Annotated in this window: 47 protein-coding genes, 1 other RNA gene and 2 other annotated features (2 of these 50 running past the window's edge); of the genes, 3 read left to right on the top strand and 45 right to left on the bottom strand. The window is 41.0% G+C overall.

Features of this window, described 5'->3' with window-relative positions; all coding sequences use genetic code 11:
- From acsD to WKT11_RS03455, 7 genes are all read right to left on the bottom strand, one after another.
- Positions 1-688, bottom strand: the 5' portion of a protein-coding gene (gene acsD / locus WKT11_RS03485; protein ID WP_117674558.1) for an acetyl-CoA decarbonylase/synthase complex subunit delta. The gene continues 257 nt to the left of window position 1, outside the view; the window shows 688 of its 945 coding nt (coding positions 1-688); its start codon is at positions 686-688; the stop codon falls past the left edge of the window.
- A 429-nt stretch (positions 689-1,117) separates the two neighbouring features.
- Entirely contained in the window at positions 1,118-3,244 is a 2,127-nt protein-coding gene (gene acsB, locus WKT11_RS03480) for an acetyl-CoA decarbonylase/synthase complex subunit alpha/beta (RefSeq protein WP_117674559.1), read from the bottom strand.
- Positions 3,245-3,270: 26 nt separating this feature from the next.
- The gene (locus tag WKT11_RS03475; protein ID WP_019161837.1) at positions 3,271-4,035 is read right to left on the bottom strand and encodes an ATP-binding protein; all 765 of its coding nucleotides are present in this window, start codon (positions 4,033-4,035) and stop codon (positions 3,271-3,273) included.
- Positions 4,036-4,078: 43 nt separating this feature from the next.
- Positions 4,079-5,971: an anaerobic carbon-monoxide dehydrogenase catalytic subunit gene (cooS, locus tag WKT11_RS03470; RefSeq protein ID WP_019161838.1), complete on the bottom strand. Its 1,893-nt coding sequence runs from the start codon at positions 5,969-5,971 to the stop codon at positions 4,079-4,081.
- 260 nt (positions 5,972-6,231) lie between these two features.
- Positions 6,232-7,002, bottom strand: a complete 771-nt coding sequence (locus tag WKT11_RS03465) for an ATP-binding protein (RefSeq protein ID WP_008703890.1) — start codon at positions 7,000-7,002, stop codon at positions 6,232-6,234.
- A 79-nt stretch (positions 7,003-7,081) separates the two neighbouring features.
- The gene (locus tag WKT11_RS03460) at positions 7,082-7,264 is read right to left on the bottom strand and encodes a CooT family nickel-binding protein (protein ID WP_008703891.1); all 183 of its coding nucleotides are present in this window, start codon (positions 7,262-7,264) and stop codon (positions 7,082-7,084) included.
- 13 nt (positions 7,265-7,277) lie between these two features.
- Positions 7,278-7,673 (bottom strand): hypothetical protein, encoded by a 396-nt coding sequence (locus WKT11_RS03455; protein ID WP_008703892.1) that lies wholly within the window; start codon positions 7,671-7,673, stop codon positions 7,278-7,280.
- Between the two features lie 345 nt (positions 7,674-8,018).
- On the opposite strand from WKT11_RS03455, the gene WKT11_RS03450 reads away from it, so the two are divergent.
- Positions 8,019-8,846, top strand: coding sequence for an aldo/keto reductase (locus WKT11_RS03450; protein ID WP_117674560.1), 828 nt, complete (start codon positions 8,019-8,021; stop codon positions 8,844-8,846).
- Between the two features lie 203 nt (positions 8,847-9,049).
- Here WKT11_RS03450 and WKT11_RS03445 read toward each other — a convergent pair whose 3' ends face one another.
- The 4 genes from WKT11_RS03445 to WKT11_RS03430 are packed head-to-tail and all read right to left on the bottom strand — an operon-like array spanning position 9,050 to position 13,401.
- Entirely contained in the window at positions 9,050-10,069 is a 1,020-nt protein-coding gene (locus tag WKT11_RS03445) for an NAD(P)H-dependent glycerol-3-phosphate dehydrogenase (RefSeq protein WP_117674561.1), read from the bottom strand.
- A 14-nt stretch (positions 10,070-10,083) separates the two neighbouring features.
- Positions 10,084-10,728, bottom strand: coding sequence for a glycerol-3-phosphate 1-O-acyltransferase PlsY (gene plsY, locus WKT11_RS03440; RefSeq protein ID WP_181977647.1), 645 nt, complete (start codon positions 10,726-10,728; stop codon positions 10,084-10,086).
- Between the two features lie 2 nt (positions 10,729-10,730).
- A complete protein-coding gene (gene der / locus WKT11_RS03435; RefSeq protein WP_117674563.1) occupies positions 10,731-12,056 on the bottom strand; it encodes a ribosome biogenesis GTPase Der in 1,326 nt (441 codons plus the stop codon).
- Positions 12,019-13,401: a DUF512 domain-containing protein gene (locus WKT11_RS03430; protein WP_117674564.1), complete on the bottom strand. Its 1,383-nt coding sequence runs from the start codon at positions 13,399-13,401 to the stop codon at positions 12,019-12,021. The genes der and WKT11_RS03430 overlap by 38 nt, the downstream gene beginning before the upstream one ends.
- 286 nt (positions 13,402-13,687) lie before the next feature.
- On the opposite strand from WKT11_RS03430, the gene WKT11_RS03425 reads away from it, so the two are divergent.
- Entirely contained in the window at positions 13,688-14,857 is a 1,170-nt protein-coding gene (locus tag WKT11_RS03425; RefSeq protein ID WP_117674565.1) for a ribose-phosphate pyrophosphokinase, read from the top strand.
- A gap of 62 nt (positions 14,858-14,919) precedes the next feature.
- Here the strand turns inward: WKT11_RS03425 and pgeF are convergent, their stop codons facing one another.
- From pgeF to WKT11_RS03295, 26 genes are all read right to left on the bottom strand, one after another.
- Positions 14,920-15,771, bottom strand: a complete 852-nt coding sequence (gene pgeF / locus WKT11_RS03420; RefSeq protein WP_117674566.1) for a peptidoglycan editing factor PgeF — start codon at positions 15,769-15,771, stop codon at positions 14,920-14,922.
- A 14-nt stretch (positions 15,772-15,785) separates the two neighbouring features.
- On the bottom strand, positions 15,786-16,145 hold the full coding sequence (locus WKT11_RS03415; RefSeq protein ID WP_117674567.1) for a YraN family protein: 360 nt from the start codon (positions 16,143-16,145) through the stop codon (positions 15,786-15,788).
- Between the two features lie 114 nt (positions 16,146-16,259).
- Complete coding sequence (locus WKT11_RS03410) at positions 16,260-17,015, bottom strand: ribonuclease HII (RefSeq protein WP_117674568.1); 756 nt, start codon at positions 17,013-17,015, stop codon at positions 16,260-16,262.
- Positions 17,012-17,857, bottom strand: coding sequence for a ribosome biogenesis GTPase YlqF (gene ylqF / locus WKT11_RS03405; protein ID WP_117674569.1), 846 nt, complete (start codon positions 17,855-17,857; stop codon positions 17,012-17,014). Before ylqF ends, WKT11_RS03410 begins: the two co-directional genes overlap by 4 nt.
- A 6-nt stretch (positions 17,858-17,863) precedes the next feature.
- On the bottom strand, positions 17,864-18,469 hold the full coding sequence (lepB, locus tag WKT11_RS03400; protein WP_117674570.1) for a signal peptidase I: 606 nt from the start codon (positions 18,467-18,469) through the stop codon (positions 17,864-17,866).
- Positions 18,470-18,541: 72 nt separating this feature from the next.
- Positions 18,542-18,889, bottom strand: coding sequence for a 50S ribosomal protein L19 (gene rplS, locus WKT11_RS03395; RefSeq protein WP_117674571.1), 348 nt, complete (start codon positions 18,887-18,889; stop codon positions 18,542-18,544).
- Between the two features lie 160 nt (positions 18,890-19,049).
- Positions 19,050-19,925, bottom strand: coding sequence for a methionyl aminopeptidase (locus tag WKT11_RS03390; protein WP_117674572.1), 876 nt, complete (start codon positions 19,923-19,925; stop codon positions 19,050-19,052).
- Between the two features lie 319 nt (positions 19,926-20,244).
- Positions 20,245-21,204, bottom strand: coding sequence for an OmpA family protein (locus WKT11_RS03385; RefSeq protein ID WP_117674573.1), 960 nt, complete (start codon positions 21,202-21,204; stop codon positions 20,245-20,247).
- A 15-nt stretch (positions 21,205-21,219) separates the two neighbouring features.
- Complete coding sequence (locus tag WKT11_RS03380; RefSeq protein ID WP_118135942.1) at positions 21,220-22,860, bottom strand: MotA/TolQ/ExbB proton channel family protein; 1,641 nt, start codon at positions 22,858-22,860, stop codon at positions 21,220-21,222.
- A gap of 181 nt (positions 22,861-23,041) precedes the next feature.
- Entirely contained in the window at positions 23,042-23,662 is a 621-nt protein-coding gene (locus WKT11_RS03375; RefSeq protein WP_117674575.1) for a histidine phosphatase family protein, read from the bottom strand.
- Positions 23,662-26,079: a phenylalanine--tRNA ligase subunit beta gene (pheT, locus tag WKT11_RS03370; protein WP_117674576.1), complete on the bottom strand. Its 2,418-nt coding sequence runs from the start codon at positions 26,077-26,079 to the stop codon at positions 23,662-23,664. The genes WKT11_RS03375 and pheT overlap by 1 nt, the downstream gene beginning before the upstream one ends.
- A gap of 198 nt (positions 26,080-26,277) precedes the next feature.
- Positions 26,278-27,297 (bottom strand): phenylalanine--tRNA ligase subunit alpha, encoded by a 1,020-nt coding sequence (pheS, locus tag WKT11_RS03365; protein WP_117674668.1) that lies wholly within the window; start codon positions 27,295-27,297, stop codon positions 26,278-26,280.
- A gap of 225 nt (positions 27,298-27,522) precedes the next feature.
- Positions 27,523-27,744 (bottom strand) — a binding site (T-box leader).
- A 43-nt stretch (positions 27,745-27,787) separates the two neighbouring features.
- Entirely contained in the window at positions 27,788-28,741 is a 954-nt protein-coding gene (locus WKT11_RS03360; RefSeq protein ID WP_117674577.1) for a YihY/virulence factor BrkB family protein, read from the bottom strand.
- Positions 28,742-28,917: 176 nt separating this feature from the next.
- Positions 28,918-29,979 (bottom strand): aldose epimerase family protein, encoded by a 1,062-nt coding sequence (locus tag WKT11_RS03355; protein ID WP_117674578.1) that lies wholly within the window; start codon positions 29,977-29,979, stop codon positions 28,918-28,920.
- A 65-nt stretch (positions 29,980-30,044) separates the two neighbouring features.
- A non-coding RNA gene (gene ssrS, locus WKT11_RS03350) (6S RNA) lies at positions 30,045-30,226 on the bottom strand.
- A gap of 65 nt (positions 30,227-30,291) precedes the next feature.
- Positions 30,292-31,794, bottom strand: coding sequence for a threonine synthase (gene thrC / locus WKT11_RS03345; RefSeq protein WP_117674579.1), 1,503 nt, complete (start codon positions 31,792-31,794; stop codon positions 30,292-30,294).
- The gene (locus WKT11_RS03340; RefSeq protein WP_117674580.1) at positions 31,749-31,982 is read right to left on the bottom strand and encodes a hypothetical protein; all 234 of its coding nucleotides are present in this window, start codon (positions 31,980-31,982) and stop codon (positions 31,749-31,751) included. Before WKT11_RS03340 ends, thrC begins: the two co-directional genes overlap by 46 nt.
- Positions 31,983-32,004: 22 nt before the next feature.
- On the bottom strand, positions 32,005-32,865 hold the full coding sequence (locus tag WKT11_RS03335) for a cell wall hydrolase (protein WP_181977648.1): 861 nt from the start codon (positions 32,863-32,865) through the stop codon (positions 32,005-32,007).
- Between the two features lie 321 nt (positions 32,866-33,186).
- Positions 33,187-35,673 carry a methyltransferase domain-containing protein gene (locus WKT11_RS03330; protein ID WP_117674582.1) on the bottom strand — a complete coding sequence of 829 codons (2,487 nt, stop codon included), beginning with the start codon at positions 35,671-35,673 and terminating at the stop codon, positions 33,187-33,189.
- A 311-nt stretch (positions 35,674-35,984) separates the two neighbouring features.
- On the bottom strand, positions 35,985-36,725 hold the full coding sequence (pflA, locus tag WKT11_RS03325; protein WP_242986689.1) for a pyruvate formate-lyase-activating protein: 741 nt from the start codon (positions 36,723-36,725) through the stop codon (positions 35,985-35,987).
- Positions 36,726-36,730: 5 nt separating this feature from the next.
- On the bottom strand, positions 36,731-38,986 hold the full coding sequence (pflB, locus tag WKT11_RS03320) for a formate C-acetyltransferase (protein WP_117674583.1): 2,256 nt from the start codon (positions 38,984-38,986) through the stop codon (positions 36,731-36,733).
- Positions 38,987-39,418: 432 nt separating this feature from the next.
- On the bottom strand, positions 39,419-41,074 hold the full coding sequence (locus WKT11_RS03315) for a 2-isopropylmalate synthase (RefSeq protein WP_181977649.1): 1,656 nt from the start codon (positions 41,072-41,074) through the stop codon (positions 39,419-39,421).
- Between the two features lie 177 nt (positions 41,075-41,251).
- Positions 41,252-41,509, bottom strand: a binding site (T-box leader).
- Positions 41,510-41,914: 405 nt separating this feature from the next.
- Positions 41,915-43,285: an NlpC/P60 family protein gene (locus tag WKT11_RS03310; RefSeq protein WP_243009555.1), complete on the bottom strand. Its 1,371-nt coding sequence runs from the start codon at positions 43,283-43,285 to the stop codon at positions 41,915-41,917.
- 40 nt (positions 43,286-43,325) lie between these two features.
- A complete protein-coding gene (locus WKT11_RS03305; RefSeq protein ID WP_117674584.1) occupies positions 43,326-43,619 on the bottom strand; it encodes a phage holin family protein in 294 nt (97 codons plus the stop codon).
- Between the two features lie 2 nt (positions 43,620-43,621).
- Complete coding sequence (locus tag WKT11_RS03300) at positions 43,622-43,873, bottom strand: hypothetical protein (protein ID WP_117674585.1); 252 nt, start codon at positions 43,871-43,873, stop codon at positions 43,622-43,624.
- Between the two features lie 91 nt (positions 43,874-43,964).
- Positions 43,965-46,424 carry a tail fiber domain-containing protein gene (locus WKT11_RS03295; RefSeq protein WP_117674586.1) on the bottom strand — a complete coding sequence of 820 codons (2,460 nt, stop codon included), beginning with the start codon at positions 46,422-46,424 and terminating at the stop codon, positions 43,965-43,967.
- 357 nt (positions 46,425-46,781) lie between these two features.
- Here WKT11_RS03295 and WKT11_RS03290 point away from each other — a divergent pair, with 357 nt between their 5' ends.
- On the top strand, positions 46,782-47,072 hold the full coding sequence (locus WKT11_RS03290) for a hypothetical protein (protein ID WP_340282531.1): 291 nt from the start codon (positions 46,782-46,784) through the stop codon (positions 47,070-47,072).
- Between the two features lie 1,082 nt (positions 47,073-48,154).
- Here WKT11_RS03290 and WKT11_RS03285 read toward each other — a convergent pair.
- The 8 genes from WKT11_RS03285 to WKT11_RS03250 all read right to left on the bottom strand — a co-directional run.
- On the bottom strand, positions 48,155-49,153 hold the full coding sequence (locus tag WKT11_RS03285) for a tyrosine-type recombinase/integrase (RefSeq protein ID WP_181977650.1): 999 nt from the start codon (positions 49,151-49,153) through the stop codon (positions 48,155-48,157).
- A gap of 87 nt (positions 49,154-49,240) precedes the next feature.
- Positions 49,241-49,771 carry a hypothetical protein gene (locus WKT11_RS03280; RefSeq protein ID WP_340282527.1) on the bottom strand — a complete coding sequence of 177 codons (531 nt, stop codon included), beginning with the start codon at positions 49,769-49,771 and terminating at the stop codon, positions 49,241-49,243.
- Between the two features lie 32 nt (positions 49,772-49,803).
- Positions 49,804-52,875, bottom strand: coding sequence for a hypothetical protein (locus WKT11_RS03275; protein WP_119242415.1), 3,072 nt, complete (start codon positions 52,873-52,875; stop codon positions 49,804-49,806).
- A 13-nt stretch (positions 52,876-52,888) separates the two neighbouring features.
- Entirely contained in the window at positions 52,889-53,275 is a 387-nt protein-coding gene (locus WKT11_RS03270) for a hypothetical protein (protein WP_118516472.1), read from the bottom strand.
- Positions 53,259-53,543: a hypothetical protein gene (locus WKT11_RS03265; RefSeq protein ID WP_118516471.1), complete on the bottom strand. Its 285-nt coding sequence runs from the start codon at positions 53,541-53,543 to the stop codon at positions 53,259-53,261. The genes WKT11_RS03270 and WKT11_RS03265 overlap by 17 nt, the downstream gene beginning before the upstream one ends.
- 13 nt (positions 53,544-53,556) lie before the next feature.
- Positions 53,557-53,943 carry a hypothetical protein gene (locus WKT11_RS03260; RefSeq protein WP_118516470.1) on the bottom strand — a complete coding sequence of 129 codons (387 nt, stop codon included), beginning with the start codon at positions 53,941-53,943 and terminating at the stop codon, positions 53,557-53,559.
- 11 nt (positions 53,944-53,954) lie between these two features.
- Complete coding sequence (locus WKT11_RS03255; protein WP_340282522.1) at positions 53,955-57,479, bottom strand: hypothetical protein; 3,525 nt, start codon at positions 57,477-57,479, stop codon at positions 53,955-53,957.
- Between the two features lie 54 nt (positions 57,480-57,533).
- A protein-coding gene (locus WKT11_RS03250; protein WP_119242417.1) for a hypothetical protein crosses the window boundary here: on the bottom strand, positions 57,534-57,671 show its final stretch. The gene runs 225 nt beyond the window's last position; the window shows 138 of its 363 coding nt (coding positions 226-363); the start codon falls outside the window, past its right edge; its stop codon occupies positions 57,534-57,536.

The raw sequence follows: 57,671 nt of genomic DNA, 5'->3' as shown, positions 1-57,671 counted from the left end.
TGATACGGTCCATTGTAGATACAACGTACTCATATCCATATCCGGCAGCAGCACTACCGATATTCATAACGATCTTCTGTGCGTTAACGCCTAACTGAGTAGTTACAACGTTAAGCTGTTTAGCAAGGTTGATATCTACGGCAGATTCTGCACCTACGATCTGATCGTAAGCAAGTCCTGCTGCAGCACCGATTGCTTTGTAGTTTTCTTCTTTTTCAGAAAGGATCAATACATTTCTTCCCTGAAGAGCTTCTGCTACCTTCGGAAGAAGTTCGGCGTCTTTCTCTACGTTCTTGCATCCTTCTACTACTAATGGTGCATCAATTGCATCAGCAACTTCTTTTACAACTGCGATAAGTTCATCAACAGATTTGTTTACACCGTTTGGATCTCCACCTTCAAGGATAAGAGCTACAAAGTCAGCACCTTCCATAGCTGCTGCTTTTTTAGCCATTTCTCCGATTGTGGAAGCTCCGTCATAGTATGCTTTGATACCTTCGGATACAATATTCTCAAGACCCATATCAGAGATTTCCACACCAATCTTAGGTGTGTTTTCTGATGGTGCATCAAAAGAATAGAATGGATAAGTAGAGTCTCCGCCGATTGTTACAGTCTTATCTCCGCTGCCAATGGTGACTGTATTAATCTTTGCATTGAATTTCTGAAGTTTCTGATTAAACGGCATTTTTTTGGCCTCCTTAAAAAAATTACTGTGTGTATGTATCTTTTCGCAGACTTACACACTATGTCATGTGTAGTATACAACATTATCCTGCCCGTTGACAAGTACACTCTGCCATATTTTGTTAAAAAAACAACAATTTCACCGCTTTCATTTATTTTCCATAACAAAGTGAAAAATCCGGCAAATTGCCATATCTGAACTTTACTGATTCTTCATACACTCCGCATATATTTTATCAGCAAATCATTACGCATCCACATTTCGTCCTTACGAAACAGAATAATTGTACTTTCACACGATCACGTTTTGTATGTCCTTGAAATATAATATACTATGGTTTTTATCTATACGCTTTTGGGCGTTTAAACCCGGAGGCTTATTGAAAGCCTCCGCATGACTCCATAATACCTCCGGGGAAACCACCATGCTTTACATCATCGGCTCAAGAGCTAATGCCGGATGGCCTTTTTCTGTAAGGAAGCCAACCAGTGTTTCCGGATCAGTAGCAATTGTTTCATCACCGATCATATCTGTAAAGTTGTCAATTCCGTAGAGTTCTTTTGCTGTGTTGTTCAGACGTTCAGCAACAAACTCTTTTAATTCTTTTGGCATCCATACGATACGTTCGATACCGCCTTCTGCCTTCATGAATTTCTTGGAGCTGATGAAATGTTTACCATGTCCCATGAAACCAGGTGTCTGAACACCACCACCTGTCATGGATGCCATTTCTGAGAATGTCATTCCAAGAGGTGTCATGCCTGCATACTCACGGTTAGCAATAACAACACCATTGGAGAATGGCTCGATACCACAGATACACTCGAAGCATCCGCATGATGTCATAGGATCCTGCATGATAGAGTACAGTGTAACGTGCTCTAATGCACCCTGGGAGAATTTCTTAACAGCTTCATCTACGTCTTCATAAGAACCAAGGTTCTCATCAATAGGTCTTTCTTTTGTAATTACCTGGCAAGGTCCGTTTGGATCCAGCTCGTTGGTAGCTTTTGCATCCAGCCATGAAACGGCACCGCAAAGTCCAAGTCTCTCAGGTGTAACAACACATACGTGAGACGGGGAGAATGCCTGGCAGAGGATACAGCTGTAATATACATCTACAGATTCGTCTGTCAGAGTATTCAGACGGTCATCACGTTTCTCGAAGATCGGGATAGCAACTTCATGACGGATTCTTGTACACTCAGCAGGATCTGTATAAATAGTAACTTCACATTTATCAACAACTGCGTCAAATTCATTTTTAACCTGTGTATAGAGAACTTCACCGATATGTTTGATCTTGAAGCCTGCAGCAAATGCATCTTTGCTGATACGGATTCTCTGCATATCTCTTTGTCCTGTATGGTATACACCTTCGATACAGTTGATGTAGTTATGGAACTTACGCTCGATAACCGGTTCAAAGTCAGGCTGCATGTTTTTACCTGCAACTTTAACAACATATGCAATGCTGTTCTTGCTGCCAAGTTCCATGTCGTCTACTTCCGGACCAACAACTGTGATCTTGTGGTCTTCTACTTCACTTGGTTCACATGTATGTACAAGCTCTGCACAGTCTACACGGGAACCATCAAATTCAACTTGCATATCTTTACGACGGATAATCTCACCTTCGAATGCAGATGCGAAAGCAACAGGGATATCAATGTTTGTAATTTTGATCTTGATGTCACGGGCTTCCAGAGAAGTTGCATTCCATTTGGAGATGTCTTTCTGGCAGATAAGGCTCTTCGGTACTCTTGCAACATCTTCCTGGTTTGTGATAACCGGGAATCCAAGAGCGATAGCGCCTGCACCACAAGCTACGATCACATCATTTAACGGTGCAAATGCATTAACAAATGCAGGTACACGTTTCATTGTGTAATCCATCAGAGTTGCAGCATCACCTGGTTTCACGTTACCGAAGATAAGAGCTGCACGAAGTGCTACAGATACTACATGGATAACTGCTGTAACGTCTTTTCCAAGCGGGATAACACGTACGTTAGCACCTGTCTTGTATCCAACTTCCTCTAACTGGTCAATAACGTCACCAACCAGAGTAATCAGGATACCCTGAGACTGATAGGATTTAACAAGGTCTGCTGCTTCCTGAGCGGAAGGAGCTTTTCCAAGGATAACTGCTACACCTGGGATATCGCCTGTTACAAGCGGTACACCAAGTTCACGGATCACTGCATCTGCAAGATGTCCGTAGCAAGGAGCTTCATAAGGAACTGCTCCGTCGATATATTTCAGAACTTCGATAAATTCTGCGCAGAGAGCTGTAGCAACACCTGACATAAATACATCATGTGTTCTCTTCTCTCTTGTCATAAGAGTTTTTACTACTGCAAGAGCATCTTTTAACTCTGCAAGAGTTCCAACCTTTGTTCCTGTTACTGCATAGTAGCATGGTAAGGAATATGCTGTATCAGGGAAGCTGACTGCTTTGTCAGCGCCGTATTTCTCAATTGCCTGGTTAATGGCACCCTCTGTCAGTCCATAAACCGCGTCGTTTCCCGCAAAAACACTTTCAAATAAAGTCACTTTTGTTTACCTCCTAATATATGAGATTATTGACGATCTATTTTTTCTTTTATCTTAATGATCTCATCGGTAACTGTTTTGCTGAAATCATAGGGGGACTTGCCCTGTCTGTCCGCATCAATTACCTCTGTATTGTAATGAATCATTCCTAAAAGATCTTCCTGTGGAATCCGTTCTCTGATAAAGTTCTCATCATCCTCGTTGCGCACTTTATTTGCAACAACCTTTACCTGGGATACCCCTAAATCTTTTGCCAGACGCTTTACATTTTTATATGTCTGCACACTTCTTGCACCTGGTTCAATCACTACGATAAATGCGTCTACTCCTTCTGTGGTTCCTCTGCCGAGATGCTCCAGGCCGGCTTCCATATCAAGAATTACTACATCTTCTCTTCTCAGTACCAGATTGTTAATAATACGTTTCAGCATTACATGCTCCGGACATACACATCCGCCGCCGCCTGTCTCGACAGTTCCCAGGACAAGGAGCCGTACGCCATTACAGACCTTACCATATTTCTCCGGAATATCGTCTACTTTCGGATTCAGATGATAGAACTGATTTCCTGCTGTAGCACCTGTACGTTCTTCCACCAGCTTACGCATCTTTGAAATCGGTACAATAGAATCCAGAGTTTCTTCATCAAAGCCTAATGCAAGACCAAGATTCGCATCCGGATCCACATCTGCTGCAAGTACCGGTCTGCCCTCTGCTGCATACAACCTGGCCAGCGTTGCTGCAAAAGTGGTTTTGCCTACGCCGCCTTTTCCTGTAACTGCTATTTTCATTTTACGTCATCCACCTTTTATTTCGTTTTCAGATCACAGCAGATCAGATTCCTAATGCTGTTCTCTTTTCTTCAATTCTCTCGATCATAAGATCAACTAATTTATCAATGTCTTTTTCTACTGTATAAGCAGCACCTGTCCATTTTCTGGTTCCTTCTGTAAGAAGTTCGCACATTTCTGAAGAACCGGAAACATATGGATCAACACCAAGGAATGTATCAATACCGGTACCTACTACATAGTTACCGATGGATACAGCTTTTTCAGACATCCATTCCGGTGCACATCCAACTACAGGAAGCTGATTGATCTGAAGACCTGAATCTTTTGCAAGTTCAGCAGCAAGGATCATCATACGGGAAATATCTACGCATGATCCCATATGGAGTACCGGTGGGATATCAGCCAGTTCACAGACACGTTTCAGACCTGCGCCGCAGAGATCTTTGGCAGATTTGTCCATAAGACCTGCTTTTGCAGCTGCCTGTGCTGAACATCCTGATGCAATGATAACGATATCGTTGGCGATACATTTCTTCATCAATTCAATATGTGCATAGTCAGGACGGATCCTAGGATTGTTACATCCGACCATAGCAACAGCACCACGGATAACACCGGAAGTGATGCACTCAAGTAATGGTTTGGTTGTTCCTGTCTCATCAACCTGAGAGTTTGTAACACTGTCAAGAACCTTAACGATTGCTTCTACGGAATATCCAACTGTAGCTTTCTGTTTCAGCTGTGGGATATGTACAAGTTCAGGCTTTCTGTTCTTGAAGTTATCAATAGCCATCTTAACGATCGCTTTCGCATTCTCTCCTGCTGTCTCAGCATTGAATCTGATAAATTCAGCATCCGGCATCTGAGCAATCGGAGAAGTTGTGATAAATTTAGTATGGAAGCATTTGCTTAAAGGTCCTAATGCAGGGAAGATACACTGAACGTCTACTACGATTGCTTCGCAGGCACCTGTCAGTACTACATTCTCCTGCTGCAGGAAGTTACCGGCCATCGGAACACCGCGACGCATAGCTACTTCGTTTGAAGTACAGCATACACCGGAAACAGTGATTCCTTTTGCTCCTACAGATTTTGCATAATCGATCATTTCCTTACTGTCTGCATATTCACAGATCATCTCAGAAAGGCTCGGATCATGTCCGTGTACAACGATATTTACGTTCTCTTCAACCATTACACCAAGGTTAGCTTCAGTGTCAATTGGTTTCGGAGTTCCGAATAATACGTCAGAAAACTCTGTTCCCATCATGGAACCGCCCCATCCATCAGCAAGACCGCAGCGGATAGACTGTTTTACAAGAGCTTCCGGAAGAGAAGAACATCCCATATGAGCCATATGTAAAGAAGTAGAAACCTCACGGTCGATCGCACGTGGTGCAATTTCATTTTCAATCAGTTTCTCTTTCTGTCCTGCTGGCATTCTGTCAAGGAATCTCTGATATCCAAATGGTTTACCATATTCCATCAATCCTGTCTCAGCCATTTCATGAGCCAGATCATAGATATCTTTCCCTTCTGTCTCTACGCCCCATTCTTTCGCAATACGGATCAGTTTCTCAGGATCTTTTACCTGATAGTTTCCACCGTCTTTTGCACAATATAATGTGTGGCAGATTTCACGACCGTGATCAGAGTGAGTAGCTGCACCGCCTGCTGTAAATTTCAGGAAGTTTCTTCCTACGATACCATGGGCGTCACATCCACAGACACCTCTTGGTGCTTTAGGGGTAATACGACATGGTCCCATAGAACAGATACGACAGCAGACACCCTGCTCACCGAATTTACAATGTGGAGTCTGGTTCTTTACACGGAACTGCCATGCATCAGCTCCTACTTTTGCACCTGTCTCCAAAAGTCTGGCAGTAGCCTCTTCAAACTCTTCCACTGTAGTTAATTTGAATTCACTCATTATAGACCTCCTTTAATTCTGGTTTGTGTATTCCTTAAGATACACATTTTTATTTTATTAATAATCCCATAGGCAGGAAATCCCGGTTATCTATATCTGAAGAATTGGCTCCGCTAAAGATAACTGTGATAACCCATCCCCTCCCATGGGTTATTTAACTAAAAAAATAAAGATATAAAATTGTATTTATTTCTGCATATATAGATTTCCTATGCGCACAAACATCCCTCGTCGGATTCCCATCCGACAAGGGGTGTATTTTATAATTTTAAATTATCAACGATTGCACGAAGTGCAGTCTTGACAGGATTGTCTTCCGGAAGTGTGCTTGTAGGACGTCCTTCACAGTCATATTCATAGACTGTCTCATCCTGAGGAACAACGCCAAGAAGTGTCAGTCCCTGATTTGCAATCTCTTCCTGAATTCCTTTATTCAGTTCTCCTTTCGGAGCTCGGTTGATAATCAGCCCGACTGTGTCAGGATGCATATCACATTCCTTAATAAGTTCTGCGATTCTGCCTACTGCCTGTACTCCTCTTCTGGAACAGTCACTGACCAGAATAGCAGTCTGCATACTCGGAAGAACGCCTCTGCTGATATGTTCCATTCCGGCTTCATTATCTACAACAATATATGGATAATTATTCTGATATTTTGCAAGCTGAGTCTGAAGAAGACCATTCACATAACAGTAACAGCCCTTTCCCTGTGTCCTTCCCATAACAAGAAGATCAAAGTCATCATCCTCAACCAGTGCATCTTCAAAGCGCATCTCTGCGTAATCCGCCTTGGACATTCCGGTAGGAATCGGATTCTCTTTTGCAAGTTCAGCACGTGCAATTTCCTCACGCACATCACCAAGAGTTGTCTCTACTTTTACGCCAAGAACTTCATTAAGATTTGAATTTGCATCAGCATCTACCGCAAGAATCGGCCCTTTACCCTTTTCACACAGGTACTGGATCAGCATTCCGCATAATGTTGTTTTTCCTACGCCGCCTTTTCCCGCGACAGCAATTACGTGTGCCATAAAACCAGGTGCCTCCTAAATCTGTCTTAATTCAATATAGTATGTCAGGTTTAAAAAGTATTTTACTCCCGACCTGATATCAGTCACATTTCAGTTTCACAATACTGTTAGCAAGGTCAACCATCAAAATAGTCCCCTCTACCACTCTCTCATCTCCCATAATATCTCTGAGGATCAGTTTGTTTCCATCTACATCAATGCGGGAAACATTTTTAAAAATAACAGAATCGTCACTTTCTTTATATACAGTTGCCAGACACATGTGATATCGCCTCCTATTTCATCTCTTCTTTAACAAGTGTTAAGGCAAGTCCAAGTCTCATATTACCTTTCTGGAAATCTGCAACAGCTTCCTTAATGGTCTTACATGCTGCATCCATTCCCATCTTGGCAAGATTGTCAGCCATCTGATCCAGTTCCTGAGCATGATGCTCATTGTGCTGGAGCATATACGTCAGAAGAGCCAGTGTCTCATTCTTGCAGTCACCTTCACTGCATGATCCGCAATGAGCAGTATCACAGGCATGATCTGTATGAGAATGTCCATGATCATGACCTTCGCCATGAGTATGCTCATGAGTATGAGTCATACCATCTTCATGGGTATGTTCATGGGTGTGTCCATGTCCATGCTGGACAAGATTCCCATTTTCATCTTTGATTAAATGCATGGTTAAATGCTCCCTTCTATTGAAAAATACACTGAATTTATAAAATTCAGTCTTTTTTTATGACAATAAATTATCAATTTACTGATATTATACATCTTTTTTTTCGTTTTCGCAAGCCATTTAGCATAAATAATCACTAAAAAAATTTTGAAATATATGCTTTGAAATAGCTTTTTTCACAAGAAGTGTTAATATTTTGACCGTTATGTTATATTGTTAACAATGTATTCTTGCAAAAACTTAATAATTTTTATGTACTTCTGACACATTTTTATGTTATACTTGGACAAGATTATCGGGCAAAGCGGCTTGCCCAAAGTGTATATAGGAATTGGAGGAATTGTTTTGGATAATACTGTTTTTCTGAACACAAACAGAGAGATGCCTTTACTCGGACTGGGAGTGTACAAAGCCACCGGGGAAAACGAGGCTGAAAGTGCTATTATTTCTGCTGTTGAATCAGGATACCGTCTGATTGATACAGCCTCCGTATATAAGAACGAAGAAAATGTAGGACGGGGAATCGCCAGCTGCGGAATACCGCGAAATGAACTTTTTATTACTACAAAAGTATGGAATACCGCACAGCGTCTGGGAGACATTCAGGGTGCTTTTGAAAGAAGCCTGGACCGGCTCAAACTGGATTATGTTGATCTGTATCTGATCCACTGGCCGGTTCCGGGATGTTATCTCAGCACCTGGAAAGTACTGGAGGAAATCCAGAAATCCGGACGGGCTCTTTCTATCGGTGTCAGCAACTTTGAAATCCGTCATCTGGAAGAGCTGGAAGCCAATTCTGGAATTATACCTGCAGTAAATCAGATTGAATGCCATCCGCTCTGCTATCCGAAAGAGCTGATTGATTATTGCCAGAATAAAGGAATTCAGGTACAGGCATATGCCCCGCTTGCCAGAGGCGCATATCTTGATAACGATGTAATGTGTGTACTTGGAACCAAATACGCCCATACTCCCGCTCAGATCGGTCTGCGCTGGGCTACTCAGAAAGGAATTTCCGTAATTCCCAAATCCGTACATCCTGACCGCATCAGAAGCAATGGCAATATTTTTGATTTCACAATCGAACAGGAAGACATGGATCTGATCGATACTCTGAATGAGAATTTTCACAGTTCACATATTCCCGAGGATTTAAGGGACATTGCATTCTGATAAAGAGTAGTTAAAAAATATTTTATCATGCAAATGCAAAAAGCAGATGTATTTATATAACATCTGCTTTTTGCATATTTATCATCTCTGTCTATAGAATTTCCCGTAAATGATACATTTGAAAGTTTTTCGTAACTATTCAGCAGTCAGCTATCCCGCGAGGTACTGAACAGTTACAGTTTTTCTATAACATCTCAGTTAGTTCACTGTCCGTCTTCCCATGGAAGCATCGGTGTCTCCACTTTCTTATCTCTTACCATAAGGTCGATCACCGCTTCCGCTGCACTTTTTCCTTCAAACAGAACTTTGTTTATTTCTGTAATGATCGGCATTTCCACATCATATTTCTCAGCCAGTTCTTTTGCTGCTTTTGCGGAATAAACACCCTCTACGATCATTTTCACTTCAGCCATTGCCTGCTCCATGGTATATCCTTTTCCCATCAGATATCCGGCTTTCCGGTTACGGCTGTGGACACTGGCACAGGTAACGATCAGATCTCCGATTCCGGACAGACCATAGAAGGTTTCCATACGCGCTCCCATTTTAACACCCAGACGTGAGATTTCCGCAATTCCTCTTGTGATCAGAGCTGCTTTGGTATTATCGCCGTATCCCAGACCATCTGCGGTTCCGGCCGCCAGTGCAATCACATTCTTTAACGCTGCGCCAAGCTCCACTCCCAGCATATCCGGTGTAGTATAAACTCTGAAAACAGGGCTCATAAAGATTCCCTGCAGATATTCTGCTGTCTCTCTCTGGTGAGAACTTACCACACAGGTAGTCGGAAGTCCCTTTCCAACCTCTTCTGCATGGCTTGGGCCGGAAAGCACAGACACATTTGCCTGTGGAAGTTCCTGTTCAATGATCTCGCTTAAAGTAAGAAGAGTTTTTTCCTCCACGCCTTTGGCAACATTTACAATTTTCTGTCCATTTTTTACAAAAGGCGCCATACGCTTGCAGGTACTTCTGGTATAAGGCGAAGGAACTGCCAGAATTGCCACATCTGCATCCCGCAGGCTTCTCTCAATATCTGTTGTGATATCAATCGGTTCAGGAATCTTTACACCCGGAAGTTTGCTCACATGTTCACGCTTTTCCCTTAATGTTGTGATTTCCTCTCCAAGTGCTGACCAGAGAATCACCTCGTGTCCATTATTGTAAAGAAGGATAGACAGGGCAGTTCCCCAGCTTCCCGCACCAAGTACACTTATCTTTGCCATATAAATACCTCTTTTTATTTATTTTTTTTGCTTAAATAAATTTTACTTTCCGTCCCGTCAAGAAGCCGTTTTATATTCTTTTTATGTCTGTAAAACGCCAGTACTGTCAAGAGTCCCATAACAATATAAAGCTCGATCATATGAGAAGAATCCATATGATAAGAACCCCTCTGTCCAAATACGATCATACTGATAAATGCAGCCAGATATGCACTTACCGAACACAGTGAAACATAGTGTGTCAGGAAAAACAATCCAAAGAATACAATTGCGCAGATTATAAAAATCCGCCAGTCAAAGGCAATCACAAGTCCTACAGATGCAGCTACACCCTTCCCGCCTTTAAAATTAAGATAAAATGGAAAATTATGCCCCAGAATACACCCCGCTGCTGCATAAAGGCTCAGCAACGGCAGGATATCTCCATAAGAATTTCCAAATATTGCTCTTACGATCAGGATGGCTGCAATACACTTCAGACAGTCACATAACAGATTCAATGCTCCGGCCTTTTTGCCAAGTGTACGCAGTACATTTGTAGAGCCCAGATTTCCACTTCCCTGTTTGCGGATATCAATATGATAAATTTTTCCTAAAATGTATGCGGTCTGAAAAAGTCCGCATGCATATCCAATTGCAATACAAATCAGTCGTTCCATGATTATTCTTTTTCACCTCGTTCACGAATAATGAATTTCAGTGATGTTCCCGCAAATCCAAAGGCATCCCTGATCTTATTCTCCAGATATCTGGTATAAGAGAAATGCATCAGCTCTTTGTCATTTACAAAGATAACAAATGTAGGCGGTTTGACAGCCACCTGTGTCATATAGTAAATCTTCAGACGTTTTCCCTTGTCAGACGGAGGCTGCTGCATTGCTACTGCCTCAGAAAGGATTTCATTCAGGACACCTGTCTGGATACGCAGTGTCTGGTTTTCGATAACCGCATCAATCGTCTCAAACATTCTTGAGATTCTAAGGCCTGTCTTTGCAGAGATAAATACCAGTTCTGCATACGGCATATATGCCAGAACCTCACGGATTCTGTTTGTATGTTTGTAGATTGTCTTATCATTCTTCTCAATCGCATCCCATTTGTTGACGGCAATGATAACGCCCTTTCCTCTTTCATGGGCAATACCTGCGATCTTGGCATCCTGTTCTGTAACTCCCTCTGACGCATCGATCATAACAATAACGACATCTGCACGCTCCACAGCAGTCACTGTACGGATCACACTGTATCTCTCGATTTCTTCTTTTACTTTACCCTTGCGGCGAAGTCCGGCTGTATCAATAAAGATATAATCCTTACCCTGCCATTTTACTCTGGTATCTACCGCATCTCTTGTAGTTCCGGCAATATCAGAAACGATCACACGGTCTTCTCCAAGAAGCTTATTTACCAGAGAAGATTTACCTACGTTTGGTTTACCTACAATAGCGATTCTCGGAATCTCATCCTCTTCATCGGTATCAGCATCCTCAGGAAAATGTTTCGCTACTTCATCAAGCATATCTCCCAGTCCCATACGGTTTGCCGCAGAGATTGGAATCGGTTCTCCGATACCAAGATTATAAAATTCATAGACATCCATCATAAATTTCTGAATGCTGTCTACTTTATTAACAACAAGGACAACCGGCTTACCGCTACGTCGAAGCATATCTGCTACTTTTGCATCGGAATCAACCAGCCCCTGATGAACATCTGTGATAAAGATAATAACATCTGCTGTATCAATCGCGATCTGAGCCTGTTCTCTCATCTGAGAAAGGATAACATCACTGCTGTCCGGTTCAATACCACCTGTATCAATCATGGTAAATGTCTTATCAAGCCATGTCACATCTGCATAAATTCTATCTCTTGTAACGCCAGGTGTATCTTTTACAATAGAAATCTTCTCACCTGCCAGCGCATTAAACAATGTGGATTTGCCTACATTAGGTCTGCCCACTATCGCTACTACCGGTTTGCTCATATATCTGTCTCCTTCTTATCTTTTTATGGTCTGGTGCTTCGATCAGACAGTTTACAAGGTCCGCTCCCGGTTCGTCAACCACAACGATTTCTGTGTTAAGAGCCTGTCTGATATCCTCCACCGTAAGGTCATCCAGAAAAACATCCTCTCCACTTCTAAGCATATTGCAGGGAATCAGAAGCTTCTCGCCCAATTCTCTCCTGGCGAGCTGATCTTTAAGATCAGTACCTGTGATCAGGCCCGAAACGGTAATCTTCTCTCCGAAGAAATTATTCTTCACCGCATATACTTCTGCATGTACGTTAGGAAATTTCTCCTGTACCAGCTTTATCATTTTACCTATATAGGGCGCTGCAAGCCGCCCTGTCGCAACAGTAGCGTTTACCGTTCTGTCATCGCCTTCAAGCTGTTCAAGTCTCTCTTTTACCTCTGTTTCAAGCAGGCGCATCATACCAACGCCATTTTCAAGCTGCAGATATCCGTCATATCTTCCTTCTTCAGGAAGTTCATAACCTGCAAGAATGTACCATTCATCTGAGGCATGTACAAAATGTATGCCATGCTTTTCTACCATAATTCTCTGCCAGCGTTCCACCTGACTGATCAGATATCTCGCATCCTCTTTGTCAAAAGATTCCAGCGGATACAAGCCGTCACGATATTTCGAAAGTCCTACCGGAACAATCGAAACACTCTGTAACACAGGTGCATATTCTGCCAGCTTTTCCAGGCTGTATTCCAATTCGCCTCTGTCGTTTATCCCCTTGCACAGAACAATCTGCCCATTCATAGTTACATCGCCTTTATAAAGCTTATCAACCTTTGCAAGAGCATCCCCGGCAAAACGATTATGAAGCATTTTACAGCGAAGCTCGGGATTCATGGTCTGAAATGATACATTAATAGGTGAAAGATGAAACTTGATAATACGATCCAGATCATAATCGCTCATATTCGTGAGGGTAACATAGTTTCCCTGAAGAAACGAAAGTCTGGAATCGTCATCTTTAAAATACAAAGTTTCTCTCATCCCGGGAGGCATCTGATCGATAAAGCAGAAAATACAATGATTAGAGCAGGAACGATATTCGTCCATAAGACTGTTCTCAAATTCAACTCCAAGATCATCCTCGTATTCTTTTTCCACTTCCAGTTCCCATTCCTCGCCATTCTTCTTCCGGATAAGGAGCGTGACAAATTCGTCATTCATCAGATAACGATAGTCAAACACATCCTCTACCGGCTGGCCATTAATGGAAAGCAGTGCATCCCCCGGTTCCAGTTCCAGTTCTTCTCCGATACCGTCAGGAAGAACTCTGGATATAATGTGTAAATTTTTTTTCATGAATTACTAACTCCATTGGGATATATCCGAAAACTGTGGGATCATTTTTCCGGTATATCTTTTCATTAAAACACGCTTATGCGCATCTGTTTCGATAATTTTATAACTATTCAGCATTTTCCACGTTATCTGCCAATTGCTGCACAGCTATATAAACTCATTATCTTCTATATCATAACAATTGTGCAAGAAAAAATCAATAAATTCCTTGACGTATTTTAGGGCAAATGTTATAAATTATATTGAAATCTATTTTTTGAGTATAAAATCACTTAGGAGGAGTATTATGCCAAACATAGAATTGTTGGAAAAATCCATGCCGGTTGCACCTATCCGTATTGCAGCTCTTGGATGCAGAGAACTTGCAGAAGAAGTTGATAAGAAACTGGTAAAATTCCGTAAGGAACTGGTTGCCCGTAAACAGCTTAGTGTTATACCGCAGGGTTACAGTGAAGAGTCATTTCTTGTAGAATGTGACTGCCCGCGTTTTGGAACAGGAGAAGGTAAAGGTTATATTAAGGAATCTGTCCGTGGTACTGACCTTTACATCATGGTCGATGTGACAAATTACAGCGAAACTTATACAGTATGTGGACATGAGAATCATATGTCACCTGACAATCATTTTCAGGACCTTAAGAGAATCATTTCTGCTGCTACAGGTAAGGCACATCGTATCAATGTTATTATGCCATTTCTTTATGAAGGCCGTCAGCACAGACGTACAAAGAGAGAATCTCTTGACTGTGCACTGGCTCTGAAAGAGTTAAGTGATATGGGCGTTTCCAACATCATTACATTTGACGCTCACGATCCACGTGTTCAGAACTCTATTCCGCTGAACGGTTTTGATAACTTTTTCCCAACCTATCAGTTCTTAAAAGCTCTGATCAAGAGCGTGCCGGATCTTCGTGTTGACAACGATCATCTGATGATCATCAGCCCTGACGAGGGCGCTATGTCCAGAGCCGTTTATTTTTCAAATATCCTTGGTGTAGATATGGGAATGTTCTACAAACGTCGCGACTATTCTACGATCGTTAACGGAAAGAACCCTATCGTTGCTCATGAATTCCTTGGCGATTCTGTAGAGGGAAAAGATGTTGTAGTTATTGATGACATGATTTCCTCCGGTGGAAGTATGCTTGATGTTGCAAAACAGTTAAAAGAACGCCATGCAAAGCGAGTATTTGTGTGCACTACTTATGGCCTGTTTACAGATGGTCTGGACAAGTTTGACGAATATTATGAAAAGGGATGGCTCGACAGAGTGATCACAACCAACTTAAACTACCGCATCCCGGAACTTCTTACAAGACCATATTACATCGAGGCAAACATGAGCAAATATCTTGCAAGTATTATTGACATCATCAATCATGATGTCTCTGTTGAAAAAGTTCGTTCCAGCAATGAAAAAATTATGAGCCTTATGGAGAAAGTTAACTCAAGATAGTTTTTTCTTCATAAATGAAAAAAGAAGAAGTATCCCTCATCTAAGAGAGATCTTCTTCTTTTTTATTCTCTGATGCCAAGAAAAGCTCCAAGATTCCCACGTTTCCCATGAGAGGCTCTATGGGAGAAAAGAAATTCCGGATTACAGCAGGTGCAGATATTCGGCATAGAAATATTTTCCGGACATATTCCTGCTTCTGTGAAAATAATCCGATTTGCCTCCCAGAGATTAAGCTGGTATTTTTCATTGTCTTTTGCATAAAAAAGTTTGTCCCAGTGTTTCTGGTCAAAAGCATTCTTAAATTCTTCAATTACATCCAGGCTTACTTCATAACAATCCTGACAGATAGATGGACCAATGGCAACTTTCATATCCTTTGGATTACTGCCGTACTCTTCTGCCATCTTTTTTATCGTAACTTCTCCGATTTTCTGAACAGTGCCTCTCCATCCGGAATGAGACAGTCCAATCGCATGGTGTAGCGGATCTACAAAATATAACGGTACGCAGTCCGCATAAAAAGTTGCCAGAACCAGACCGGGAACATTGGTAATCATCCCATCGATATCTGTATAATCCCGCGGAGTTACAATTCCTTTTCCACGATCTTTTTCTGTCACTTTTCTCACATTACAGGTGTGCGTCTGATCAGAGGTAACTATATTCTCTGCCCGGAATCCCATAGCAGCTGCAATCCGGTTATAATTTTCCCTTACGCAGGATTCTTCATCACCTCTTGTGAAGCTAAGATTCATCGAACTGTATATTCCCTGACTCACGCCACCCAGACGAGTACTAAACCCATGAACAAGCCATTCCACATCTTCAAATGCAGGATATGTAAGAAAAGTAACTCCCTCATTCTTTTTTATATTCAAATTCGGAATCTGTTCGCTGTTCCATTTTATTTTCATATCTTTTCCTTTTGTCAATTCATATATTCAAACGCATTCTTTACCCAGTATACTTTCTTATCGTCAATCCCAACTACATCAAAACGACATGGGATGTCTACATTGTGATATTCCACCGCAAGAAAATATCTGGCTACTTTACATATGGTTTTCTGTTTTGCAAAATTTACCGCTTCCAAAGCACGTCCGGACCAGCTGCCTTTTCGATATTTAACCTCAATAAAAACAAGATATTCATTATCTCTGGCGATCAGATCGATTTCTCCGTGCCGGCAGCGATAATTATATTTCAGGATAAATAACCCCTGTCCTTTTAAATATTCGGCCGATTTTCTTTCGTACCAGGTTCCTGTTGCTCTGGTATTATTATACAGTTTTTTTCACTCATTTCTATTTACGTGTAGGCTTCTTTTGTATTTTTTACAAGCAAGTTCCCACCCACTGCTTATTGCTCTTCGCAACCCCCGCAGGGGACTTACTTGATTTGGTTAAATAAAATGTGTGATAAATGTTTTCCTGTGAATTGGTGTCGGGCCATACTTTTTCAATGCCTCAATATGTACCGCAGCGCCATATCCTTTATTTGAAGCGAATCCGTATTCCGGAAATACCTTATCATACTCTTCCATCAGTCTATCCCTTGTTACTTTCGCAACAATGCTTGCCGCCGCAATGGAAACACTCTTGGCATCACCTTTGATAATAGGAACCTGTGGGATTGTAATCTGTGGAATCGTAACTGCATCATTAAGCAGAACCTGTGGCATAACGTCTAATTTACTTACCGCCTCACGCATTGCTTCATATGTAGCCTGTAAAATATTGATTTCGTCAATCCGTTCCGGACTGCGCATTCCAATCCCCACAGAAACTGCCTCTCTCATGATCACATCATACAGCTCTTCTCTCTTAGAAGCGCTGAGTTTCTTGGAATCATTTAAATAAAGAATCTGGTTGTCCTTTGGCAAAATCACCGCGCATGCAACAACCGGACCTGCCAGCGGACCTCTTCCAACTTCATCAATACCACATAAATATCCAAGATGTTCATATTTATGCTCGTATTCTTTCATTTTCTCAGTGCGCTGTTTTTCTGCTTCAAGCGCTGCCTCTTTCCTGTGACACTGCTCAATCAGCTTTTTGACTCCGCTTCTGGTATCTTCTTTGTACATTTCATATAAAGCCGGGTAGCTGTGCATATCTGCAACAGCAAACTCGGCTTTGATCTCAGCTATTGTTTTCATAACGGTGCCCACTCCAATGTGATACGTCCCATTTTTCCGGAACGGAAATCGTCAAACAGTATCAGGGAAGCCTTTGCATAATCCAATTCTTCCTGCTTCTTCAAACAGCCTCTTGCCCTCGCAATCTGTTCGAGAACTTCCACAGCACTTCCCTCTTCTGTGATCTGATACCTATCTGCCAGAATATCCTTATAATTCTCACGCAGATAATCAATCAGCCAGAGCGCAAGTTCTTCCATATTCAGAATATCATCTTTGATAGAACCAACGCAGGCCAGACGGATTCCTACCTGCTGGTCTTCAAACTTAGGCCATAAAATACCAGGGGTATCCAGAAGTTCTACGCCCTTATTCAGGCGGATCCACTGTTTTCCTTTTGTAACTCCAGGTTTATTTCCTGTTTTTGCACATGCACGTCCCGCAAAGGTATTGATAAATGTGGACTTTCCTACATTCGGAATTCCCACTACCATTGCACGGATCGGCCGGTTCTTGATTCCGCGGCGTCTGTCTCGTTCTATTTTTTCCTTACATGCTTCCTGAATAACGTTGTTTATTGCCTTCATTCCGGAACCGTTTCTGGAATCAACTTTTACAACATAAAAGCCCTTTGCCTGGAAAAATGTTTTCCACGCTTCATTCTGGCGTTCATCAGCCAGATCCGACTTATTAAGAAGAATCAGTCTGGATTTGTTTTTTCCCAGTTCATCTATATCCGGGTTTCTGCTTGAAAGAGGTACACGGGCATCTACAAGCTCGATGATCAGATCAATCAGCTTGATATCCTCCTGCATCTGTCTCTTTGCCTTGGTCATATGACCAGGGTACCACTGTACGTTCATATCCACCTAACCTTTCAAAAATCCAAATTTATCTTTCGGGGAAATAATAAACCATACTTTTCCCACAATATATTTCTTGTTAATATTTCCGATGTCACCGTAACGGCTGTCTTCACTGTTATTTCTGTTATCACCAAGTATAAAATATTTTCCACTCTCCAGAGAGACTCCGTCTGAAGCCAGTCCTGCATTATTGATCTCAGGAAATCCCTTATTCTCATTATATACATCCCCATTGATCAATATAGAACCGTTAGATATCTGTACTGTCTCACCAGGCAATCCGATCACACGGCCAATATGTAAAGCCGCATCATCACTTCCACTGGTCTTATATACAATAATATCACCCCTTTTTGGCGATGACACTTTATAAATAGCTCTATTTACAAAAAAACGTTCTCCTACCTGCAAAGTAGGTTCCATTGCACTTTCCTGCATGGTCACTGACTGGAACATTGCGATTCCCACCAGCACTCCAAAAATCAGCACAACAGCAATCTGAAAAACCCAGTTGAGAATTCCCCGGACTTTACGGTCTTCCAGTTTTGTTTCCAGTTTATCTTTTGTTTCCTGCAGTGCTGAATTCTCTTTCCACTTTCTGATATCCATTCAATTCTCCTGCCAGATGGAAAAAGAGGGACAATACACTAGTTATTGTCCCTTCTTCTACAACTCATGAAATTATTTAACAAGCTCTTTAACCTTAGCAGCTTTACCTACGCGGTCTCTTAAGTAGTTCAGTTTTGCACGACGTACTTTACCACGACGGATAACTTCTACTTTAACTACATGTGGGGAATGAAGCGGCCATGTTTTCTCAACGCCTACTCCGTTAGAATTCTTTCTTACAGTAAATGTAGCTCTGTTGCTTCCGCCCTGTTTCTTGAGAACTGTTCCTTCGAAAACCTGAACACGTTCACGGTTTCCTTCTTTGATCAGTGCGTGTACTCTTACAGTATCACCTGTGTTGAATGCCGGTACTTCAGCTTTTAACTGAGCTGCTTCGATGTTTTTGATAATTTCGTTCATTTTATTCTCTCCTATTCTTATATGGATGTTCTTAATACATATTCCGTAACAGAGGACCATCTTTTTTCACAACAGTTGTGATTATACTATATCAATTGTCATATTGCAATACTTTTTTGCAGATTTATACAATTTACCATTTTGTAAAATGTAAGTATAGTTACCAGCAGATCACTTCACAACCGGTCTCTGTAACCAGAACCGTTACCTCCCACTGTGCAGACGGCAGTCCGTCCTCTGTTCGTACTGTCCACTCGTCAATTTCATCTGTATAAATCTCATCACTTCCCATATTTACCATCGGTTCTATCGTAAACATCATTCCAGGAACCATCAGAGCACCTGTATTTTCTTCTGAAACAAAGCTTACCCACGGATCTTCATGGAACTCGAGTCCCACGCCATGTCCGCCGATTTCTCTTACTACAGAAAATCCATTTTCTACCGCATGTTTGTGAACAGCACTTCCCATATTTCCAATCGGTGTCCAAGGTTTTACCTGTGAAATTCCAAGTTCAACGCATTCCTTGGTAACTCTGACAAGTTTTTCTTTTTCAGGACTTACCTTTCCAATGCAAAACATTCTGGATGAATCAGAATAGTATCCATTATAAATCGTAGATACGTCTACATTGATGATATCCCCCTCTTTCAGAATCTGCTCTTCATCCGGAATTCCATGACACACAACCTCATTTACAGAAGTGCAAACGCTTTTCGGAAAGCCTTCGTAATCAAGAGGTGCCGGAATTCCTCCGTGTCTTACGGTTTCTTCATGCACCCATCTGTCAATTTCTTCTGTTGAGACACCAGGTCCGATATGCTCTGCAACATAATCAAGAACTGCAATATTGATCTTACAGCTCTCTTTGATTTTTTCAATCTGCTCAGGTGTCTTGATCAGGTTATGATCAATAACTGCATATCCTTTCTGCTTCATCATTTCCATTTTCTCATCAAATGCTTCATGGCATTTTTTATATTTTTTACCGCTTCCACACCAGCATGGATCATTTCTTCCAATTTTTAAAGACATGCTTATCTTCCTCTTCCTTTTTTCTTATGTTGGGTACAGCGTATCATTAATTCATTCGACAATTTCACTGCAAGTGAATTTCTTTAGTTGCTTCTGCTACTTGCTTTGATTCAATCGGATAAAATCATCCATTTCCGCTACTTAGCTCAACACCGAATAACTACTGCATTTATTGCTCTTTGCAACCTCCGCAGGGGACTTACTTAATTCGGTTAAAATCAAATCATAATGACCGCGTACCTTCTTATCATATCATATTTTTTCTCAAAAATGTGATATATTATTGGTAAAATTATTCGATACCAAAAAATCCAGCAGCTTAATTGCCGCTGGATTTTGTAGAATCAGAATCAGATGCAGAATCTGCATTCATGATCTGATCCAGTTCACTGATCATTTCATCATCTTTCAGACGGAATTTTACCTCTACACGTCTTGATGCATTCTTATCTTCATTTCCCTTAGAGTCAAGAACCGGATTTGCAGAACCATGTCCATTTACTGTTAGATAATTCTGCAAATCTGAAATTTCATCAGGACTTAAGAAATTCCCCTGAATTTCCGTCAGATATTGCGCGACAGCCAGAGAACGTTTCTGGGAAAGCTCCAGGTTATAATCATAATCACCATCTGTGTCTGTATATCCATCGATAATAATCTCAGCCAGATACTTCTTATAATCATCCTGCAACAGTACCTTGCAGTAAATCGGCAGGATATTTGCAAGTTCTGCCTTACCCTCATCCGTAAGTTCTGACTGGTCATAGTCAAACATTACATTTGCATTCAATGTAAGAGCTCCTGTCTGCGCATCTATATCAACACTGACATTATTCTTGGAAAATTCTTTCTGCAATGCTTCAATAACATCGGCTTTTACACCGATAATATTGTCAATCTTTTTCTGCTGTGTGGCAAGAAGAGATGTTTTTTCATCAAGATCTGACTGCTGCTTATCCAGTGTAGCCTGCTGTTCTTTCAGCTGCGCAGCCAGCTCAGCCAGAAGTTTTTTCTGTTTGTCAAGCTGTTCATCCTGAGAACTTAACTGACTGTCTTTTTCATCCAGCTCATTCTGCTGCGCCAGGATTTCTGCAGTATACTGTTCCTGAAGAGCAATTTTATCATCTCTTTCTTTAATACTTTCATTATAACTTTTCTGTGCCTGAAAAAGTGTCACACACATGATCAGGATGAAAAGGAGCAGCACGCCGGCCATCATATCAGAATAAGATCGCCAGACATTAAATCCGCTGTCATCTGATTTCTTTCTTTTGCGCATAATTCTCTCCTTTTCTTATCTGAATAAACTGAATTTACCTTTCTGATTTTTGGAAATGCTCTTCATATTCTTGTTCATTTCTTCAAGAAGCGCTTCCTGGCGTTCACCTTGTTCCTCAAGCAGTTTTCGTACTTCTTCCATGGATTCTTTCTGCACTGCTCCCTGACCTGTTCTTCCTTCAGAAAGATATATATTACTGTTTTCTTTCTGAACAGAAATATCAGCAAAGAGTCTGCGCACTTCTTCCATAGTCTGATATGTCATCTTCTGATAAGAAATAAACTCCTGCAATTTTGCATCCAGTTCCTCAACCAGTTTCTGATTTGCCTTAAGCACATCCTCTCCTGCCTGATTTGCTGCAGAAATCTTTTCCATTCCCTGCGTTGCAGTCTCTACATATTTCTGCATAGTCTGATTGCAGGCAACCCAGAACTTGGCAGAAGATTTCTCTGCTTCCTTCAAGTAATCTGAAATATGCTGGTAATCCTGTTGCTGCTGTTTCTGGATTTCCTGATTATCCTGTGTGATTCTTGTCGCAGTTGACATATAACGTCCCTGAATCCTGCCAAGTTCATCCACGATTTCTTTCATAGATTCATTCTGTCTTGCATAAGATTCATTTAACTGTTCACTCATTGCCTGGTAGAGATTTGTAGTGTAATCTGTATTCTCTTTTTGCGCCTTTTTCAGCTGTACAAGTGACTCATTAAAGTCCTTGAACTGCAGTTTAAAAGAACTGTTCATCTCTCGCAGGAAAGAGCGGAGAATCTCCTGTACGACATCCTGCTGGCATTTCGTTACAGACTCTGTCAGAATCTCCAGAGATTCATTCATTTTCTCAAATGTAGGATTAATTGCCTTTTCAAAACTCTCCGCCATCTGTGAAGTAAGCTGTTCTGCCATCTGCTTCATAGCCTTTGTCTGAACCTTTTGACTTGCAAGCATAAGATTTCTTGACTCACTCTCAGCAGCGGGAAGAACATACATATGAAACTTTTCCAGAAATCCCTGCAGTTTCTCATCCATTCCCGCATAAACACTCTTCATTCCGGAACTATAAATCAGAGCAAATGCAATTCCATATATAGAAGTAAGGAACGCAACTTTGATACCATCTACAAGTGTAGAAACAGACATAGTCATTGTCTCATAACTGGACGGTTCAAAGCTCTTCAGGCCCCATACAAGACCGATAAAGGTACCAAGAATACCGAGACTGGTAAAGATATCTGGTGCCATTTCCAGAATTTTTTTATGTACATGAAGGTCTATTTCATCTTCGTTTATATATTCTTCAATTCCTCCGACACCTTCCTGATTCTTATCCATAGAATCGATAAAATTATCCATTCTCTCATCCAGATATCTGTGATCAAAAATTCCTTTCAGGCATGACAAATCTTCACTCTTTGCTTTTCCAGGCACTTTAAAAACACTGGTAAGTTCTTGCGTCCCTCTTAAAAATGCCTGTGTAATACCATCCACTCGGAACACCCCGCCGAATAATCCCGCCAGATAAATCACTGCCATAATGGCAAGAAATGCGAAGTTGTAAGCCATCGTGCTTACTGAGCCCCTGCCCGTCAGCAGAGTCATCGCAATACACCCACCAAGTACCGCCAGAAAAAGCACGGTATTCATAATTTTTTTGCCCATAATACACCTCCTGTGGTTATTTGCAAATTTTGCGTAAAATTACAGACAATCTTCTTTTTCGTTTATCATATCACAATGTCATATCTGTCACAAGTGAAAAAGCTATGTTCTTTTGTCATAAATAATAGCAGCGGGAAACCTGTGCCATAAACAGATTTCCCGCCGGAATGTTTCGCCATATTTACTTGTTTATCCCAGAATAAACCTTATCTTCTTCCAGAAGACGTACTTTGCCATCCTTCACTTCAACAAGATTAATGCTGCAGTTTGGCGGTACACATCCATGCCAGAAATTTTCATGATCCTGATAAATATTCTGAAGCAGTGCACGTACTGCACATCCATGAGAAGAAACAAGGACAGTCTTATCTGTCAGTGCAGGATCTGTTATCTTCTCCTGCCAGAACTCTCTCGTTCGTTTCAGAATATCGAAAATATTTTCTCCGTTCTCCGGGCGCTTAAATTTCAGCGGATCCGTAAAAAAGATTTCCATTTCATGACTGATGATCTTTCCCTGTGCATCCTTGAACCGTGTTCCTTCAAGAACTCCAAAATCAATTTCCTGGATTCTCTTATCCTCGATAATCGGAACCTTTTTATCTCCCAGCACATACTGCGCTGTCTGTTTCGCTCTTGTCAACGGACTGGTAAAACAGATATCAAAATGAATATCTTTCAACGCCTCACCAGTCTTTTTGGCAAGTTCGATTCCCTCCGGTGCTAGGGGAATATCTACTGCCCCCTGCACCTTCTTCAGTTTATTCCACTGGGTTATCCCATGTCTTAACACATAAAGTAGCATTAGCTTCTCAACTCGATTCCAAGATCTGTCAGACCATTTAAGATTTTCTTCATTGCCGCTGTGATCTCGCTCTCCTCCAGAGTCTTGTCATGATGACGGAATACCAGAGAATAAGCCATAGACTTGAATCCCTCTTTAATCTGATTTCCTTCATAAATATCGAATAACTGATAGCTTTCCAGAATTTTTCCGCCTCTCTGTGTAAGAACATGCTCAATCTGTCCTGCAAGCACAGTTTTCGGAACAACCATACTTAAGTCACGTGTTACTGCCGGATATTTGGCAATTCCTGTGTATTTATGATTGAAGCTTGCAAACTCAAGAACTGTAAGGATATCGATAACTGCCACATAAGCTTTCTCACCGATTCCGTAAGTGTCAGCTACCAGAGGATGGACTTCTCCAAGATATCCGACAACTTTTCCGTCATAGATCATGTTTGCCTGTCTTCCCGGATGGAGGTAAGTCTTACCACTGTTTGGATCATAATCTATTTTATCTCTCATTCCGACTTTCTCAAAGAACTCTTCACAAACGCCCTTCATATCAAAGAAATCACCATTTCCATACATACCAAGAGTAAAATGCATACGTTCATCCGGAAGTTCTGTAAGTGGAAGAGACTTCGGACGATATACATTACCAAGCTCATAGAGACGGACATCTTTATTTCTTCTGTTATAATTTGTAGCAAGAGAACTGAGCATACCGTTCAAAGTAGTTGTTCTCATAACACTGTAATCTTCTCCCAGAGGGTTGCTGATAACAATTCCCTGACGAAGCTCGCTGTCAGCCGGAAGTCTTAATTTGTCAAATACCTTCGGGCTTTCGAAAGAATAACTCATTCCTTCAGAGAATCCACAATATTCAGCAATATCACGTGCTACCGATTCAATACGAAGCTTAAATGGAAGTTTACCTGTTGTAGCTTCACCTGTAGGAAGTGTAGTCGGAATCTTATCATATCCGAAGAATCTTGCAACCTCTTCTGCCACGTCAGCTACATAATGAATATCCTGGCGGAAAGTAGGTGCAACGATTTCATTTGTTTTCTCGTCATAAGTAAGTTCTACTTTTGCAAGATATCCAAGCATTTCTTCCGATGTCAGATTTGTTCCAAGAAGTGCGTTAATCTTCTCTGGTTTAAATGGAACTCTGGATGGTTCTCTTACTTCATTGCAGACATCTACCATTCCGCCTACAACTTCTCCTGCACCAAGTTCTTCCATCAGCTGGCATGCTCTGTCAATAGCAGCCTGTGCATTATTTGGATCAAGACCTTTCTCAAATTTACCGGAAGCATCTGTTCTCAGTCCGATTCTCTTAGATGAAAGTCGGATATTTGTTCCATCAAAGCACGCTGCTTCAAAAAGAACTGTTTTTACATTGTCTGTGATCATAGAATTTTCGCCACCCATGATACCGGCAATGCCGACAGCCTTCTCACCGTCACAGATCATCAGCACCTGGTCGTCCATAGTACGTTCCTGACCGTCAAGAGTTACGAATTTCTCATCACTCTTTGCGCGGCGCACAACGATTTCTTTTCCTGCAATAGTATCCAGATCATATGCATGCATTGGCTGTCCAAACTCTTCCATTACATAGTTTGTGATATCAACCAGATTGTTGATTGGACGGATTCCGTTAGAGGCAAGACATCTCTGCATCCATTTTGGTGAAGGTCCGATCTTAACATTCTTTACAACTCTTGCGCAGTAACGTGGGCAAAGCTGAGGATCTTCTACTGTAACTTTTACATAATCAGAAGCTTTCTCATCATTTCCTTTACACTCTACTACAGGAGGACAGAACTTCTTGTCAAAAGTAGCTGCTGCTTCTCTTGCAATTCCAAGCACACCGTAGCAGTCTACACGGTTAGATGTAATTTCGTATTCAAATACAACGTCATTCAGTCCCAGAGCTTTAATGGCGCTTTCACCTACAACAGCATCTTCAGGGAAAATATAGATTCCGTATTCCGGTGCTTCCGGATACATTTCTCTTGTGCTTCCAAGTTCTTCGATAGAGCACATCATACCACAGGATTCGATTCCGCGGAGTTTGCCTTTCTTAATCTCGATTCCACCCGGAGTTTTCTTTCCATCATGTCCGCCAGCTACACGTCCACCGTCAAGAACAACCGGAACTTTATCTCCTTCTTTTACATTCGGAGCACCGGTAACGATCTGTACAGACTCTGTTCCAATATTTACCTGGCAGATGATCAGTTTATCTGCATCCGGATGCTTCTCGATCTTGTCGATCTGTCCGATCACGATCTTGTCCAGATCTGCATCCAGTTTCTCGAAGCCTTCCACTTTTGTTCCTGTCAGTGTCATGGCATCTGTATATTCCTGTGCTGTCACATCAAGATCCGGCACATACATTTTAATCCAAGATAATGAAGTATTCATTTTGTTAATCCTCTTCTTATATTTATTGAATAATAGTAACTATTCAGCAGTCTACTATCCCGCGAGGTGTTTTGGCATGAACATGCCAAAATCCCGAGACATACAAGTCAAAATCCCATAGCCGAAGGCGATTTTTAATGGATTTTGACTCGTAACTGTGAAGGTACTGAACAGTTACGAATAATAAACTATTATAAATTAGAACTGTTTCAGGAAACGAATGTCGTTTTCGTAGAGCAGTCTCATGTCATCAATCTCGTATTTCAGAAGTGCGATACGCTCCAGACCTACACCGAATGCAAATCCGGTATACTCTTCCGGATCAATTCCACACATACTTAATACATTTGGATGAACCATACCACAGCCAAGGATTTCAATCCAGCCGGAACCTTTACAGAAACGGCATCCCGTACCACCGCACTTGAAGCAGGAAACGTCAACCTCTGCGCTTGGCTCTGTAAATGGGAAATGATGTGGCCTGAATTTTGTTTTTGTTTCAGGTCCGAATAATTCCTGCGCAAATTCCTGCAGAGTTCCCTTAAGATCTGCAAAAGTAATATTTTTATCAATAACAAGACCTTCAATCTGATGGAAAGACGGAGAATGTGTTGCATCTACCTCATCAGAACGGAATACACGTCCCGGAGCGATCATACGAATCGGTAGTTTGCCTTTTTCCATTGTACGCGCCTGAACCGGTGATGTCTGAGAACGAAGAAGGATAGAATCATTGATAAAGAAAGTATCCTGCTCGTCACGTGCCGGATGATTTTCCGGAATATTCAGCTTCGTAAAGTTATAATCTGCATACTCTACTTCCGGTCCTTCTACAACTTCATAACCCATACCGATAAAGATACGCTCTACTTCTTCCAAAGCGATAGTGTTCGGATGACGATGCCCGATTTTAGCTTTCTTTGCAGGTAAAGTAACGTCGATGACTTCCTGTTTCATCTTCTCTTCACGAACTGCTTCTTCCAGTTTCTGCTTGGATTCATCAAGTAATGCCTCGATTTTACTTCTTGTTTCATTTACAAGCTGTCCAACCTTCGGACGTTCTTCCGGAGCAACATCCTTCATGCTTTTTAAGATTGCTGTCAGCTCACCTTTTTTACCAAGGTATGCTACACGTACTTCATTCAGTTTATCCAGGCCTTCAGATTCATCGATCCGTTTTCTGGCTGCTTCAGCCAGTTCCTGAAGTCTTTCTTTCATATCCATGTCTTTTCTTTCTCCTTTATCTTATAATAAGCAAGGTCTATCCGAAGAATTTACGTTCATCCAGCATATCTCTTCACAAATATTATGCTGCTCAGAACACAAGAAAAAATCCTGCTTGCAGGCTTCTCCGCCGCAGTGCAATCCTGCCCGGACGGCTTTTTATTATCGAAGGAATATTACGTAGCAATTTCCTACGATATAAAAAAACTCCGTCCCTCGTAAAGGGACGGAGTAAAATATCCGCGGTACCACCCTGCTTCCTGTATCTTCTACAGGCTCTCGGTCTGCTTAACGCGCAGTAACGTCATTTCCTACTGTTACTTCAGAAATGCAGCTCCGGTGGGAAATTCAGGAAATATCTGAACCTGAGGCAGCTTCCAGCCGATGACTTCCTCTCTCTGATGGAAAATAATTCCCTATAAACACCTTCTATGCTTTTCATGATTATCAACATTTATAATCATGCCACAGACTCAAAAATATGTCAAGTATCATTTTCTTTTTTCTTCTCCGGCTCAGGCAATGGCTCCAGAGGTGCCTGCGCAGACAATCCTGGCTGTCTGCGTTCTTTTTCATGAATGATCAGTCCTCTCACCGATCTGTGCGCAAGCCTGAACTCTTTTTCAAAATATGCATTGATCTCTGCGCCATACAAAAGTAGATTCATGCAGACATACAACCATACCATAACCATGATAATCGTCGCAAGATTCCCATACATGTTGCTGAATCCTGGAAAAATTTCAAAATAAAAAGAAAAACCATATGAAAAAACTGACCACGCAATCGCTATAAGAAACGCCCCCGGTATCTGACTCTTAAATGTTGCCTTTCTATTTGGAAGAACTTTATACAGCATAAGAAATACCACAAACAACACGCCAAATACCAGCATTGCTCTCGCGCCTAATATCCGTGCGATGATCCTTCCAAGAAAAGGTACATATTTTGAAACTGCTGCCTGAATTTCATTTCCAAGTACCAACATAAGCAAAGATATAATCAATGCAATCACCAGTGATAATGTATAAAATACTGCATAGATTCTGGTAAGAAGCCAGTTACGGGTTTCTTTTACATGATAGATCGTATTCAGGCCATTTATGATTGACTGTAATCCCTTTCCTGCAGACCATAGTGCAACGAATGCCGAAAGAGGGACAATTGCCGTACTTCTTCTATATACATCCACCACGATTCCAAGCACAAAACTCTGCAGATTCTCCGGAATAAATGCAATGATCGCATCCCTGACCACATTATATGTCAACGGTGTATATCGTACAAGTGTAGTCAAAAACAGAATACACGGGATAAAAGACATTATCAGGAAATATGCTGCCTGAGTCGCATATGCCCCGACATGATCTCCGGATACGCGATCCATAAATCCAAGCAGCAGACCTATAACTGACTGCTTTTCCTTTTTCCTCTCCATAATTTTCTCCATTCTGTTATTCTAATAATGGAATATCCTTGTCCAATATCATATCATGAAACTACTGTTATGACAAATACAAAAACTCGCTAAAGAAATCTCCACCAAATTTCCCATAAAAAAATCTGGTCTCACCCACACATAAATATATGAGAGAAACCAGATCAATATGTAACTTATTTTTTGATATAAAAACGATAACTTGTCATAGAGTCGTACTGCTCTCCTGCATTAAGCACAGGGGAATGGAAATCTTCCACATTAACTGCATTCGGTTCTACCTGTGTTTCCAGGCAGAAAGCATCTCGTTTATTGTATACATGACCATTCTTGCCATTCTCATTCTTCACAAAATTAGCAGCATAGAACTGTACACATGGACAATCAGAAGTAACATCCATAGCAATTCCGCTCTTATCACTGTATGCTGTGGCAATCAGTCTTCTGTTTCCCTTTGCATAATTGTCTGTTACATAGTTATGATCATATCCACCGGTAAATTTAAGCTGTTCAAAATCAGCTTCAATATCCTGTCCAATCTTCTTGGCAGTTCTGAAATCCATAGGAGTTCCGGCAACTTCCTCGTAAACACCTGTTGGTATAGAATGACTATCTGCTACAGGTGTATAATATTTCGCATGAATCGTAAGATACTGTTCCATGGCAGTTCCGCTTCCTTCACCATTTAAGTTGAAGTAAGAGTGATTTGTCATATTTGCAATAGTCGGTTCATCACAAACTCCCTGGTAATGAATCTTCAGTTCGTTTTCTTCTGTAAACTCATATTTTACAGATACATCAAATTCTCCCGGATATCCATTCTCCCCATCCGGGCTGATGCGATTGAATACAATGCTGTTCTTATCCTGGGAAATCTCTGCCACATTCCATATTTTCTTCTCAAATCCATTCGGACCACTGTGAAGATTATTGTCATTCTCATTCTGGGCAAGAACTATCTCTTTACCGTTAATAGAGAATTTCGCTCCTCCGATACGGTTTCCACTTCTTCCGATCGTTGCACCAAAAAAGCATCCGTTCACTTCATAAGATGCCAGATCATCATATCCAAGTACAACATCTGTCATGGCACCATTTTTATCCGGCACGGACACTTTAACCAGAAGTGCTCCAAAGTTGCTTACCTCTGCATATGCCCCGGAATTATTCTCCAGATGAAAAATCTTCGCTGTTTCCCCAGTCTGTAATACACCAAATTTTCTTTCAGAAACACTCATCGTTTCTAACCTCCCATGTGCAAAATTACAATAATAAAAAAGAGCCTGTCCATGGCTCATTTTTTACAGTTCCCGAAATGCCGTTCCCTTCCCATTGACGCCTAGCCGTAGCTAGGTGGGTATCCTCAACAGGCTTTCTGTCTTCCGCTGCGTAATGACGGCCTGACATCCGGTATGCGATGTTGGATTCCCGTTAAAGTCGATGTAGGTTCAAAAAAAGAAGGGGTCTCGCACATTTCAGGATATTCACTGTTCTTAACTGTTTTTTATTATACTCTAGTATATACTCTTTTTCAACATAAAATGCGCAATTTAATTAATTTTTTGTTTGATTCCAAGAATCTCTTTTACTGCCTGTGGCATATCCGGAGCATCTACAACTCTGTCATGAAGTACCGGTGCTGTACGGATAGTCTCAACTGCCTGCGGAAGTTTTACTCCGGAAAGGCTGCTCAGCTCATCAGCTAATGCAAAATCATCTTTGCCATCTACGTTTACTCCAAGAGCTTCCATTACGCTTCTTGTAAATTTATATGGGCTTGCAGTGGATGCAATGACTGTCGGTGTGGTATCTTTTGTATCTGCTGTATATTTATCATATACGCCTGCTGCAACTGCAGTATGAGTATCAATTACATAATGGCTTTCTTTAAAAATTTTTGCAATTGTCTGTGCCGTCTCTTCTTCTGTACAGTAGTTGCCATAGAAATCTGTTAACTGTGCTTTCATATCCTCTGTGATTGTATACTCACCGCCCGCAGTAAGAGACTGCATTAATTCAGCACATTTCTTTGCATCGCCACCTGCAATACGATAAATCAGACGTTCCAAGTTACTGGAAATCAGAATATCCATAGAAGGGGAAGTTGTGAGAATAAAATCACGTTTTCTGTCATATGTTCCGGTGCAGAAGAAATCATACAGAACTTTATTATCATTGGATGCACAGATTAATTTGTGAACCGGAAGTCCCATCTGTTTTGCATAATAAGCAGCCAGAATATTTCCAAAGTTTCCTGTAGGTACTACTACATTGATTTCCTGTCCGTCTTTAATCTTTCCCTGACGCACAAGTGACGCATATGCATATACATAATAAACAATCTGAGGTACAAGACGTCCGATATTAATGGAGTTTGCAGATGAGAACTGATATCCTGCAGCATCAAGTTCTGCCTCAAGTTCCTTATCATTGAACATCTTCTTTACAGCTGTCTGCGCATCGTCGAAGTTTCCGGTGATTCCTACAACATAAGTATTGTTGCCTTTCTGAGTCACCATCTGTTTCTCCTGAATCGGGCTTACACCATGTTTCGGATAGAATACAATGATCTTAGTTCCCGGAACATCAGCAAAACCTGCCATAGCCGCTTTACCTGTATCTCCTGAAGTAGCTGTAAGAATGACAATCTCGTTATTTACCTGATTCTTCTTTGCAGCTGTAGTCATAAGATGCGGAAGGATCGATAACGCCATATCCTTGAATGCGATCGTTGCACCATGATACAGTTCAAGGAAATAAGCTCCGTCTGCTTCATGAAGAGGTGCGATCTCTTTTGTATCAAATTTGTCATCATAGGCATTGTTGATGCAGTTCTTTAATTCTTCTTCTGTAAAATCGGTGAGAAAACGTTTCATCACCTCATATGCTGTCTCCTGATAACTCATCTTTGCCAGTTTATCCATCGGAACATCCAGCTTCGGAATCTCTGTTGGCACAAATAAGCCGCCATCCTCAGACAGCCCTTTTAAAATAGCCATAGAAGCTGTTACGGTTTCTTCTTTTCCTCTTGTGCTTTTGTATAATACCTGCATGATATTTCCTGCCTTTCCAAAGTATTCATTTTGCCAATTGAACACATTATAGCATATGCTTTAACAAAATACCATCCTAAATTATTTTTCTTTTGCTTCTTCTTTTTGTCATTGATTACTAGGTTGAAAAAGAGGTACAGATTTTCCATTGCATGGTTATCTGCACCTCTTTTACTTACTACATACACTCATATCTCCAGAATACATCATCTAAGATTCCTTTGAATTCTCATCTGTGTCTGGATATGTATAGAATTCATGTACACCATATTTAAATAATCGTTTCAAATCTTTTTCAAACCATGAAACATTATGTTTCTCAGCCTCAGATTTCTGGATAAAAAACAGAGCTCCCTCTGAATAATCAACTCCCTCAAGAGCTTGTCTGACAGCCTCCTTTGTTTCATCGGTAACTGTCACTTCATATATACGACCGTCATACGTTGGTGAAAACTGTGGAACTCCATTGGTACGCTGCCAGACCACTTCGGTAACTGTATCCGGAAATTCATCATTTTTTGTACGATTCATGATTACATTAGCCACCAGAACACGTCCCTTGATATCTTCCGTTCCAGCCTCTGCTTCTACAATATGCAGTAAAGTATCATAATCTTCATCAGACATCATTTGGGCTTTCTCAGAAAGTGTCATTGTCTTCGCATCAAGATCATTTATCTTATTTTCCATTGATGAACTGACATCAAATTCTGCAACATTATCTTCTATCACTTTGATTCTCTGACCAACCATGACCTGCTCACAGGAGGTTCCAATACGAGTTACTGATTTCTTATGAAAAGTTGTACCCTTCATTCCCGACACTACACCGGCAATTCCTGTAGGTACTATATCATTTCCAGCGGAATGTGAAGAAAAAGTTTCCTGTTCATTCTCCGAAGCAGCATATACTTTATTTTTCCCATTATAGTCTGCCACTCTGCCGCCTGCCGCAAATGCAACCGCCACACATGTACAAACTGCAACCAATGCCAGACTACGCACTGATTCACCTGATTGTTTCTTTTTTTCTTCTTTACCGGGGTGGCTTAAACTTTTTTGAACTTTCATACTTTTCATTCCTTGCGCTTTTTAATTATAAGTTTTATTTTCGTAACATTTCTGTAATTTATAAGAAAATTATATTTAATATAATTAATTTTGTCAAGCTTTTTTTACATTTTTGTAACATTTGTACTGCGCATGGTTACTGTTAATGTATCCTGACCTTATCAAAAGCTACAACCATATTAGAATTTCCATATCTATCTTAAGTATAAAAGTCACTTTATTCCCCGTCAATAAAATCTATACGTAATAATTCGTTATTATTCACTCCGGTTACTGTTCACTCCGTTCTCAGTAATGCAACCAAAATTCATTCCAAATTGCCTACTTTTCCACACAAAGTAAAAACATAGGTGTCGGGTTATAAAACTCATCTTTCTTCGTGTAAATTCTTTCACTGATACCTGTATCAATCGAAAATTTCTTTACCCCAAGTTTTCCTAATATTTCTACATCCCAGGCAGGTCGGATATAAGAACTGATTGGGAGCTGCCGTTTGATTTCCTCACATTCATTCATCATTGCATCCCCAACTGTGAAATGCGCATGATTAGAAGGAAGATTCGTTGTATCAGCAAAGTTATCAGCTCCATAATTGGCATCCGCATTAATCAATACACCGCCTGTTTTCAGCACACGAATCCACTCTTTGTAAGCCCGTGCGGCATCTGGCAGCGTCCAGGTAAGATTTCTGGTTACGATCACATCAAAGCTTTCGTCTGTGAAATCTGGATTTTCTGCATCCATCACCTTAAATGTACAGGAAGCACCTTCCTCTTTGGCCAGTTCCCTGGAATGAGTGATCATGTCCGGAGTCAGATCAATTCCTGTAACTTCATGTCCAAGTTTCGATAAAAGAATACTAAAAAATCCTGCCCCACATCCCACATCAAGAATTTTCAACTTCCCTTTCGGAAGAAAAGTACTGATTTCTTTCATCCACTTATCCGCCATATCACTGTGAAGTTCGGCCCTTCTCTGTTCCATAAAGCTGTCACTTCTTTTCGTCCAGTAATTCGTAATCTTTTCTTTTCTCTCATCTTTCCTGGAACTGAATTTACCATAAGCGATCATTGGTCCGTCTTTTAATACCTGAAGACTGGCAACCTGATAAAGAATCACGCCATTTAAATCTGAATAACTTTTTTCCAGAATATTCCCTTCATAGTCACGTGTACATCCAAGAAATTCTCCTGCCTTAATAAGGTCTCCTGGTTTCTTTTCCGGATACCACAGACCAAATACGCTTGCAGACTGATAGCGCATCTCATCAATCTCCATCGGATAATACGTACTATAGCTTCTGAGTTCATCATAAATTCCAAGACAGCAAAGAATATTATGAACATCCTTTCTTGTAGAATAAACCTCTTCCTGTGTCCATCCTCCCATCTGTCCTCTCTCAATCAGTACACTCGGAATTCCGCAGGACGCCGCATAATTATAAGAACCTCCCGAAGCTACATCAGATTTCACCATATACGGTACATCTGCCTGTTCAGCCATCTTCTTTGACATAGCAACAACATCCGCATCTCCCTTTCCGGCATAATAAATATACGGTGTCAGTTCTTCAAAATCATCACCACTGTGAATATCTATATAAAAATCCGCTTTGCTCTGCAATGTCTGCACAACCGCATAAGCCAGACGTTCCATCCTGGTTCCATCCGGATTCCCCGGAAAAACACGATTCAGATTCTTTTTATCTTCCTTGCAAATACTGCCGCCACGTTCCTCAAATTCTCTTCGACAGACAGTTTTTACAATAATCACGCTGCCATTGATTTTTTCAGGCTCCAGACTCTCTGCAAGTTCTATGGCAGCCTGAATTCCCACATGCTCCCCTGCATGAACTGCTGCCGTAATCAAAACCGTTTTCCCCGGATTACTTCCACAGATCACAGTATAAGGAAGAGCAAACTCCCCTCCTCCAAGCTTCAGAAAACCATTTTTCTTAGTTCCTGGTGCAGTCATAAGAGAACTCTCCACATAATTCTGCGCATCATCCTCTCCCGGCTTTAACTCTTTACTATTCCAGTTATTTCCCACTTCTTTCACAGCACTAACCATAAACATCGGCGTAGAATGATAATTCAGCTTCTCCTCCTGACTCCACACTCTGTCCCAGATTCCTGTATCAACTGCCACACTCGAAAACCCATTCTCCTTCAGAAACTTCCTGTCCCAGGATGGTCTGTTAATCGCAGAAAGCGGCATCTGTAATGCAATCTTCTCCATACGGTCAATATCCGTACAAAGATAATGATCATCCAGATTCTCACTCTCTACACTCCGCCTATCCTCCTCATAAGACTGACGCTTCTCCTCATCATAAAGATAGCCATACCAATTCGCATCAAAATTAAGCAACTTTCCCCCCGGCTTCAGAACACGACACCACTCCCTATAAGCCCTCTCTGGCTCCTTCAGATTCCAGGTCAGATTCCTGCTGATTACCACATCAAACACATCATCCTCAAACTCCAGATTCTGCGCATCCATCTTATAAAAAGTAATATTCCTGCAAAGTTCCCCTGCATTCTTCTTCGCAGTATCCAGCATCTCCTGCGTATAATCCACCGCAGTAACCCTATACCCCGCTCCAGCCAGAATAACAGGAAAAAAGCCCGGTCCGGTACCAATATCCAGAATCTTCAGCTCCTCCTTCGCTTTCTTCGGAAACTGACTCTCAAGAACCTCAAGCCACGCCCCCTTTTGCATCCCATTCAATTCCTTATGATTCACCTCAGAATACCCCTCCGCGCGGGTAGTCCAATAGCTCTCAATCTCCGACAATAAATCCTTCAATTATATCTTCCTCCGCTTTCTATAACAATCTCAATTCTATACAGTAATAGTATTTTACAAGTTACCAACAGCTTTCCTGCCCTCACCTGCACCATACATTATGATTACAAATTCATCATGACCTGAATTATAACAAACCGTCCCTTCCCCAACAAGCCCATAGGGGGGATACAAATTCATTCAATTTTGCCAATCACCAGCTTGCCAGAAATAAATATTTTTTCTGGCAAGCGTCCCCTTCGCAATTAAAAAAGCTGCTATACAGGCCTCTCACCCATATAACAGCTTATCATCTTTTTCAAGTTATTCGGTTAAATTGCCCCAAGAATCTCCCTGGCATTATCAACCCTCTCCTGCGGTGGCGGATTAACCCCCTCCAACGGATAAGGAATCCCAAGATTCTCCCATTTAAACTTCCCAAGTGTGTGATACGGCAACACCTCCACACGCTCCACATTAGAAAGCGTATGAATAAAATCAGCCAGCTGATGAAGATATTCATCCTTGTCACTGCCGCCCGGCACAAGCACATGTCTGATCCAGACAGGCTTCTTCATATCTGAAAGCTCACGCGCCATCTCAAGAATATTCTTATTTGAATGCCCCGTAAGTTTAATATGCTCCGCCTCATCAATCTGCTTGATATCCAGAAGCACAAGATCTGTATATTTCATAAGCTCAAGCCACTTGGAATGCCACGGTTCTTTATCTGTAAAAGGATTCGCACTGGTATCAAGAGTTGTATTTATCCCCATTGCCTTCGCCTTTTTAAACAATTCTGTCAAAAAATCAATCTGCAGCAATGGTTCTCCACCACTTACAGTGATACCACCCTTATTTCCCCAGTAACCCTTATATCTCAATGCCTTGTTTAGAAGTTCATCTGCCGTATACTCCTGTCCCTGATTCAGCTTCCAGGTATCCGGATTATGGCAGAACTGGCATCTCATAGCACAGCCACTTAAGAAAATCACATATCTTACTCCGGGTCCGTCTACGGACCCGAAGCTTTCCAGAGAATGAACATAACCTTTCATCTGCTTATCATCCATTCTGATCACATTCTGTCGTGGCAAGTTCTTGCGATAACATCCAGCTGCTGCTCTCTTGTAAGGTCAATGAACTTAACAGCATATCCGGATACACGGATTGTAAAGTTTGCATATTCTTCTTTTTCCGGATGTTCCATAGCATCGATCAGTTTCTCTTTGCCAAATACGTTTACATTGAGGTGATGAGCACCCTGATCAAAGTATCCGTCCAGTACATGAACAAGGTTCTCTGTACGTTCTTCATTACTATGTCCCAGTGCATCCGGATTGATTGTCTGTGTATTGGAGATTCCGTCAAGCGCATCTTCATAGTCAAGTTTTGCAACAGAGTTTAAGGAAGCAAGAAGTCCGTTCTGCTCTGCACCGTAAGATGGGTTTGCACCAGGTGCAAGAGGTTCTCCCATCTTTCTTCCATCCGGAAGAGAACCTGTAGCTTTACCATATACTACGTTAGAAGTAATAGTAAGAATAGATGTGGTTGGTTTGGAATCACGATAAGTATGAATATGTTTCAGTTTTTCAAGGAATGTGGAAAGCAGTGTTGTTGCGATCTCATCTGCTCTGTCATCATCGTTACCATAACGTGGGAAATCACCTTCAACTTCAAAGTCTGTAGTAATTCCATCCTCATCACGGATAGCTTTTACTTTCGCATATTTGATAGCAGAAAGAGAGTCAACTACATGAGAGAAACCTGCGATACCAGTTGCAAAAGAACGATCAACTTTTGTATCGATCAGAGCCATCTCTGCTGCTTCATAGTAATATTTGTCGTGCATATAATGGATCATGTTCAGAGTACCTACATAGAGGTGAGCCAGCCAGTCCATCATCTTGTCATATTTTGCAACTACTTCGTCATAGTCAAGATATTCAGAAGTGATTGGTGTGTATTCCGGTCCTACCTGCTGTTTTGTTTTCTCATCAACGCCACCGTTGATAGCGTAAAGAAGGCATTTTGCAAGGTTTGCACGAGCACCAAAGAACTGAATCTCTTTACCTGTCTCTGTAGCAGATACACAGCAGCAGATGCTGTAGTCATCGCCCCATACCGGACGCATAACATCATCGTTTTCATACTGGATAGAACTTGTTGTAACAGAAATATTTGCAGCATATTTCTTAAAGTTCTCAGGCAGTCTTGAAGAATAAAGTACTGTAAGGTTTGGTTCCGGAGCCGGTCCCATATCTTCCAGTGTATGAAGGAAACGATAGTCACTCTTTGTTACCATATGACGTCCGTCGATTCCCATACCTGCTACTTCCAGAGTTGCCCATACCGGATCACCGGAGAATAACTGGTTATATGAAGGAATACGTGCAAATTTTACCATACGGAATTTCATTACCATGTGGTCAACGAGTTCCTGAGCTTCAGACTCTGTAAGAGTACCATTCTGAAGATCTCTTTCAATATAGATATCAAGGAATGTGGAAATACGTCCAACACTCATTGCAGCACCGTTCTGTGTCTTAATAGCTGCCAGATATCCAAAATACAACCACTGGAATGCTTCTCTTGCATCTTTAGCCGGCTGGGAAATATCATAACCGTATGCCTGAGCCATTGCTTTCATGCCTTTCAGTGCACGAATCTGATCTGCGATTTCCTCACGAAGCTGGAAGTCGTAACGTCTCATACCCTGGCGGTCACTTGCTGCGAAGTCTTTCTGTTTTCCTTCGATCAGAGCATCGATACCATACAGAGCTACACGTCTGTAGTCACCTACGATACGTCCACGGCCATATGTGTCCGGAAGACCTGTAAGGATCTTGTTATGACGGGCCATTTTCATCTCTGGTGTGTAGATATCAAATACACCCTGGTTATGAGTCTTAAATTCATAGTTGTTGAAAATATTTTTAATTTTATCACTTACTTCGTATCCATAGGTTTCGCATGCCTGCTCTGCCATTTTGATACCACCGTATGGCATAAATGCACGTTTGAGAGGTTTGTCGGTCTGAAGTCCTACAACCTTTTCCAGATTCTTGAGGTCTTCATCAATATATCCAGGACCATAAGCAGTCAGAGAGGTTACAACTTCTGTCTCCATGTCCAGAACTCCGCCGTTTGCACGCTCTGCTTTCTGCAGTTCCTGAAGTTTACCCCAAAGTTTGTTTGTTGCCTCAGTAGGTCCTTCCAGGAAGGAATCGTCCCCATCATATGGTGTGTAGTTCAGCTTAATAAAGTTACGAACGTCGATTTTCTCTTTCCAACGGTTCCCTTTAAAGCCATTCCACTGTTCAAAATCTTTCATTCTTTTACCTCTTTCTCTAAAATATTTCCGCGCATTTCTCACTAGCCTGATGTGAGATAATAAAATGTAATTTATACTTTTTTAGGACACTTTTCTGTCCACGGTGTTAGTATACGTAAACACAGGCATTATGTCAATTGGTTTTGCTTATGATTTTAATTAAATACAATCTTTCTCATTTTTATTCAGGATTTCCCATTTGAATGTACTTTATCCTGTACTTAAAGGATTTTTGTACATATAAAAATACAAAAAGATACTTGGCAGGATATCCATCACACATCCTGCCAAGTACCCGATATTTTTTATCTTATGTCAATCTGAATTTTGAATTTCTTTCTAAGATACGAATACAAAATTGTTACTTACTTCACATTCAATGAGCTGCTAATATAATCAATTTCGTTTACTTCTTTCATTTTAAAGTAACGATTATCGATTATTTATTGCTGTTACAAGAGCATCGATAGAGGCTTTGATGATATCCGCATCTACTCCTGCTCCCCACGCAAGAGTTCCGTCTGGTTTTTTAATACCTACATAAGCGATAGCTTTGGAACTTGAGCTGCGTTCCAGAGCATGCTCCTGATAAGTCTCCAGTGTATATTTCAGCTCATATGCTTTCTTTAATGCGTTGTTGACTGCATCAAGACGTCCGTTACCTGTAGCCTCTGTTGTAATCGTCTTTCCCTGGAAACTGGAAGTAACCTGTGTCACAATACCGCCGTCTTTCTGCTGGAAATGGACTTCATTGATACTGTATGGTTCCACAATATTTTCAAATGTCTGTTTAAACAGGCTGAAGATCTCATCCGGATGAAGCTCTTTATGTTTATGATCAGATACTGCTTTTGTTGCATATCCCATTGCTTCACGCATTTTCGGTGGAAGATTCAGGCCGAATTTTGTCTCAAGGATATATCCGACACCGCCCTTACCGGATTGACTGTTAATACGGATTACATCTGCGTCATAGTTTCTGCCAACATCTTTCGGATCAATTGGAAGATACGGTACATTCCAGTGATCCGGATCTTTGTTATCTCTCCAGTGCATACCTTTGGCAATCGCATCCTGATGAGAACCGGAGAATGCAGCAAATACAAGGGCACCACTGTATGGACTTCTTTCACTGACTTTCATTCCTGTGCATTCTTCGTATACCTCACAGATATGTGGCATATCGGAGAAGTCAAGTTTCGGATCTACTCCCTGGGAATACATATTCATGCCAAGTGTGACGATATCCACATTACCGGTACGTTCACCATTTCCGAATAAAGTACCCTCTATTCTGTCCGCACCTGCAAGTAAGCCCATCTCAGAATCTGCAACACCACACCCTCTGTCGTTATGCGGATGAAGAGATACGATTACATTTTCACGGTATTTCAGGTTCTCACACATATACTCTACCTGACTTGCGTATACATGTGGCATGGAGTGCTGTACAGTTACAGGCAGGTTGATGATACATTTGTTGTCAGCTGTCGGCTGCCATACATCAAGAACTGCATTACAAACTTCCAGTGCATATTCTGGCTCTGTACCTGTAAAACTCTCAGGGCTGTATTCAAACTGGAAATTTCCTTCTGTTTCATCAGCAAGCTTCTTTAATAATGCAGCTCCATCTACTGCAATCTTTAAGATTTCTTCTTTAGATTTCTTAAATACCTGCTCTCTCTGTGCAACAGATGTGGAATTATATACATGTACGATTGCTTTGGGAGCACCCTTAACAGCTTCAAAAGTCTTACGGATAATATGCTCTCTTGCCTGAGTAAGAACCTGGATAGTTACATCCTGCGGAATCAGATTCTGTTCAATTAAAATACGCAGAAATTCATATTCTGTCTCAGAAGCAGCAGGGAAACCTACTTCGATTTCTTTGAAACCAATTTTAACAAGAAGTTTGAAAAATTCAATTTTCTGCTCCAGGCTCATTGGGATTACAAGTGCCTGGTTTCCATCACGAAGGTCTACAGAACACCAGATTGGTGCTTTGTCTACATATTCTTTTTCTGCCCATTTCATGCATTTAACAGGCGGCATGAAATACTGTCTCTGATACTTGCTTGGATTCATCATTTTTCTCTTCCTCCATTATGTAAATATTATGTTTTTCCTGTGGGCTGAAATCTTACCGTTTTGATCATTGAATATAAATCCTCTGCCTGTTTTTATTGAAGCGGACTGAAACGGACGATTTATCTGATCCAGCTAAAATTGACATAAAAAAAATCTCTCATCCCCACAGACTTATCTGCAAGAGACGAAAGATACTATTATCTTACGCGGTACCACTCTTATTTTATGAACTACGTCATACACTCATGGGATACGGAACGAGTCATCGTTCTTATATCCTCTCCATATAACGGTGGACACCGTCTGCACCTACTCTCAGAAGGTTTCAGGCAGCTGCTCAAAGGCGAGTTCCACAATTTCCTTCCACTGCTTCTCAGCTCCCAGCAGTTCTCTGTGCTCTGGTCCATGTGTACTATTCCTCATCCGTGCATTTCTCTTATATTTTTAATAAAACCTCTGAAGATGATATTAACATAAAGCCGAAGCACTCGTCAAGAAAAACTTCTGCATTACTTTATAGCATTACTTTATATTATTATCATCAGTCGGGGCAACAGGATTTGAACCCGTATTGGTGCATTTCCCGTAAACCGCTATTTTACTACATTTTCTCGAAGCCCTTGTTTTTACTGCATATTTTATTATTTGCATGTGTAATAAAATCAGCTTCGACTTAACGTATTATATACCTATGCAACACAAAATGCAACACGAAAATTATATGAAGATGATACAATATTTCAAAAATAAGGTCAGCGAATTTAAGCTTCGTTGACCTTTTTCATTATATTCATATCAATTCTTGACTTGGTAGTTTTCAGAATAAACTCAGTTAGAAGATTATTTTATCTTCTTAAAACTTCCTGCCAGCACGTATTCTCGTACGAATCCCTCAGACGGGTGTCCGAGTCGAACAAGGTAGAATTTCTTTCCGGCAGAGTCTTTGATAGTTGCTCCTTTGATCACATCCACCAAGGTGTTCTTTTTTATCTTCGGCCACAGGGTTGATTTTGTCTTGCCGGCGTCCACGAACGTTTGGGTGTCTTTGCTTATTCTGGCTGCATATGCCACTTTTTCGGTGGTTGTTGTTGTACTTCCAGAGTTGCTTTCCTGGTACCGCAGAACGCAATCCCACGGATAGTTTCGATAACTTCTTACCAGGAATTCCTTTCCGGTTTGATCTCCCGGCTGTCCGCCTGTCGCAGTACCTTTTTCGTTTATAGATGCTTCTACTTCTTTTCCATTTCCGCAGTACATTGCAACATGATGCGTCTCATTCAGCAGCACATCTCCCCTCTGGAGTCCTGAGCCAGTCGATCGGTTAACCTTACTGGTCACGTCAGCGAAGCCGCAGGAAAGGAATACCGCTTTCATGTTGCCTGTGTAAGTTGCTCCTTTTGTCTTGACTGGGGCGCCTGCTGCCTGCCATGCGCTGATCACTGCTGAACTACAGTCGTAATCTCCTTTTTCTCCCCATCTGTATATCTGATCATATCCATGAGAATTGTCTGCCGCCCATGATTCCATCTGTTTGATTGCTTTTTCTGTTTTTGTCATTGTCGTATCTTCCTTTCTTTCCGCAGTCACAGCATACTTCCGAATCATGCTGATTACCGCTTTCTGTCTGCCTTCATAGTCACCAACCTGGTTCGGTGTCGGGTCTGCAGGATCCTGACGCAGTGTTGTGTAAATCTTATCTGCGGTATATGGTTCCGGAGTTTTAGACAAGATCCTCTTCAGTGCATCAAAACCACCCTGATGTAGAATATTGATGCATTCCATCATTGCGGTGTCTGGCATGGTTCCGTAGGCTTTTTCGATAGTCGGGGTGTATGTTCGTATCTGGTCTTCCATATACTCGTCCTGGCATTTCTTCCCGAGGTCAGTGCTGATGATACTTACAATGCACTGTCCTTTCGCAGATTCCGCTGTTACGGCGTATGTATCCCAGCTCTTCATCAGCAGGTCTTTTTCCATACCTGCATTATCCATGTCTTTGAATAGCTTCGGGTTTGCTCTCTGAATCCGGTATAACAGTTCTTTTGCTTCTCCTGCGTACCACTGCCCCGCACCGATCGTAATAGCTTTTTCATTGCTACAGTTCGCTCCGACCCCGGCAAAGCAGGAATAATCCTGCTTACCATATACTTGATCTCCGGATTCCACTGCGTACAGTATTTTTCTCAACACAGTTATATTTTGCTTATCCATAAGCATTTCCTCCAAAGGGGATGATTCCTCATCCCCTGAATCATTCGTCTTTATTTGCCTGTTTTACAATCTGGTTCACATATGTAGAAAGACCAGCAATCAGGATTCCCTGTGTGATTGCTGTAAAGATTGCCATTGCAATATCCTGTCCGGTACCGCAGGTGCAGGTGGCAAACACATAGATCGCACAAATTGCAATGCTGATTCCACCAAGGATGAGAGGGATGTACTTATCCTTTACTGCCTGTGCCTGTTTTAATGCCATTCCCACGAAATACAGGGCAATTGCTACTACGATGAGTTCCGGTTTTACATAGTTGATAATCTGTTCCATAATCATTCTCCTTTTCTTTCTAGGTCTTCTATTCTATGATTCGCAACCTTAATCTGTTCCTCATGCACACTCATTTTTTCTTCCAGAGCATAAGTTCTTTTGATAAGGTTATTGTGTTCATTTACTCTTTTAGTCAGTTCTTCCAGCTTGTACTCCATAAGAGTTCGTGTCTTTTCCTGCTGTGCATTATTGCTGATCACACATACAATTAATGTAACCGCTGCACTGATGCAGGCTGAAATGATTGTTTCCATCTCTTTTTCCTTTCTGGCAATTGCGCCGGCGCAATTTGGGTAAAATAAAAAGAACCTTTCGGTTCTGCTCTGATTTTCTTCATATGTTCTCCTATGCTGCAGTTACCTGCCAGTCAAATTCCAGATCTGGGGTTCCTGTTATAATGAAACTGCTGGTATCCTTTTTTGAAATATAGAGATCTCCTTCTCCATATTTTGTGAGAGTTATGTAATATTGGTTTTCTATTGCATTAAGTAGGATAATGCATTTGCCATCTTCATTTAAGATTCCGTGGCCGTGTTCTGGGCAATATTTTTTAACTGTATCAATATCTTCTTTCTGCAACTGTACTAATTTTACAACTGCAGGAAGGAGTTTCTTTGGATCCCAGTCTTCTGGCTGACCTAATTCATTATATCGGCATGCATCTGGGTAATATTTATCCATTGCTTCTGCATAAAAGCCTGGTACTACTCTATTATAGTCTTCGCTTTCATCACTAAGAAGTTCTTCTTTATATTTGAACAGTACAGCAGGTAAACCGTATAGTCCCTTCACATCTGTTTCCTCTAAATCTGCTATGTGATTTTTATACCTCTTAGATGAACCACTCATTGCACGTTTAATAACTCCATCAGATGTTATATACAAATTCGCAGAAGTATTAAAAGCATAGTTTTTGGTTGCCCAAGGGCTTGTTATCGTCCCAGTTGCCTCTATCGTTCCAGTTACATATAGTTCTCTTGCAACTCCCGGTTCTCCTATATTTAAATCTGCTGGTATCTGGATTCCGTTTCCAGATACTATGGAATCTATAAAATTCACACGCAGCTTACAACCATTTGTAACTTTTATCTCTTTTTCAAAAGTAACTGTTTGCTCTACCAGAATATCTGTACCTGCCTGCAAATGAAGATAGTCAAAACCATTTAGCGCAACATGTCTCAAATTGTCTGAGTAGTATGCTGACATATCCAGCAGACCGGTTTGCGTATCGCCTTTATATCCTTTAATAACTCCTTCTTTCAGTTCAGTAATTTTATAAGAGTTATTCCACGGTTGCTTTGTTGTTAAATCACCTTGAATAGAAGCTCCTGTACAGGTTAATTCTCCAGCTTCAGTCATAGAGGAATAATCACTCTGCCACATTATTTTCTTGGCCTGCAGGCGAATGCTGTCTGCTGATTGCTCTATCAGGGAACTTACTTCTGATTTGGTGACCGTTTCTATTCTCTGCCAGAAAGATGTATTCGTACCTACAGCAGGGCCTGTACATTTCCAGAGCTGATTGACGTTATTTCCATAATTGCCATGACTGCTCTCCGGATATGTTTCAGCGCTCAAAATTGTTGCTGTATATCCAGGAAGTCCATCTGCTGATCCGGTCTTTGTTCCAGCTCCCTGAGTAACAGAATCAATCTTGAATCCATAGAAAGAATCCTGACTGCCATCTGTATGCCAGTATACATAGAATTCCTGAGTTGGTACATAAACAGTCGCTCCTGCAATACTGGTTCCACCCAGCTTTGCAGCACACTTCATCGTTCCATTATCATTATAAAAAATTTTCACATAGTCATAAGTTGTACTCTCTGTCCTACAATTTTCTGAAAACTTTATGATAAGGCCTGTATCACCGTAAAAATACCTGTAGGTATTTCCAGTAGTAGTTTGGATGTAGATGTCTCCATTATGCTGCTGTTTCAACTCTTCTGATGTCCAGGAAGATGCCGGGGCATTACTGGTTGTTGGAACATCTAGTCCATAGAAATTGCCGTTTTTCTGGTCTATAGTTTCTCCTAAAGATTCCACACGAGAGGTTATTTTATTGGCAGATACCTCAATAGCAGCATTCATCGCTTCCGTGGTTGCGTAGCTCTTTAATGTATCATTTTTTACGTAGCTTTCAGAAACCGCCAGAGAAATACTGTCAGCTGATTGTTTTATTGCCGAATTCATTTCTATTGTGGTGCTGTATTTCTTTAACTTCTCATCCGTAGATTCCTGGGCAAGTTTTAAAGCCTCTTCCTGAGCTGCCTTCGCAGCATCCTGTCCTGCTTTCGTGGCTGCAGTCTCTGCATCTGAAGCATATTCTTGTGCCTGCTGCCTTAGACTTTCCTGCGCAGCTGTCAAATTTTCAGTTGTTGCATATGTCTTTGATACTGTAGTTGATAAGCCGTCTACGCTGGCTTTTATTGCTGCATTCATCGCCTCTGTCGTACTATAATTTTCTGACAGTCTTGTATTTACTGCAGTAATGTTCGCAGATAAACCATCTACTCCTCTCTTGTATTCCGCTACTTTTGCATCAAGAGCGCTGTACTGACCAGTTACTGTATCATACTTTGTTGTCAGATCCGAGAAGCTTTCTGTCAGACCAGATACATCCATCTGAACACTTGCTAACTTGCTGTACATGGTTTCTTTACTGTTCTGTAATTCAACCAGTTCACTCTCGCTGATCAGAGCTGAAATCTTTCCCTGAGTAATAGAAATACTTGTTTCGTTTGCCTGAAAACGTTTCAGGATGGCATCCTTGGCATATATGTTGATTTCCTTTTCAAATATCACACCGCCTTCCTCCTTTTCTAAAAATCCATAATAAAAGACATCCTTGATGGGATGTCCTTTAGCATGGGTTCTTGTTTGTTCAAATAGTAAGGCGTTAATTGATACTCCGACCATATCAACTAGTGTATCCGATTATATTAAAACGCTTTCAGAAGGAAAAATTCATTATTTTCGTACAACCTCTAATATTGCTGGTAATCCTCATACAAGTGGTAGTTGTGTTTTTATAATCTATATTATTGAAAAGTCAGTAAATGGAATAGGCTTGTCCATCAATCATAGTTCAACAGCATATTATATGAGAATTTCAATGGGAAAAATATATTATATCGCTCTATCTTAAATAGTAAGACATTTATGCCTATAAAATTTTTAATGTGCTCTGATCAAACATTAGATTTAATAAATAATCCGACAAAATTATTTGATAAGCAATTTCAAGATACGAAAAGTGCAATCGCTTACGGTATTCTTTTCAATGATAACGCTGGAACCTCCATATTCGGAGGAGGAGTATCTTTTATTATCGGATATACCTATTTATCTGATAATTATGGATCGCAGTTAGTTATAAAATATAATACACTCGGTTTAAAAATCCGATGTAAAATCGAAGGTGCATGGGGTGAGCTTTTAAATATAAAATAGTAACACCTCGAAGCTTTACATCTCAATGACCAAAAATATCGCAGCTTTCGACTCAAAATATACAACAACAAATGAAGGACTTAGAATTTTGTATGGAATAATAGAAAATGCCGCATACATATCATTTGATGTGGTTTGGATTCGTATACAACTTAAAGCTAATACGAGTAATCTTTTTGTGCGTATAGTGTATGGTAGTAGTCAAATTGAGAACTGGGTACAAATAAAATAGTAATGCAAAATATTCAAAATACTCTGCAAGTCTAATACAAAGTCAACGGATTGAAGAAAGTACTGTCAAAGAAATTACGTTTTATAAATTTGGTAGGTTAGTATCTGTGTTTATAAACATTAGTATAAAAGCATTCCATCCATCTACAACCGATTTTGTTGATATATGCGATATTCCAGATGATTATTTACCAACGCATAATTTGATAATAAATTATGTTACTCAGGTAGGTACCCCAATGCTTTTTCAAATACATCCTTTAAAAAAGAAAGCAAGTGTTTATGGTGTTAACGAATTAAAAAACGATTGGTTAATTCGACAAGTTTTCACATACATTTCTAAAGCTTAAATAGTAACACCTCAAAGCTTGCCTTGAAAGAAAACGTGACCGATATACAGGCTTTGATAAGCAAAGCTTCATCTAGCACGTACATTCTGTTCCACCTCTCTGGTGCTAACTATACAGGGAATGATCTTCCTATTGATGCGACATATAAATATGGATCTGGAATTATTTTTTACCGTAATTCAAATTCATGCAAAATCGTATTATTTCCGGAACGAGCGAAGCCAGTCTGGAAAATGGCTAATTGGGAAAAATGGAAAGACTTCGTAAATAATACGGTCGATTAACGATAGATAATTCTTGGTCTTACTATAACTAATACTCAAACATTTTTATGTTTTTTAATTAATATAAGCTAAAACTCAAGAGCCTCTTCCCATTTACTCTAGTAATGCCCTTCTCCGAATTTTTCCATTTTCCATATCTTCTGGATGTAATTCTTACCACGCAAAATAGACCACCATTTCTGGCAGTCTCAAAAATTCCATATGAAATCATCTTTGATTATGAAATATATCGTCTAAATGATGCTTTTACGTTCTCTTCGCTGACCGTTACGTACATCATAGTTGTATCTGGCTTTTGGTGGCCGGCGTACATTTGAATTTCCTGTAATGGTATTCCTCTATTGCCTGCATCCGTAAGTAAAGTTCTCCGGAATTTATGTGGATGAGCATGAATCTCTGTTTTGTTTCCTAAAGTCCGAAGCATGGATTGAATCGCCTGTTTTCCAAGCCTGGTATGTGGCTGTTTATTGCTTACGAACAGGGCCGGATTATTATCTTCCCTGGTTGCAAGGTATTTTTGAAGATGATATGCGCAATCGTCGGTCAGATACACTCTTCTCTCCTTTTTGCCTTTTTCTCCGTATATAATTACTTCTTTGTTTCCCCAGTCTATGTCCTTTCTGTCTAATCTTACTGCTTCCCCTATTCTGGCTGCTGTACTGTAAAGGAATGCCATGATTGCAATGTCTCTTTGGGATTCCGCATTGCATCGCAGATGCTCCATTTCAGCCTGTGTAAAGGGCTTTTTAATCATTCTTGGTACTTTTATCTTCTTTAATCTCCGCATAGGATTTCTGGATATGTAGCCTTCATCCGAAATCCATGCGAAGAAGCTGCTTAGGTATCTTCTGATTGTATCCATATAGCTCATTGAGATTTTCCGCTGTTCCTGATACATTGCCAGATAATAGCGAATGTCATTTGTCGTAATATCCTGTAGTCTTTTATTCAGGGTTGTTACTAATCTGGTCACACAGTCTTTATAGCGTTCCAGTGTTCCTATACTGCAGTTTTCTATACGTTTGCTTGCAATAAAGGTTCGAAGAATCTTTTCCCAGTGGCTCTCGGAAGTAACCAGCTGAGTACACTCCTGCTGTACCTCTATTCCATGAAATTCAATTGCCATAACGTTTTCCAGTTTCTGAATCTCTTCGTTTGATAAAATCTCCTGCATTTTTTCCAGGATTCTATTCTGGATCTGTTCTATATTTGTCAAAATAATGCACCTCCTGCATGGTAATTCTGCCATATAAGAGATGCATTTACAATTTGTTCACACCTATATTAAATGGGAAGACTACGATTATTTTATTTCTATTTCAAATGGAGTATAGGATAAGATAAGACCTCTTCCCCAATTCCCAATATCGATAGTTATGCTATTATCTGTCAGATTTCCTATGACTGATACATTACCATTATTCATTATCTCTTTTACCATTACTTGGTTGTTTTTAGTAACACCATAAATAATTGCAGAATACTGTTTAGTTGAAGCTCCGGCTAATATTGTAAAAAAACAAGCTTCGTTAATCGACCCAGCGCGTATCATTATTGTTTCATATTTTTGCCCAAAATTTCTAATTCCCTTGCAATAAACCGTTCCAGCCTTACTATTTAATTGGTTAATCGCCTGTAAAAGTGTCAGATTTCCCTGGTCCAGGCCGAAGGTTTGGGTGGTCAGATTTTGTAATATCTGTTTTGCGAGGTTTTCCAGGGTGATGATTCCGCCTTCGTTGGTGTCAGGATCGGTGAATATGAGTTTTTTCCCGGTTGGAATGGTGGTTACTTCCGGGAGGGTGTTTACTGCTACGCTTTCTTCTGGTAATGACATATTGGCTCCTTTCCGGCAGTCATCTGACTGCCTTACGCATCTATGCTAAAGCAGATGGCTTTTCCGTTTAATATAAGTGCTCCTCTGCTCACTGTTAAGATCTGTTGTTTATAGGTTGTAAATCGTCCGACTACCACTCCGCCGAACATATAGTCTTCATTATTAACGGTTATCGTATATCCGTATCCCAGGAATGTTTCTCCGTTCTCTGTTTTTCTGGTCCAACTGTACCAGGAAGATGGATATTCCCTCGTCACTTCCCTGCCGCCTTTGTACACCACTGCGGTCAGTGTAGTGGTTCCATCACCATTATCATGGTACCGGGCATTATAAACAAGGGTATTGTTTGTCAGACCATGGAGATCAGTGGTTACTTCTGAAAGATTCGCCCTGATACCATCTATACCGGTCTGGATATCAGCTACTTTATTGTTTGTGGTCGATATTGCTTCCTTAGCTTCATCTGCAGTATCCTGGGCTTTTTTGATATCCTCGCAAAGTCCTTCTGCATCTGCGATAATGGTTACAGTCTGAACATCAAGGGTCTGAACTCCTGTTTCATCATATAGAGTGCAGCGGATTATGTTTATATCCGGTCCTGTCGGTGTGTATATTTTCAGAATCTCTGCTCCGGAAGAACCATAAACGATATTGTAGGTTTTTCCGGAATCTCTGGACTCTTCTATCTGAAAGATTCCTGCATAACTGCTTATTAATCCATTGTCATTTTTATATGCTGAAAATGTCACACTGGATGGTAAAAGTGTTTTTCCGTCTTTCTGTTTTCTCATAACAAGAGAACTGGTCTGGATATTATAAGAGATCCCTATCTTGCCATCCTTTGATTTACTGACGGAAAAACGTTTTCGGATCCATACTCCATTGTTCTTTATTAACAGGAGTTTTCCATTGATCGTAAGAACTTTTCCGCTTAGCATGAGGGCTTTGGATTCCAGACCATATTGAGCTTCGATATCTACGTAACCATCATCAGTTGTCATGTCCGTTACCTGGTAAGTACGCGTTCTGGCATTCCAGGTGCCAGCGATTCCCTCAGATGCGGTTACATTAATAGCATCAATATGATCCGATACATCTGTATCTCCCAGATATATCCGCATCGTTGTATGGCAGTTGGTGTAATCTCCCCCTGTTCCATCCGGATTGGTATGGACTACATGTGCATCATTGTCCAGTAATGCTCCGACTGCATCCAGGGTGCTGATACCAGACAATGTATCCAGCGCTTTTCTGGCTGCATCTGCCGCCGCATCTGCTGTATCGCTGGCCGCTTTTGCTGTACTTGTTGCACTGCTGGCTGTTTCCTGTACGAAAGTAATGTTCTTACTCATCTGGGAGTATGCCTGGTTCAGGCTCTGTCCGGAATCATCAAACCAGATGCGGCTACTCTTGATTACCTGTGCACTGTTATTGATTTCCTTGAACAGGCTGTTAATGTCTAATTTGGATGCTGCAATATTGGCATTGTCTGAAATCATGCTGTCTACAATTACTTCATCTGCAATCGCACCTTTCTGGACGCCGGATGCGTCAATCAAGGTTCCTTTTCCCGTTTCGTCAAACAATGCAAAAGTAAAGCTTCCAGATGCATCCCTGCCCGCCTGCAGTCTTACTATTCCATTTGCGTCTCTCCACTGTTGGGTGGCTCCCTGTATCTTTATCCCGCCGTCATCTGAAACAATCGTGAATTTATCTGTGGAAATGGTTCCGGCTAAAAGATCTGAAATGGTAACTGTCTGCATGACTGCATTCCGAATCAGTGCTGAATCAATCACTGCATTCTGGGAAGTCAGATGGATATTCTGTAAATCCCCTACCCCTGCGCTTCCGGAAAGAAGCGTCTTGATATTGGCATAATTACCATCCAGAATGTCTATCTTTGCATTGGCCGCTTTAAACTGAGTAGCCGTCAGGTCCCTGAAGTTTCCTATATCCGCGTTTAATTTCTCGATATTTGCATTTGTTGCGTTCAGATTAGTGATTGTAGCATAGGTGATCTTGGCTGTATCTACATCCAGCTTATTGATCATTGCATGGTCTATCATTACCAGCTGGGCATAGTAGCGGTCCATTTCTTTTGTCTGCGGTCCTTTATAATCTGTATTGGTCTCTTCTTCAGATAAACCAACTGCCTCAATCGTATGGGTCAGACCGCCGTCATATTCCCACTCCATTTTCATGACCGGAACTTTATAGGAATCTCCGTTCAGATCCTCTACTGTTATGATATCCCAGGGATCCAGACGCGGATCTCCCAGAAGTTTCAGATTACCCGGCATATAAGAAAACTTGCTAAGGGCAGAAAAGATATTGTTTAATGCCTCTTCTGTCATGAACGGATTGGAAAAGCTTACTGTTCTTTCTCCGCTTCCAGCTGATATGGAACTGCTGTTTCCCTCTTCGTCCTTTCCTGTATAGCAGGTCAGTTTCTCTATTCTAAACAGATATTCATTGTGTTCGAAATTGTCCCAGTAACGCCCTGTTCCAGCTTTGTAATCGCTGTCTATATAAGTATGTATCTCTATCTGTCCCTGCCGGTTACAGATGGCAAATCCGCCATACATCTGTGCCACATAGGAAAGAACCTCACGGCAGGAGTATCCCTTAGGATTTGCCATTGCTATTGCGTCCAGACCATCTGTTGCTACTGATACACGTGTGATTTCTGTAATACGTTTCAGTATTGATACTGTATCCGTATTATCCGGAAGGCTGGAGGAAAAAAGCATTTCCAGCTTCATCATACGGTCGTAAGCCGTAAATTCAATCTGGTCTTCTGTCTTTTTTGGCTTTCCTGCCGTAAAATATCCAATCGGAATGTATTCTGTCAGCCCATCCACGTCCATACCAATCTGTAGAAGGAATTCATGGTTTTCAATTGCGCCGGCGCAATCCGGGATTGTTACGGTTACATACTGCGATATGACAGATCCCAGGGAAAAATCATCTTCTCCTTCAGAACCGCCCGTAAACTTGATGCTTTTTGCATCTGTAATACTGATATCGTCATATGTGATCAGACTCTTGAATGTTCGGGAATCCTGCTGTATCAGGTTTCCAAAGGCTTCTGTTGACTGATACATACAGGCACCTCCTTTACTCTGTCATGAATTCCAGAGCTGTCAGCTCTTCTATAGTCAGTGCATCATATCTGGGATCATCACATTTTTCCAGGATATCAACCGTAACTTTCTGGATCTCCACTTCTGTTTCGATCTTCAGAAGTTCTTCGATATCTCCGGCGTATCCTTCCTGATCCGGGATTACATAGCAGTCATCATTTACCAAATACTGCCCGTTTTCATCTTTCTGTGCATATCGGCTCAGTATATCCTCTCTTTCTGCAGAATAGGCTTCGGATGCTGGTCTAACTGCAGATACGTTCTTTTTTACTGCATATCCCAGTTTTACAGGAAGTTTCTTTATTTTCATTTCCGCATAAGTATTCAGGAATGAAAGGATCTGACTATTTCTGAGTTTCATCTGTCGGTTCCTCCTCTGTTGTATTGTCTGTCTGTTCCTCTGAAATAGAGTCCTGCATTTCCCATACGGTCTCCTGGAATGCTGCTACCTGCGCGCGAATCTCTTTTTTGTTCTTATTGAAAGCATCCTTATCCTGAATGGACTGGGTAATCCTGTCGTTCCCGCCGTTTGTGGAAATCTCCGCAAAGAGACTCATTGCAATCTTGTCTTCTACCTTAATCGTTCCATTTGCTGTTAAGCTCTTATTAATTGTCAGTTCTGCTGCCATGTTTCTTTTCCTCCTATTTCTGAATCAAGTCAACGCCAGTCCCCTGGTAGGTCTTAACGCCTTTCACATAGGTGTAGACCGGATAAATTGGTGTACCAGCATAAAATTTCTTTGTTACACGCGTATTGCTTCCTGGATCTGTAAATGTAACATTAAAAAAAGCAGGTGTTATAGCAGTATCAATAACTGCAACCTGCTCTCTGGTCAATGGTGGCCAGGTACATTTCAAGGTATATTTTATCGCAAGAACATCTCCTATCATTTCCGCATTAGCGGCACGTCCCGTATTCTTGGACCATACCTTTTCTTTTGATATTGTAAGCCCATTTAATTTCGGAGTGGGCATTGTCACTCCGTTAATAATCAAGTCATCTCCTGGCCCTGAATCAAATTTTGCCAATGCCTCGCCTCCTAACTAAATACGGGTTTCCCTGTTGATCTTTGATACTGTTGTCCTTCCTGTCGTACCATCTTGAAAAGTTTCTTAGAATCTCCCTCTAAATGGACATGCACTTCCATCTTCTGTCCATTTCCATTATTGCTAAAGCTCTCTAATGCGTTTACCATACCTTCAAATACGCCAGCCCTGATACCATCTACAATCTGTCCATTATTGGCTACCGCGCTTTTGTTTCCCATACGTCCAACCAGCTCCGGACCATTCTCACGAGCCATGAACAATTCTCCTATATTCGGAAAGCCACCATTAGCATACCAGTTTACGCTAAAATTCGGAGTCTGAAACCATCCACCATTATAAAGCCTGTGAGTATTCCACGAGGATATATAGAGACTTGGTACCGGAATATGTACGGAACGGAATCCATTTGCAAATGACATTGCCGCATTATAACCAATATTGTAAAGGTTTCCAATGCTATTCTGTATCTTGGTTCCCAGTCCGGAAAACTCCTGTGCAATTCTGTTTGTTCCCTGTTCAGTGCTGGTAACCATGTTTTTAATCTCATCAGCCACTTTCTCGGCTGCCTTGATCCATGTTTTATTTGTTTCTTTTGACACATAACCCCAATAGCGTTTGATATACAAATACACAGTTTTCATTGTATCCCATGTATCTCCCTTCATATCCTTCAACGCCGTAGTAACTGATTTTGCTGAAGCTTTCCATTCTTTCTCTGAAGTTTTATTGACTTCTTCAAAAGCACCCTTGGCGTCTCCCGAAATCGATGGAAAATCTCTTTTGGATTTCCCCGTAAGATCATCCCAGACTCCTCCTACTGTTTTGGTGATTTTTTCCCAAATAGTTGAAGCTCCTGTCTTTATATCCTCCCAGGTTCCTGATACAGTATCTTTGATCGAATCAAACTTCTCGGTAGCTGTTGTCTTTAATCCGTCCCAGGCTCCACTAACTGTCGTTGAAATTCCATTCCATGCAGTAGAGGCAGCTTTTGTTATCGTATCCCAGACATCTCCTATGGTATCTCTGATTCCTTCAAATATATCAACAACACCGCCAACCAGACCTTTGATGCCTTCCTGCAGTCCCTGCATCAGGTACTGTCCCATTTCTGCCATAACAGTAGATGGTGAATGGATTCCGAATGCATTTTTAAATCCATCGATAAACGGTTGAAAAACATGTTCTTTGATCCAAGAGCCAATTCCAACTACTACATCTTTGATACCATTTAAAAAGCCTTCCCATGTGAATTTTCCAGCCTCTGTAAAATGATCGATGATATACTGCTTGGCACTATTTACCGCATCTCCGAAAAGACCTCCAATAAATGCGGCCAATCCCCCGAATGCTGCTCCTATCGCTTCAAACAGTCGACTTACAACACCATTCCAATCAATATTAATCAGGAATTCTGCAACTTTTTCACCAAGACGTTTCCAATCTGTATTTTCAACACCTTGAATAAAGAAATCCAAGATTCCCTTTGCTGCATTCGAAATAGTCTGTCCGGCTTTTGCCCAGTCTATAGTTTCTATAGACTGATTAAGAAAATCAGCAACTGCCATCCCAAACTGTTTCCAGTTAAAGGTTGTTACCGCTGCGTAAGCAAAATCAATAATTGTATTAATTCCTTGTGCAAAACTTTTTCCGACTAATCCCCAGTCTGTTGTAGATATAAAAGAATTCAATGTATTTACAATCCCTGTTGTAATCTCTGACACTGTAGTGCGTATCAGATTCCAGTCCAAGGATGACAATGCACCATTGATTCCATTTCCAGCAGCTACTCCAAGACCATTCCAGTCAAATGTTTCAGCAAAAGATTTTGCATAAAGGAATATTGCATTTATTCCATTTGCAAGAGTCGTTCCCACCAGTGTCCAGTCTGTTGTGCTGATTGCATTATTTAATGTCTCTGCGATTCCACTTCCCCAATTTCTGGCAGTGGAATAAATCAGCTCCCAGTCAATGCCATTCAAGGCGCCATTGATGCCATTTCCAATTGCAGTTCCCAAGCTTCCCCAATGAAAGTTCTCAGCAAATGTATTAGCAAATCCAAAAGCTGTATTTAGCCCCTGTGCAAGGGTGTTGCCTACCAGCCCCCAGTCAGTTGCCTCAATAAATCCATTAAGGAACGTTGCAATGCTTTTTGCAACCTTATTTACAGTATTCTGGATATCGTTCCATGGAATACTCTGTAATGCGGTGTTAAGTTTCCTTCCTACAATCGCACCGAGTTCTGTAAAATCTGCATTTTTCCAGGAATCCTTGATAAGTTTTGCCAGATCTTTATACTTTCTTTGGATGGCTGTCGTTTCAAACATGTCATCCACGCCGCCTAGTGAGGAACCTTTTTCATTTGTTGTCTTATCATCTAGCTTATTGATCTGGTCAAACCCTAATATCGTACGTTTGTATTTATCCGCTGCTTTAGATGCCTTATTGGCACTCTTAGTGTTTTTATCCAGGCTTTTTGCATAATCCTGATTTACCTTTTTTGCTGTAACCATCGTGCTTTTTCCAGTCAATGCCCCCATGAGCTGACCGAATGAATTAACCACACGTATGATCATCTGAATCAGATTATTCAGAATAGGTGCTACAACTTCAAGAATTGGTGTAAAAGCGGTTGCAAAGGAATTTTTCAGTTGAGTCAGTGATGACATCAGCATAGATAAGCTTGCATTTGTATTGGTATCGTATTTAGCAAGATTATTAAATCCATCAACCAAAGCGCTTCGTAGCTTATTTGTTAAGGTAAACAGACTCCTAATTCCTAATGTATATTTGAGAATTGTCTTAAGTCCGCCTGTTAAACCTCCTGAGGAGCTTTGTGCGCTTTTCCCGATTCCCTTAATTTTTCCTGCCAGTTTTCCAATAACTGGAATACCAGTTGAAAACTTTTGAATCAATGCACCAAATAAACCGGAAGTTCTTCTGATTACAGGCCCAACTGCTGATACGGATTTCTTAAAAAGATTTACCGCATTTGTAAGTCCTCCCCAGCCTTTTTGCACAGCACTGATAGCTCCCGAGCCAAGACTGCCAAGGACTTTTCCGGTTCCAGATAAGATTCCTTTTCCGAAATTCAGTGCTTGTTTTGGAATGGAAACCGGTCTTGCAACATCTGTGCCATTTTTCTCCATGTTTGCTTTAGATTGTTCATATCTTTTTACTGCTGCCTCAGCATTCTTTATATCGTATTCCAGAGACTTCCAGGAACGACTTTCCTGATCAACACCAAGGCTTTCCATTTTGTCTCTTTTTTCATAATATTTATCAAGTACCGCCTGCGTTTTCTCAATATTGTCTTTTACTGCTTTATAATCTGCAGTTTCTGTTTTGATCCCTGCTTTCACCTGATAACCTTTAACCATATCTTTGATTCTCTGAAAGGGATTCTTTATCTTATCTGTTTCCTGCCTGATAGCCTCTGTGCTCTTTTTAACTTCCTGCCGGCTTTTATCCAGTTCTCTTTTCAAAGGACTGCTATCTGCTTCTATCGTAACTTTCAACTTTGCAAGATCTTCTCCTATGTTCTCCACCTCCTTTCTTTAAAGCCGCCGTATTCACTGATGACGGCGGCGGTTCCACTCTGCCATATAGGCTCTCCTGTTTTCTTTGTACTCTTCCCATTTTCTGTCTTCTTCTGCTTTTTGGTAAGTTTCCTGCTCTTCTTTAAACAATTCCGGATAATACTCCCATGG

The sequence above is a fragment of the Blautia sp. HCN-1074 genome (assembly GCF_037890165.1).
Lineage (GTDB): Bacteria > Bacillota > Clostridia > Lachnospirales > Lachnospiraceae > Blautia_A.
This window is presented reverse-complemented; position numbering and strand designations above follow the sequence as displayed.

Bases quoted from the DNA above. Each gene is read 5' to 3' on its own strand.
- WKT11_RS03475 (WP_019161837.1), bottom strand. From the start codon at position 4,035: ATGAAAATAGCAGTTACAGGAAAAGGCGGCGTAGGCAAAACCACTTTT.
- cooS (WP_019161838.1), bottom strand. From the start codon at position 5,971: ATGAGTGAATTCAAATTAACTACAGTGGAAGAGTTTGAAGAGGCTACT.
- WKT11_RS03465 (WP_008703890.1), bottom strand. From the start codon at position 7,002: ATGGCACACGTAATTGCTGTCGCGGGAAAAGGCGGCGTAGGAAAAACA.
- WKT11_RS03460 (WP_008703891.1), bottom strand. From the start codon at position 7,264: ATGTGTCTGGCAACTGTATATAAAGAAAGTGACGATTCTGTTATTTTT.
- WKT11_RS03455 (WP_008703892.1), bottom strand. From the start codon at position 7,673: ATGCATTTAATCAAAGATGAAAATGGGAATCTTGTCCAGCATGGACAT.
- WKT11_RS03445 (WP_117674561.1), bottom strand. From the start codon at position 10,069: ATGGCAAAGATAAGTGTACTTGGTGCGGGAAGCTGGGGAACTGCCCTG.
- plsY (WP_181977647.1), bottom strand. From the start codon at position 10,728: ATGGAACGACTGATTTGTATTGCAATTGGATATGCATGCGGACTTTTT.
- der (WP_117674563.1), bottom strand. From the start codon at position 12,056: ATGAGCAAACCGGTAGTAGCGATAGTGGGCAGACCTAATGTAGGCAAA.
- WKT11_RS03430 (WP_117674564.1), bottom strand. From the start codon at position 13,401: ATGAAAAAAAATTTACACATTATATCCAGAGTTCTTCCTGACGGTATC.
- WKT11_RS03425 (WP_117674565.1), top strand. From the start codon at position 13,688: ATGCCAAACATAGAATTGTTGGAAAAATCCATGCCGGTTGCACCTATC.
- pgeF (WP_117674566.1), bottom strand. From the start codon at position 15,771: ATGAAAATAAAATGGAACAGCGAACAGATTCCGAATTTGAATATAAAA.
- WKT11_RS03410 (WP_117674568.1), bottom strand. From the start codon at position 17,015: ATGAAAACAATAGCTGAGATCAAAGCCGAGTTTGCTGTTGCAGATATG.
- ylqF (WP_117674569.1), bottom strand. From the start codon at position 17,857: ATGAACGTACAGTGGTACCCTGGTCATATGACCAAGGCAAAGAGACAG.
- lepB (WP_117674570.1), bottom strand. From the start codon at position 18,469: ATGGATATCAGAAAGTGGAAAGAGAATTCAGCACTGCAGGAAACAAAA.
- rplS (WP_117674571.1), bottom strand. From the start codon at position 18,889: ATGAACGAAATTATCAAAAACATCGAAGCAGCTCAGTTAAAAGCTGAA.
- WKT11_RS03390 (WP_117674572.1), bottom strand. From the start codon at position 19,925: ATGTCTTTAAAAATTGGAAGAAATGATCCATGCTGGTGTGGAAGCGGT.
- WKT11_RS03385 (WP_117674573.1), bottom strand. From the start codon at position 21,204: ATGCGCAAAAGAAAGAAATCAGATGACAGCGGATTTAATGTCTGGCGA.
- WKT11_RS03380 (WP_118135942.1), bottom strand. From the start codon at position 22,860: ATGGGCAAAAAAATTATGAATACCGTGCTTTTTCTGGCGGTACTTGGT.
- WKT11_RS03375 (WP_117674575.1), bottom strand. From the start codon at position 23,662: ATGCTACTTTATGTGTTAAGACATGGGATAACCCAGTGGAATAAACTG.
- pheT (WP_117674576.1), bottom strand. From the start codon at position 26,079: ATGAATACTTCATTATCTTGGATTAAAATGTATGTGCCGGATCTTGAT.
- pheS (WP_117674668.1), bottom strand. From the start codon at position 27,297: ATGAAAGAAAGACTTCAGGAACTGGCTGAAGCAGCCAGAAAACGGATC.
- WKT11_RS03360 (WP_117674577.1), bottom strand. From the start codon at position 28,741: ATGGAGAGGAAAAAGGAAAAGCAGTCAGTTATAGGTCTGCTGCTTGGA.
- WKT11_RS03355 (WP_117674578.1), bottom strand. From the start codon at position 29,979: ATGAGTGTTTCTGAAAGAAAATTTGGTGTATTACAGACTGGGGAAACA.
- thrC (WP_117674579.1), bottom strand. From the start codon at position 31,794: ATGCAGGTATTATACAAAAGCACAAGAGGAAAAGAAGAAACCGTAACA.
- WKT11_RS03335 (WP_181977648.1), bottom strand. From the start codon at position 32,865: ATGAAAGTTCAAAAAAGTTTAAGCCACCCCGGTAAAGAAGAAAAAAAG.
- pflA (WP_242986689.1), bottom strand. From the start codon at position 36,725: ATGGATGATAAGCAGATGAAAGGTTATGTTCATTCTCTGGAAAGCTTC.
- pflB (WP_117674583.1), bottom strand. From the start codon at position 38,986: ATGAAAGATTTTGAACAGTGGAATGGCTTTAAAGGGAACCGTTGGAAA.
- WKT11_RS03315 (WP_181977649.1), bottom strand. From the start codon at position 41,074: ATGATGAATCCAAGCAAGTATCAGAGACAGTATTTCATGCCGCCTGTT.
- WKT11_RS03310 (WP_243009555.1), bottom strand. From the start codon at position 43,285: ATGGATAAGCAAAATATAACTGTGTTGAGAAAAATACTGTACGCAGTG.
- WKT11_RS03305 (WP_117674584.1), bottom strand. From the start codon at position 43,619: ATGGAACAGATTATCAACTATGTAAAACCGGAACTCATCGTAGTAGCA.
- WKT11_RS03300 (WP_117674585.1), bottom strand. From the start codon at position 43,873: ATGGAAACAATCATTTCAGCCTGCATCAGTGCAGCGGTTACATTAATT.
- WKT11_RS03290 (WP_340282531.1), top strand. From the start codon at position 46,782: ATGCCTATAAAATTTTTAATGTGCTCTGATCAAACATTAGATTTAATA.
- WKT11_RS03280 (WP_340282527.1), bottom strand. From the start codon at position 49,771: ATGTCATTACCAGAAGAAAGCGTAGCAGTAAACACCCTCCCGGAAGTA.
- WKT11_RS03275 (WP_119242415.1), bottom strand. From the start codon at position 52,875: ATGTATCAGTCAACAGAAGCCTTTGGAAACCTGATACAGCAGGATTCC.
- WKT11_RS03270 (WP_118516472.1), bottom strand. From the start codon at position 53,275: ATGAAACTCAGAAATAGTCAGATCCTTTCATTCCTGAATACTTATGCG.
- WKT11_RS03265 (WP_118516471.1), bottom strand. From the start codon at position 53,543: ATGGCAGCAGAACTGACAATTAATAAGAGCTTAACAGCAAATGGAACG.